Source organism: Hydrogenophaga sp. 2FB, assembly GCF_005503365.1.
GTDB lineage: Bacteria > Pseudomonadota > Gammaproteobacteria > Burkholderiales > Burkholderiaceae_C > Hydrogenophaga.
On sequence record NZ_SCML01000013.1, the window covers coordinates 57,672 to 111,894 of the forward strand.

The 54,223-nt window shown below is 67.6% G+C and carries 55 protein-coding genes (1 of these 55 running past the window's edge); 27 read left to right on the plus strand and 28 right to left on the minus strand.

Annotated elements, in window-relative coordinates:
• The 6 genes from kynU to FFS09_RS10030 all read right to left on the minus strand — a co-directional run.
• Positions 1-519 carry the start of a kynureninase gene (gene kynU, locus FFS09_RS10005; RefSeq protein WP_137918719.1) on the minus strand. The gene continues 759 nt to the left of window position 1, outside the view, so the window shows 519 of its 1,278 coding nt (coding positions 1-519); its start codon is at positions 517-519; its stop codon lies off the left edge, out of view.
• 12 nt (positions 520-531) lie between these two features.
• Positions 532-1,158, minus strand: a complete 627-nt coding sequence (kynB, locus tag FFS09_RS10010) for an arylformamidase (protein ID WP_137918720.1) — start codon at positions 1,156-1,158, stop codon at positions 532-534.
• Between the two features lie 92 nt (positions 1,159-1,250).
• Positions 1,251-1,565 (minus strand): YkgJ family cysteine cluster protein, encoded by a 315-nt coding sequence (locus FFS09_RS10015; RefSeq protein ID WP_137918721.1) that lies wholly within the window; start codon positions 1,563-1,565, stop codon positions 1,251-1,253.
• Complete coding sequence (locus tag FFS09_RS10020; RefSeq protein WP_137918722.1) at positions 1,562-2,494, minus strand: class I SAM-dependent methyltransferase; 933 nt, start codon at positions 2,492-2,494, stop codon at positions 1,562-1,564. The genes FFS09_RS10015 and FFS09_RS10020 overlap by 4 nt, the downstream gene beginning before the upstream one ends.
• Complete coding sequence (gene argF / locus FFS09_RS10025; RefSeq protein ID WP_137918723.1) at positions 2,494-3,432, minus strand: ornithine carbamoyltransferase; 939 nt, start codon at positions 3,430-3,432, stop codon at positions 2,494-2,496. Before argF ends, FFS09_RS10020 begins: the two co-directional genes overlap by 1 nt.
• On the minus strand, positions 3,429-4,628 hold the full coding sequence (locus FFS09_RS10030) for an aspartate aminotransferase family protein (RefSeq protein ID WP_137918724.1): 1,200 nt from the start codon (positions 4,626-4,628) through the stop codon (positions 3,429-3,431). The genes argF and FFS09_RS10030 overlap by 4 nt, the downstream gene beginning before the upstream one ends.
• A 269-nt stretch (positions 4,629-4,897) precedes the next feature.
• On the opposite strand from FFS09_RS10030, the gene FFS09_RS10035 reads away from it, so the two are divergent.
• A complete protein-coding gene (locus FFS09_RS10035) occupies positions 4,898-5,218 on the plus strand; it encodes a DUF3579 domain-containing protein (protein WP_137918725.1) in 321 nt (106 codons plus the stop codon).
• A gap of 154 nt (positions 5,219-5,372) precedes the next feature.
• On the opposite strand, the gene rpsT is transcribed toward FFS09_RS10035, so the two are convergent.
• Entirely contained in the window at positions 5,373-5,672 is a 300-nt protein-coding gene (gene rpsT, locus FFS09_RS10040) for a 30S ribosomal protein S20 (protein ID WP_137918726.1), read from the minus strand.
• A gap of 106 nt (positions 5,673-5,778) precedes the next feature.
• Here rpsT and murJ point away from each other — a divergent pair, with 106 nt between their 5' ends.
• The 9 genes from murJ (at position 5,779) to FFS09_RS10085 (ending at position 14,651) form a co-directional block, all read left to right on the plus strand.
• Complete coding sequence (murJ, locus tag FFS09_RS10045; protein ID WP_137918727.1) at positions 5,779-7,338, plus strand: murein biosynthesis integral membrane protein MurJ; 1,560 nt, start codon at positions 5,779-5,781, stop codon at positions 7,336-7,338.
• Positions 7,339-7,372: 34 nt separating this feature from the next.
• Positions 7,373-8,230 (plus strand): SirB1 family protein, encoded by an 858-nt coding sequence (locus FFS09_RS10050; RefSeq protein ID WP_137918728.1) that lies wholly within the window; start codon positions 7,373-7,375, stop codon positions 8,228-8,230.
• Between the two features lie 140 nt (positions 8,231-8,370).
• A complete protein-coding gene (locus tag FFS09_RS10055; protein ID WP_137918729.1) occupies positions 8,371-9,003 on the plus strand; it encodes a Rossmann-fold NAD(P)-binding domain-containing protein in 633 nt (210 codons plus the stop codon).
• Positions 9,004-9,119: 116 nt separating this feature from the next.
• Positions 9,120-10,757: an FAD-dependent oxidoreductase gene (locus FFS09_RS10060; RefSeq protein ID WP_137918730.1), complete on the plus strand. Its 1,638-nt coding sequence runs from the start codon at positions 9,120-9,122 to the stop codon at positions 10,755-10,757.
• Positions 10,754-11,083 (plus strand): 4Fe-4S dicluster domain-containing protein, encoded by a 330-nt coding sequence (locus FFS09_RS10065; RefSeq protein WP_137918731.1) that lies wholly within the window; start codon positions 10,754-10,756, stop codon positions 11,081-11,083. Before FFS09_RS10060 ends, FFS09_RS10065 begins: the two co-directional genes overlap by 4 nt.
• A gap of 124 nt (positions 11,084-11,207) precedes the next feature.
• Complete coding sequence (locus tag FFS09_RS10070) at positions 11,208-12,260, plus strand: ABC transporter substrate-binding protein (RefSeq protein ID WP_137918732.1); 1,053 nt, start codon at positions 11,208-11,210, stop codon at positions 12,258-12,260.
• Positions 12,261-12,278: 18 nt separating this feature from the next.
• Positions 12,279-13,112 carry an ABC transporter permease gene (locus tag FFS09_RS10075; RefSeq protein WP_137918733.1) on the plus strand — a complete coding sequence of 278 codons (834 nt, stop codon included), beginning with the start codon at positions 12,279-12,281 and terminating at the stop codon, positions 13,110-13,112.
• Entirely contained in the window at positions 13,105-13,884 is a 780-nt protein-coding gene (locus FFS09_RS10080; protein WP_137918734.1) for an ABC transporter permease, read from the plus strand. The genes FFS09_RS10075 and FFS09_RS10080 overlap by 8 nt, the downstream gene beginning before the upstream one ends.
• On the plus strand, positions 13,881-14,651 hold the full coding sequence (locus tag FFS09_RS10085) for an ABC transporter ATP-binding protein (RefSeq protein ID WP_137918735.1): 771 nt from the start codon (positions 13,881-13,883) through the stop codon (positions 14,649-14,651). The genes FFS09_RS10080 and FFS09_RS10085 overlap by 4 nt, the downstream gene beginning before the upstream one ends.
• A gap of 13 nt (positions 14,652-14,664) precedes the next feature.
• Here the strand turns inward: FFS09_RS10085 and purM are convergent, their stop codons facing one another.
• Positions 14,665-15,702, minus strand: a complete 1,038-nt coding sequence (gene purM / locus FFS09_RS10090) for a phosphoribosylformylglycinamidine cyclo-ligase (protein ID WP_137918736.1) — start codon at positions 15,700-15,702, stop codon at positions 14,665-14,667.
• Between the two features lie 233 nt (positions 15,703-15,935).
• Here purM and hda point away from each other — a divergent pair, with 233 nt between their 5' ends.
• The 4 genes from hda to folK are packed head-to-tail and all read left to right on the plus strand — an operon-like array spanning position 15,936 to position 19,446.
• A complete protein-coding gene (gene hda, locus FFS09_RS10095; RefSeq protein WP_137918737.1) occupies positions 15,936-16,622 on the plus strand; it encodes a DnaA regulatory inactivator Hda in 687 nt (228 codons plus the stop codon).
• Positions 16,619-17,287, plus strand: coding sequence for a histidinol-phosphatase (locus tag FFS09_RS10100; protein ID WP_137918738.1), 669 nt, complete (start codon positions 16,619-16,621; stop codon positions 17,285-17,287). Before hda ends, FFS09_RS10100 begins: the two co-directional genes overlap by 4 nt.
• Positions 17,284-18,924, plus strand: a complete 1,641-nt coding sequence (gene pcnB, locus FFS09_RS10105) for a polynucleotide adenylyltransferase PcnB (RefSeq protein WP_137918739.1) — start codon at positions 17,284-17,286, stop codon at positions 18,922-18,924. Before FFS09_RS10100 ends, pcnB begins: the two co-directional genes overlap by 4 nt.
• Positions 18,925-18,942: 18 nt before the next feature.
• Positions 18,943-19,446 carry a 2-amino-4-hydroxy-6-hydroxymethyldihydropteridine diphosphokinase gene (gene folK, locus FFS09_RS10110; protein ID WP_137918740.1) on the plus strand — a complete coding sequence of 168 codons (504 nt, stop codon included), beginning with the start codon at positions 18,943-18,945 and terminating at the stop codon, positions 19,444-19,446.
• A gap of 14 nt (positions 19,447-19,460) precedes the next feature.
• Here folK and FFS09_RS10115 read toward each other — a convergent pair whose 3' ends face one another.
• The 3 genes from FFS09_RS10115 to FFS09_RS10125 are packed head-to-tail and all read right to left on the minus strand — an operon-like array spanning position 19,461 to position 21,624.
• Positions 19,461-20,261: an aminoglycoside phosphotransferase family protein gene (locus tag FFS09_RS10115; protein ID WP_252374316.1), complete on the minus strand. Its 801-nt coding sequence runs from the start codon at positions 20,259-20,261 to the stop codon at positions 19,461-19,463.
• Position 20,262: 1 nt separating this feature from the next.
• On the minus strand, positions 20,263-20,898 hold the full coding sequence (pdxH, locus tag FFS09_RS10120; RefSeq protein WP_137918742.1) for a pyridoxamine 5'-phosphate oxidase: 636 nt from the start codon (positions 20,896-20,898) through the stop codon (positions 20,263-20,265).
• Positions 20,899-20,952: 54 nt separating this feature from the next.
• Positions 20,953-21,624 carry a gamma-glutamylcyclotransferase gene (locus FFS09_RS10125; protein ID WP_137918743.1) on the minus strand — a complete coding sequence of 224 codons (672 nt, stop codon included), beginning with the start codon at positions 21,622-21,624 and terminating at the stop codon, positions 20,953-20,955.
• A 50-nt stretch (positions 21,625-21,674) separates the two neighbouring features.
• Here FFS09_RS10125 and FFS09_RS10130 point away from each other — a divergent pair, with 50 nt between their 5' ends.
• Positions 21,675-22,199, plus strand: a complete 525-nt coding sequence (locus tag FFS09_RS10130) for an OmpA family protein (protein WP_137918744.1) — start codon at positions 21,675-21,677, stop codon at positions 22,197-22,199.
• 77 nt (positions 22,200-22,276) lie between these two features.
• Here the strand turns inward: FFS09_RS10130 and gloA are convergent, their stop codons facing one another.
• Positions 22,277-22,687, minus strand: coding sequence for a lactoylglutathione lyase (gene gloA / locus FFS09_RS10135; RefSeq protein WP_137918745.1), 411 nt, complete (start codon positions 22,685-22,687; stop codon positions 22,277-22,279).
• A gap of 5 nt (positions 22,688-22,692) precedes the next feature.
• A complete protein-coding gene (locus tag FFS09_RS10140; protein ID WP_137918746.1) occupies positions 22,693-23,235 on the minus strand; it encodes a PaaI family thioesterase in 543 nt (180 codons plus the stop codon).
• 51 nt (positions 23,236-23,286) lie between these two features.
• Here FFS09_RS10140 and FFS09_RS10145 point away from each other — a divergent pair, with 51 nt between their 5' ends.
• Both FFS09_RS10145 and FFS09_RS10150 read left to right on the plus strand, forming a co-directional pair.
• Positions 23,287-23,751 carry a MarR family winged helix-turn-helix transcriptional regulator gene (locus FFS09_RS10145; RefSeq protein ID WP_137918747.1) on the plus strand — a complete coding sequence of 155 codons (465 nt, stop codon included), beginning with the start codon at positions 23,287-23,289 and terminating at the stop codon, positions 23,749-23,751.
• The gene (locus tag FFS09_RS10150; RefSeq protein WP_137918748.1) at positions 23,741-24,976 is read left to right on the plus strand and encodes an MFS transporter; all 1,236 of its coding nucleotides are present in this window, start codon (positions 23,741-23,743) and stop codon (positions 24,974-24,976) included. The genes FFS09_RS10145 and FFS09_RS10150 overlap by 11 nt, the downstream gene beginning before the upstream one ends.
• Before the next feature lie 13 nt (positions 24,977-24,989).
• Here FFS09_RS10150 and FFS09_RS10155 read toward each other — a convergent pair whose 3' ends face one another.
• From FFS09_RS10155 to FFS09_RS10180, 5 genes are all read right to left on the minus strand, one after another.
• Positions 24,990-25,778, minus strand: a complete 789-nt coding sequence (locus tag FFS09_RS10155; RefSeq protein ID WP_137918749.1) for an SDR family NAD(P)-dependent oxidoreductase — start codon at positions 25,776-25,778, stop codon at positions 24,990-24,992.
• A 34-nt stretch (positions 25,779-25,812) separates the two neighbouring features.
• Positions 25,813-26,787 carry an ankyrin repeat domain-containing protein gene (locus FFS09_RS30610; protein WP_171019957.1) on the minus strand — a complete coding sequence of 325 codons (975 nt, stop codon included), beginning with the start codon at positions 26,785-26,787 and terminating at the stop codon, positions 25,813-25,815.
• Positions 26,784-27,359 carry an RNA polymerase sigma factor gene (locus FFS09_RS10170; protein ID WP_137918752.1) on the minus strand — a complete coding sequence of 192 codons (576 nt, stop codon included), beginning with the start codon at positions 27,357-27,359 and terminating at the stop codon, positions 26,784-26,786. Before FFS09_RS10170 ends, FFS09_RS30610 begins: the two co-directional genes overlap by 4 nt.
• 23 nt (positions 27,360-27,382) lie before the next feature.
• Positions 27,383-28,246 (minus strand): hypothetical protein, encoded by an 864-nt coding sequence (locus tag FFS09_RS10175; RefSeq protein ID WP_137918753.1) that lies wholly within the window; start codon positions 28,244-28,246, stop codon positions 27,383-27,385.
• A 92-nt stretch (positions 28,247-28,338) separates the two neighbouring features.
• Positions 28,339-29,271, minus strand: a complete 933-nt coding sequence (locus tag FFS09_RS10180) for a LysR family transcriptional regulator (protein WP_137918754.1) — start codon at positions 29,269-29,271, stop codon at positions 28,339-28,341.
• 216 nt (positions 29,272-29,487) lie between these two features.
• Here FFS09_RS10180 and FFS09_RS10185 point away from each other — a divergent pair, with 216 nt between their 5' ends.
• Positions 29,488-30,069, plus strand: coding sequence for a DUF4148 domain-containing protein (locus FFS09_RS10185; RefSeq protein WP_171019958.1), 582 nt, complete (start codon positions 29,488-29,490; stop codon positions 30,067-30,069).
• On the opposite strand, the gene FFS09_RS10190 is transcribed toward FFS09_RS10185, so the two are convergent.
• Both FFS09_RS10190 and FFS09_RS10195 read right to left on the minus strand, forming a co-directional pair.
• A complete protein-coding gene (locus FFS09_RS10190) occupies positions 30,066-31,445 on the minus strand; it encodes a sensor histidine kinase (protein ID WP_137918756.1) in 1,380 nt (459 codons plus the stop codon). The two genes, FFS09_RS10185 and FFS09_RS10190, sit on opposite strands and share 4 nt — an antisense overlap.
• Positions 31,445-32,107, minus strand: coding sequence for a response regulator transcription factor (locus FFS09_RS10195; protein WP_137918757.1), 663 nt, complete (start codon positions 32,105-32,107; stop codon positions 31,445-31,447). The genes FFS09_RS10190 and FFS09_RS10195 overlap by 1 nt, the downstream gene beginning before the upstream one ends.
• A gap of 100 nt (positions 32,108-32,207) precedes the next feature.
• Between FFS09_RS10195 and FFS09_RS10200 the strand changes: the two genes are divergently transcribed.
• Together FFS09_RS10200 and FFS09_RS10205 are read left to right on the plus strand one after the other, a co-directional pair.
• Positions 32,208-32,564, plus strand: coding sequence for a cupin domain-containing protein (locus tag FFS09_RS10200; protein ID WP_252374317.1), 357 nt, complete (start codon positions 32,208-32,210; stop codon positions 32,562-32,564).
• A 9-nt stretch (positions 32,565-32,573) separates the two neighbouring features.
• Positions 32,574-33,593: a 3'-5' exonuclease gene (locus FFS09_RS10205; RefSeq protein ID WP_137918759.1), complete on the plus strand. Its 1,020-nt coding sequence runs from the start codon at positions 32,574-32,576 to the stop codon at positions 33,591-33,593.
• Here FFS09_RS10205 and FFS09_RS10210 read toward each other — a convergent pair.
• Genes FFS09_RS10210 through FFS09_RS10225 form a run of 4 tightly spaced genes read right to left on the minus strand, consistent with a single transcriptional unit; the run spans position 33,590 to position 37,694 of the window.
• The gene (locus tag FFS09_RS10210) at positions 33,590-34,507 is read right to left on the minus strand and encodes a CobW family GTP-binding protein (RefSeq protein ID WP_137918760.1); all 918 of its coding nucleotides are present in this window, start codon (positions 34,505-34,507) and stop codon (positions 33,590-33,592) included. The genes FFS09_RS10205 and FFS09_RS10210 overlap by 4 nt on opposite strands.
• A gap of 6 nt (positions 34,508-34,513) precedes the next feature.
• Positions 34,514-35,299, minus strand: a complete 786-nt coding sequence (locus FFS09_RS10215; protein WP_137918761.1) for an IclR family transcriptional regulator — start codon at positions 35,297-35,299, stop codon at positions 34,514-34,516.
• Positions 35,296-36,411: a zinc-dependent alcohol dehydrogenase gene (locus FFS09_RS10220; RefSeq protein WP_137918762.1), complete on the minus strand. Its 1,116-nt coding sequence runs from the start codon at positions 36,409-36,411 to the stop codon at positions 35,296-35,298. The genes FFS09_RS10215 and FFS09_RS10220 overlap by 4 nt, the downstream gene beginning before the upstream one ends.
• Positions 36,408-37,694 carry an aromatic ring-hydroxylating dioxygenase subunit alpha gene (locus FFS09_RS10225; RefSeq protein WP_137918763.1) on the minus strand — a complete coding sequence of 429 codons (1,287 nt, stop codon included), beginning with the start codon at positions 37,692-37,694 and terminating at the stop codon, positions 36,408-36,410. The genes FFS09_RS10220 and FFS09_RS10225 overlap by 4 nt, the downstream gene beginning before the upstream one ends.
• A gap of 104 nt (positions 37,695-37,798) precedes the next feature.
• Between FFS09_RS10225 and FFS09_RS10230 the strand changes: the two genes are divergently transcribed.
• From FFS09_RS10230 to FFS09_RS10240, 3 genes are read left to right on the plus strand one after another with little or no spacing between them, the layout of a single operon-like run.
• A complete protein-coding gene (locus tag FFS09_RS10230; protein WP_171019959.1) occupies positions 37,799-38,782 on the plus strand; it encodes a Bug family tripartite tricarboxylate transporter substrate binding protein in 984 nt (327 codons plus the stop codon).
• Between the two features lie 35 nt (positions 38,783-38,817).
• Positions 38,818-39,807, plus strand: a complete 990-nt coding sequence (locus FFS09_RS10235; RefSeq protein ID WP_137918765.1) for a PhnD/SsuA/transferrin family substrate-binding protein — start codon at positions 38,818-38,820, stop codon at positions 39,805-39,807.
• 14 nt (positions 39,808-39,821) lie between these two features.
• The gene (locus FFS09_RS10240) at positions 39,822-40,778 is read left to right on the plus strand and encodes a PDR/VanB family oxidoreductase (protein WP_137918766.1); all 957 of its coding nucleotides are present in this window, start codon (positions 39,822-39,824) and stop codon (positions 40,776-40,778) included.
• A gap of 5 nt (positions 40,779-40,783) precedes the next feature.
• On the opposite strand, the gene FFS09_RS10245 is transcribed toward FFS09_RS10240, so the two are convergent.
• Both FFS09_RS10245 and FFS09_RS10250 read right to left on the minus strand, forming a co-directional pair.
• The gene (locus FFS09_RS10245) at positions 40,784-41,266 is read right to left on the minus strand and encodes a cyanophycin metabolism-associated DUF1854 family protein (RefSeq protein ID WP_137918767.1); all 483 of its coding nucleotides are present in this window, start codon (positions 41,264-41,266) and stop codon (positions 40,784-40,786) included.
• On the minus strand, positions 41,263-43,545 hold the full coding sequence (locus tag FFS09_RS10250) for a cyanophycin metabolism-associated ABC transporter (RefSeq protein WP_137918768.1): 2,283 nt from the start codon (positions 43,543-43,545) through the stop codon (positions 41,263-41,265). Before FFS09_RS10250 ends, FFS09_RS10245 begins: the two co-directional genes overlap by 4 nt.
• 166 nt (positions 43,546-43,711) lie before the next feature.
• Between FFS09_RS10250 and FFS09_RS10255 the strand changes: the two genes are divergently transcribed.
• Entirely contained in the window at positions 43,712-45,937 is a 2,226-nt protein-coding gene (locus tag FFS09_RS10255; RefSeq protein WP_137918769.1) for a cyanophycin synthetase, read from the plus strand.
• A 42-nt stretch (positions 45,938-45,979) separates the two neighbouring features.
• The gene (gene cphA / locus FFS09_RS10260) at positions 45,980-48,583 is read left to right on the plus strand and encodes a cyanophycin synthetase (protein ID WP_137918770.1); all 2,604 of its coding nucleotides are present in this window, start codon (positions 45,980-45,982) and stop codon (positions 48,581-48,583) included.
• Here the strand turns inward: cphA and FFS09_RS10265 are convergent.
• Positions 48,572-49,573, minus strand: a complete 1,002-nt coding sequence (locus tag FFS09_RS10265; RefSeq protein ID WP_252374318.1) for an endonuclease/exonuclease/phosphatase family protein — start codon at positions 49,571-49,573, stop codon at positions 48,572-48,574. The two genes, cphA and FFS09_RS10265, sit on opposite strands and share 12 nt — an antisense overlap.
• A 132-nt stretch (positions 49,574-49,705) precedes the next feature.
• Positions 49,706-51,514: a DEAD/DEAH box helicase gene (locus tag FFS09_RS10270; protein WP_137918772.1), complete on the minus strand. Its 1,809-nt coding sequence runs from the start codon at positions 51,512-51,514 to the stop codon at positions 49,706-49,708.
• A 295-nt stretch (positions 51,515-51,809) separates the two neighbouring features.
• On the opposite strand from FFS09_RS10270, the gene ettA reads away from it, so the two are divergent.
• Both ettA and FFS09_RS10280 read left to right on the plus strand, forming a co-directional pair.
• Positions 51,810-53,471: an energy-dependent translational throttle protein EttA gene (ettA, locus tag FFS09_RS10275; protein WP_137918773.1), complete on the plus strand. Its 1,662-nt coding sequence runs from the start codon at positions 51,810-51,812 to the stop codon at positions 53,469-53,471.
• Positions 53,472-53,594: 123 nt separating this feature from the next.
• Positions 53,595-54,140 (plus strand): DUF1415 domain-containing protein, encoded by a 546-nt coding sequence (locus FFS09_RS10280; RefSeq protein WP_137918774.1) that lies wholly within the window; start codon positions 53,595-53,597, stop codon positions 54,138-54,140.
• Positions 54,141-54,223 lie beyond the last annotated feature (83 nt).

Sequence of the window (54,223 nt, forward strand, 5' to 3'; positions counted from 1 at the left end):
GTTCACATGGGTGAGCATGAGCACGGCGACGTCCGGCGTGAGCGCGGCGGCGATCTCTTCAGGCTCGACCAGCACGAGTTCGAAGCCGCGTTCCTTGCAGAGGGCTTCGGCGATGTAGAGGTCGGTGGGGAAGTTGCTGCGCTCGCTCACGACGCGCTTGCGCCTGGGTTTGTCGGCGGTGGCGAGGTTGAGCGCGGCGGACAGGACCTTGAAGAGGTTGACCGAGGTGCTGTCGGTGGCCACCACGGTGCCGGGTGCCGCGCCGATCAAACGCGCGATCTTGTCGCCGACTTTGCCGGGCATGTGGAACCAGCCGTTCTTGTTCCAGCTCTGGATGAGGTCGGCGCCCCATTCGCGCGTCACCACGTCGGCCACGCGCGCGGGGGCGCTGCGGGGCATCACGCCGAGGGAGTTTCCGTCGAGGTAGAGGGTGCCCGGGGGGATCAGGAAGAGATCGCGCAGCGGGCGCAGCGGGTCTTGCGCGTCTTGCGCCTGGCAGTGTTGGGGGGTGGTGGTCATGGGGCTTCGGTATCAGAGTTCGCGCAACACCGCGCGCACGGGGCTTGCGTCGGCGGTGGTGAGTTTCAAGGGCAGGGCGATGAGTTCGTAGTCGCCTTCGGGGACGTCGTCGAGCAGCAGGTTTTCCAGCACGCGCAGGCCGCGCCGGCGGATGGTCTGGTGGCTCTCCAGCGTCTTGCTCTCGGCCGGGTCGATGCTCGCGCTGTCGATGCCGATCAGCAGCACGCCGAGGTCGGCGAGTTGTTCGATGGTCTCGGGCGCGAAGGCGGGCAGGGCGTTGTCGAACGCGTCCTGAGGTTGGCGTTCGTACACGCGCACCAGCACGCGCGGTGGAAGCGCGTGGAGCGCGTGCGCGATGTGCTCAGGCCGCACGAGCGGGCCGCGGCCCATGGCGTGGATCACGCGGCAGGGGCCGAGAAAGGCGTCGAGCGAGACCGCGCCGATGGCGGCACCCTCGGCGTCGTAGTGCAGCGGCGCGTCGGCGTGCGCGCCGACGTGGGGCGAGAGCGTGATCGCGCTGACGTTCACCGGGCAACCCGGCCCGATGGTGGCGGACCATTGCTGTGAATACAGCGTGTCACCCGGAAAAACCGGTGCGCCGGCGTGGACCGGAGGGGAGATGTCCCAGATCTTTTTCATGGTGCTGTGAAGGTAGCACTCTGAAAAAAACCGTGGTGTCGGTTAATCCCAACAGGCCCGAAAAATGATTCAGGCCTGAATCAAACGAAGCGTCAGCCGCCGCCTTGCAGCGCCGGCAGGCCGTGGCGCTGGCGCGCGCGGTGGCAGGCGTCGCTGCCTTCCTCGAATTCGCGGCAAGGAGACGGTCGCCATTCGTAGATGCCGCAGATGGCCCTCACGCCGACCTTGCCGGACAAGGCCGCGCAGCGCGGCGGCGAGTGGTCGGTGCCGCGCATGCGCAGGAGGCTGTCGTTGACCTCCACAGACAGCCCAGCCGGCACCGAGCCGCCCTGGTCTTCGCCTTCGTACACGGAAAAGTCGACGCGGAAGCAGGCGCAGCACGCGCCGCAGCTGGTGCAGGCGCTCATGTGGCGGGGCGCTCGGCGAGCGCGGGTGCGCGGTACAGCAGCACCTTCAGCGCGCGCTCGGGCGCGATATCCGCAAACGCGGCGGGGTTGGGCAGGCGCTGTTCGAAGATCAGTTCGGGCGCGGCTTCCTGCATCTGTTCCTGCAGGAAGGCCGTGCTCAGTTCGGGCGCGTTCAGGCACAGCAGCACGCGGCCGTCGGGCCGCAGCAGGTCGGGCAAGCGGCGCATGAGGCGCAGGTAGTCCTTGGTCGCGACGAAGCTGCCTTTCTGGAAGCTCGGTGGGTCGACGATGACGATGCCGTACGGGCCGCTGCGGGTGATCTTGCCCCAGGTCTTGAAGATGTCGTGCGCCAGAAAGCCCGCGCCGGCAGACAGCCCATTGAGGGGGTGGTTCTGCTGGCCGATCGCCATCGCGCCAGCGCTCATGTCCACATTCACCACCTGCTTCGCGCCGCCTTGCAGCGCCACCACGGAGAACGCGCAGGTGTAGGCGAACAGGTTGAGCACCTTGTGGCCGGCGGCGTGGTCGCGCACCCACTGGCGGCCTTCGGCCATGTCCAGGAACAGGCCGTGGTTCTGGCCCTTGAGCACGTGCACGAGGTAGCGCGCGCCGCGCTCGCTCACCACATGGGGTTCGGGCACCGCTCCGGTCATCAGGCGCGTTTCGGCCTGGCTTTCGTGCCGGCACTGGAACACCCAGTTCAGCGGCTCGTCCGGTGCGACCTGTGCCCAGCGCGCGGACAGGGCGGCGTGCAAGGTGGCCAGCGTGTCGTCGGACACGGGCTTGAAGCTGGTGAGCACCCAGACCGGTGGAAAGGCATCGAGCGCCCATTGCTCGCAGCCGGGGTGCAGACCACCGCGCCCGTGAAAGACGCGGCGCGCGTCAGGGGAGGGTTCGATCCGCGCGATCGCGTCGAGCAGGGCTTGCATCAGGCCAGGCGGCCGAGCAGGAGGTATTCCATCAAGGCCTTCTGCACGTGCATGCGGTTCTCGGCCTCGTCCCACACCACCGACTGAGGGCCGTCGATGACTTCGGCGCTCACTTCTTCGCCACGGTGCGCGGGCAGGCAGTGCATGAACAGCGCGTCCGGCTGGGCCGTGCGCATCATGTCTTCGTCGACGCACCAGCGCTTGAACGCGGCGCGGCGCACTTCGTTCTCCGCCTCGTAGCCCATGCTGGTCCACACGTCGGTGGTGACCAGGTGCGCGCCGGCGCAGGCTTCGCGCGGGTCCTTGAAGACCTTGTAGCAGCCGGGGTTCGTGATGCCGGCGAGCACCGGGTCCACCTCGTAGCCGCTGGGCGTGCTCACGTGCACGGTGAAGCCGAGCAATTCGGCCGCTTGCAGCCAGGTGTTGGCCATGTTGTTGCCGTCGCCCACCCAGGCCACCACCTTGCCCTGGATCGAACCACGCTGCTCGATGAAGGTGAAGATGTCGGCCAGGATCTGGCAGGGGTGGAACTCGTTCGTCAGGCCGTTGATGACCGGCACGCGCGAGTGCGAGGCGAAGGCTTCGATCTTGCTCTGCTCGAAGGTGCGGATCATCACGATGTCGACCATGCGGCTGATCACGCGCGCGCTGTCTTCGATGGGTTCGGCGCGGCCGAGCTGGCTGTCGCCGGTGGTCAGGTGCACCACCGAGCCGCCCATCTGGTACATGCCAGCCTCGAAGCTCACGCGGGTGCGTGTGCTGGCCTTCTCGAAAATCATGGCCAAGGTGCGGTCGGGGTCGGCGAAGGGCTGGTACTTCTCGACCGCCTTGAACTTGCGCTTGATGAACGCCGCGCGCTCGAACAGGTAGGCGTAGCTGTCGGCGCTCAGGTCCTTGAACTGCAGGTAGTGCGAGATCGTCATGGCGGCGCCCGTCATTCGGCCAGGAAGGCGTGGATCAGCGGCAGCAGGATGTTCGCCACCTCGTCGGCCTCGGCCGTGGTCAGGATGAGCGGCGGCACCAGGCGGATCACGCTGTCGGCCGTCACCGAGAGCAGCAGGCCGGCGTCGCACGCGCGCTGGGTGAGCACGCCGCAGGGCTTGTCGAGTTCGATGCCGATCATCAAACCCTGGCCGCGGATTTCCTTCACGCCGGCTTTGCCGGCCAGGCCCTTTGCGAGCGCGTCGTGCAGGTGCGCACCGACGCGCGCGGCGTTCTCCAGCAGGCCTTCTTCTTCCATGATGCGGATGGTTTCCACCCCGGCGCGCATGGCCAGGGGGTTGCCGCCGAAGGTGGTGCCGTGGTTGCCGGGCGCGAAGATGTTCGCAGCCTTCGGGCCGGCCACCACCGCGCCGATCGGAACACCCGAGCCCAGGCCCTTGGCCAGCGGCATCACGTCGGGCACGATGCCGGCCCACTGGTGCGCGAACCACTTGCCGGTGCGGCCCATGCCGCACTGCACCTCGTCGATCATCATCAGCCAGTCGTTGGCGTCGCACAGGGCGCGCACGTCCTTCAGGTACTGCGCGCGCATCGGGTTGATGCCGCCTTCGCCCTGGATGGTTTCGAAGAACACGGCGACCACGTTGGGGTTGCCTTGGGTGGCTTTCTTCAGCGCGTCGATGTCGTTGAGCGGCACGCGGATGAAGCCTTCAACCAGCGGGCCGAAACCGGCCTGCACCTTGGGGTTGCCGGTGGCCGAGAGGGTGGCGATGGAACGGCCGTGGAAGGCCTTCTCGTACACCACGATTTCCGGACGCTCGATGCCCTTGTCGTGGCCGTACTTGCGCGCCAGCTTCAGCGCGGCTTCGTTGGCTTCCAGGCCGCTGCTGCAGAAAAACACATTGGTGAGGCCCGAGCGCTCCACCAGCATCTGCGCCAGCACTTCCTGGTTGGGCACGTGGTAATAGTTGCTGGAGTGGATCAGCTTGGCCACCTGGTCTTGCAGGGCGGGCACCAGTTTGGGGTGGCCATGGCCCAGCGTGTTCACCGCGATGCCGCCCAGGGCGTCGATGTATTCCTTGCCGGCGGTGTCCCAGACCCGGACGCCTCGGCCATGCGACAACGCGATCGGCAGACGGCCGTAGGTGTTCATCACGTGGGGCGAGGCGACGGGCTTGAGGGCGGCGTTCATGCGGGAGACTCCGAAAAGAAGGGCCAAAAAAGGAAGCGGCTCAACGAAGGTTGAGCCGTTGAAGCGCGATTTTAGGCGCAGCCAATGGCATCATCATTGCTAGTTGGGCATCGCTGAAATGCACGCCGTTGCCCGAGCGCGAGTCCGGGTAATCCCTGGTCTCAAGTCTTATATAAGATAGAATACCTGCCGCCCACCCCGGTGAGTGATCCTCACTCTGGCGGTGGCTCTTTCCCAGCCGAGCCCTCCATCCGAAGGCCTCCCCCCGAATGGTTTCACCGACAGCCAAACAAGTCTTTATCCAGGGCGTCACGAAGGACGGCCGCACGTTCCGCCCCAGTGATTGGGCAGAGCGTCTGGCCGGGGTGATGAGCTCGTTTCGTCCGGGCGGTGCCCAGCCGGGCAGCCATCTGAGCTATTCCCCCTGGTGCGTGCCCAACACCATCAACAACATCAAATGTGTGGTCGTGTCCGCCGAACTGCGGGAGGTCGAGCCCATGGCCTGGGATTTCTGCATGAACTTCGCGCGCGACAACGGGTTGCAGGTGGCCGAAGCCTGCCTGATCCCGGAGCGGCCGGCGAAGACCTGAGGCTCCCCTCAAGACCTTTCTGACCCGATCGGGCAACAAAAAAGCCGTCTTGCGACGGCTTGTTTGCTTTTCTTTGCTGGCAGCGCACCCGTTTCAAACGGCAGGCCCCTGGGGGCCCGGGCTGGTGGTCTGGCTGGGCCAGACCGGTGGGGGTTCAGGCAGCGGCTGCTGCGAGGCCCTTGACTTTGGCGGACAGGCGGCTCTTGTCGCGAGCTGCCTTGTTTTTGTGGAAGATGCCCTTGTCAGCGACGATGTCGACCACTTGTTGCATCTTGGCGAACAATTCGGTCGCCTTGGCTTTGTCACCGGTCAGAACGGCTTTTTCAACGTTCTTGACGGCGGTGCGGTATTTGGAGCGCAGCGAGGTGTTGGCTGCGTTGATCTTGACGTCCTGGCGGACGCGTTTGCGGCCAGACGCCAGACGGGGGTTCTTTTTCTTCGGCTTGGTTGCCATGGTGTGATTCCTTCAATTGTTTGGGGATGATGCCAGCAAAGCCCGCGATTTTAGCACGGGCTCCCCGGCCGGGAACCCCACCCAGTCCGGTCGTTACACTCGCCGCGTGACCCTCTTCAAGTCCGCCTCCCTCGTCTCCCTGCTGACCCTGGCGTCCCGCATCACCGGCCTGGTGCGCGAGCTGCTCATGGCGGCCACCTTCGGCGCCAGCGCCCTCACCGACGCCTTCAACGTCGCCTTTCGCATTCCCAACCTGCTGCGCCGACTGTTCGCAGAGGGCGCGTTCAGCCAGGCTTTCGTGCCGGTGTTGGCGGGCGTGCGGGAAAAGGAGGGCGATGACGCCACCCGCGTGCTGGTGAACCAGATCGCCACCGTGCTGGCCTGGGCGCTCACCGCCACCTGTGTGCTGGGCGTGCTCGGCGCGCCGGTTCTGGTCTGGGCCATGGCCAGCGGCCTGGACGAGCCGGGCTTCGATGCCGCCGTGTTCATGACGCGCTGGATGTTCCCCTACATCGCCTTCATGTCTTTCGTGGCGCTGTCGGCCGGCATCCTGAACACCTGGAAACGCTTTGCCGTGCCGGCGGCCACCCCGGTGCTGCTCAACGTCGCCATGATCGCCGCCGCGGGCTGGGGCGCGCCCTGGTTCGCTTCCCTGGGTATCGAACCCATCTATGCCATGGCGGGCGGGGTGCTGCTCGGCGGCAGCCTGCAGCTGGGCGCGCAGATCCCGGCGCTGCGCCGGCTGGGCCTGTTGCCCCACGTCAGCCTGCGCTGGTCGACCCTCAAGAGCGCCTGGAACCACCCTGGCACCCGCCGCGTGACCACGCTCATGCTGCCCGCGCTGCTGGGCGTGAGCGTGGCGCAGATATCGCTGCTGATCAACACGCAGATCGCGTCCCACCTGGCGGCGGGCAGCGTGAGCTGGCTGACCTATGCCGACCGTTTGATGGAATTCCCCACCGCCATGCTCGGCGTCGCGCTGGGCGTGGTGCTGCTGCCGCAACTCGCGGCGGCCAAGGCGGCCGACGACACCGCGCGCTACAGCGGCCTGCTCGACTGGGGCCTGCGCCTGGTGGTGCTGCTCGCGGTGCCTTGCGCGGTCGCGCTGCTCACCTTTGCCCACCCGCTGGTGGCCGTGCTGTACCACTACGGCGCTTTCACGGAGGCGGACGTGCAGCGCACCGCGACCGCCCTCATGGGCTACGGCGCCGGGCTCATTGGCCTGATCGCCATCAAGGTGCTGGCGCCGGGGTTCTACGCGCGGCAGGACATCCGCACCCCGGTGAAGATCGCCATTGGCGTGCTGGTGCTCACCCAGCTCTGCAATTTCCTGCTGGTGCCCCGGCTCGGCCATGCCGGGTTGGCGCTGTCCATCGGCATCGGCGCCATGGTCAATGCCCTGTTCCTGCTGATCGGGCTGGTGCGGCGCGGCGCCTACATGCCGTCACCCGGGTGGGCGCTGTTTGGCATGCAGGTGGTGGCCGCCAGCGCCTTGCTCGCGGTGTTCCTCATGTGGGCGGCCACGTCGGTCGACTGGCTGGATTTCGAGGGTCGGGCGCTGGCGCGCGTGGGCCTGCTCACGGTGTCGGTGCTGGGTGGCGTGCTCGTGTATTTCCTCACGCTGCTGCTGGCCGGTTTGAAGCTGCGGCAGTTCGTCCGAAAATGACGTAACCTGCGATCAGCCGTAGCAAGAGCCCAACATGCCCACCGCGTACGAATACCCCGCGCCCACCCCCTTGGGCTATTTCGCTGCCCTCGTGGGAGACGACGACGCCTTGCCGCTGTTCGAAGCGGCAACCTCTGTCGCGCAAGACGAGTACCCCGACCTTGACGTGCAGCAAGTGCTGGGCGAGATGGACCAGATGCTGGCGCGCGTGCGCCGACGCTGCGCCGCCGATGCCGGACCGCTGCAACGCCTGCGCACGCTCAACCAGTTCTTCTTTCGCGACATGGGGTTTGGCGGCAACGTCAACAACTACTACGACCCGGACAACAGCTACCTCAACGTGGTGCTGCGCACGCGCCGCGGCATTCCGCTCACGCTGGCCTTGCTGTGGCTGGAGCTGGCCCAGGGCATGGGGCTGAAGGCGCGCGGCGTCAACTTCCCGGGGCACTTCATGGTCAAGGTCAATCTGCCCAACGGGCAGGTGGTGATCGACCCGTTCACCGGGCAGTCCCTCAGCCGTGAAGACCTGTCCGAACGCCTGGAGCCTTACAAGCGCCGCAACGGCCTGGTGGACGATTTCGACGTGCCGGTGGGCCTGTACCTGCAGGCCGCCACGCCGCGCGACATCCTCGCGCGGCTGTTGCGCAACCTGAAGGAAATCCACCACGCGCAGGAAGACTGGCTGCGCCTGATCGCCGTGCTGGACCGCCTGCTCATTCTGTTGCCCGATGCCTGGACCGAGTACCGCGACCGTGGATTGGCCTGGGCCGAGATGGGCGATGCGCGCCACGCCGTGAGCGACCTCGAGACCTACGTCGAGCACACCGACGATGCGCTGGACCGCGCGGCCATCGTGCAGCGCCTGCAGGAACTGCGCCGCGCGCCCAACTGAAGAACTGTAGCGGCGGTCCCTGGGCCCACAGGGGATGTGACGCCATGTAATTCCGTTTGACCTCGCTGTGCAGCGCACCGACCATGCCCGGCCGGCGCCGTTTTCACGGCGCGCTCTCTATCGATCGACGGAATTTTTTGATGAAACAACTGATGCTGGTGGGCGCCACCGGACTGGTGGGCAGCCACGTGCTGCAGAAAGCCCTGGACGATGCCGCCGTGGCCCGCGTGGTCGCGCCGACCCGCAAACCCCTGGCACCCCACCCCAAGCTGCTCAACCCGGTGGTGGATTTCTGGCGCCTGCCCGAGGATGCCGACTGGTGGGCGGTGGACGCCGTGATCTGCACTCTCGGCACCACGATCCGCGCGGCGGGCTCGCAGACGGCGTTCTACAAGGTCGACCACGACCACCCGCTGGAGGTGGCCTACCTCGCGCGGCGCCATGGCGCGCGGGCCTATGCCTTCAACTCGGCATTGGGTGCGGATGCGCGTTCGCGCGTGTTCTATTCGCGCACCAAAGGCGAGACCGAGCGCGACCTGCAGGCCGTGGGCTACCCCTCGCTCACGCTGGTGCGCCCTGGGCTCATCGGCGGGCGGCGGCAGCAAAGCCGGCCGATGGAGCAACTCGCGGTGGGTGTGTCGAAACTGGTGCAGCCTTTGCTGCCCCGGCGCTACCGCGTGGTGCCGGCCGAGCGCATCGCGCACCACCTGCTGCAGGCGGCGCTCACGGCCACGCCCGGTGTGCATGTGTTGCCTTCGGAAGTCCTGATCTAGGAAGGCCTCCCGATCGCGTCCGCGATTTTTCGCATATGGAACCTCGAAATCGGTCGTTGGCGATGACCTGATGCGTTCCTAGACTGCCTCCATTGACATGCATTGGAGAGCAGACGATGGCGCAAACAGACCCGATTTCATCGCAACTCAGCGGCAGCGCCGGGCAACTGCGGATCGACACCGACGTGCTGGTGATCGGTGGCGGCCCCGCAGGCGCCTGGGCCGCCGTGGCCGCCGCGGCGCGCGGCGCGAACGTGACCCTGGTCGACAAGGGCTTTTGCGGCACCTCGGGCGCCACCGCGCCATCGGGCACCGGCTTGTGGCACGTGCCGCGCGACAAGGACGCCCGCGAGCACGCCAAGGCCAGCCGCTACGCCATGGGCGGCGAACTCGCCGAACACGCGTGGATGGACCGCGTGCTGGAGCAGACCTGGATCAACACCGAGCGCCTGACCGAGTGGGGCTACCCGTTTCCGATCGATGCCGACGGGCAACTGCAGCGCACCTCCCTGCAAGGGCCGGAGTACATGCGCCTCATGCGCAAGAAGGTGAAGGAAGCGGGCGCGCGCATCCTCGACCACAGCCCCGCGCTGGAGCTGCTGACGGATGAGAGCGGTCGCGTGGCCGGGGCCGCCGGCATCACGCGCACCACCGGCGAAACCTGGGTGGTGCGCGCCGGCGCGGTGGTGATCGCCACCGGCGGCTGCGCGTTCCTCAGCCGCGCGCTGGGCTGCAACGTGCTCACGGGCGACGGCTATCTGCTGGGCGCCGAGGTGGGTGCCGAACTCTCCGGCATGGAGTTCTCCAACGCTTACGGCCTGGGGCCTTCGTTTTCTTCCGTCACGAAATCGCTGTTCTACAACTGGGCCACGTTCTACGACCGCGAGGGCGTGCCGATCGAAGGCGCGGGCTCGTCGCGCGGGCGCAGCGTGATCGCGAAGACGCTGCAGACGCAGCCGGTGTACGCCTGCCTGGACAAGGCCGACGCCGCGATCCGGGGCTGGATGCGCCATGCGCAACCGAACTTCTTCGTGTCGTTCGATCGCCAGGGCATCGACCCGTTCACCCAGCATTTCCCGGTCGCCCTGCGCCTGGAAGGCACGGTGCGCGGCACCGGTGGCCTGCACGTGGTGGGCGATGACTGCGCCACCACCGTGCCCGGCCTGTACGCCGCGGGCGATGCCGCCACGCGCGAGCTGATCTGTGGCGCGTTCACCGGCGGTGGCAGCCACAACGCGGCCTGGGCCTTGTCGTCCGGCTTCTGGGCGGGCGCGGGCGCGGCGGACTTCGGCCGCGGCACGCGCAGCTGGGCCCAGCGCTCGCTGCGGCGCGCGGGCACGGCCGGCATCCAGGACGGTGGCACACCGGCCTGGGACGCCGACGAACTCGTGCGTGCCGTGCAGGCCGAGGTGTTTCCGTACGAACGCAACTGGACGCGCCGCGCGGACCTGCTCGAAGACTCCTTGCAGCGGCTCGATGCGCTGTGGACGCGCGTGCGCCACAGCAGCGCCCCGCACAAAGACAAGGCGGTGCGCGCCCGCGAAGCCGTGGCCATGCTCGCCACCTCGCGCTGGATGTACCGCAGCGCGCTGCAACGCACCGAAACGCGCGGCATGGCGCGCCGGCAGGACCACGCCGGCCTGGACCTCGGGCAGCGTCACCGCCTGGTGAGTGGCGGCCTGGACGAAGTCTGGGTGCGCCAGCAGGCCGTGCGCTCCTCAACCAACGTGGACCTTGAAAGGATCGCCGCATGATCGAAATCGTCAGCCCCGAGCGCTGCACCGGCTGCAACATCTGCGTCAGCGCCTGCCCCACGCAGGTGTTCGACATCGTCGAAGGCGGCATCCCCCGCATCGCGCGCCAGGAGGACTGCCAGACCTGCTTCATGTGCGAGCTGTACTGCCCGACCGATGCGCTCTACGTGGCGCCCGTGGCCGACCACGCGGTCGCCGTGGAAGAGCAGGGCAGCGAAGCCCAGCAATGGATGGGCAGCTACCGCCGCGCCGTGGGCTGGGGCAAGAACCGCAGCCCCACCGCCGCGCTGGACGCCAGTTTTGAATTGTTGAGGCGCGCTCATTAGGTGTCACCCCCGCCGCGCTTCGCGCGACCCCCTCGAGGGGGCAACACCTGAGGCCCGGCAAAGCCGGTTCCTCGGTGTTTCTGGATGGCGCTGCTCCCACTTGCCCTATTTTTTTGGACGCGATATGACTTCATTCTTCAAACCTCTGGCCGCCTTCGTGCTGGCCGCCACCACGATCTTCGGCGCGCACGCGCAGACCCAGCCCGACACCATCCGCTTCGGCGGTTTCGGCCAGGGCTTTGGCAAGCCGCACGGCGTGGCGCTGCTCGCCATCGCGCAGGGCAAGAACTTCATCGCCGACGAGTTCAAGGGCACACCGGTCAAGCTGAGCTTCGAGTACTTCACCGGGACGGGCCCGGCGATCAACGAGGCGATCGCGAACAACAAGCTCGATGTCGCGCAGTACGGCTCGCTGCCCAACATCATCGGTAAAGCGGGTGGCCTGCCCACGCGCATCCTGTCCTCGTACGGCTACACCACTGTGTTCGGCCTGGCGCGCCAGGATCTGGAGGTGAAATCCTTCAAGGACCTCAAGGGCAAGAAGGTCGCGGTGACCAAGGGCACCGTGCTGCACTGGGCCTTGCTCAAGGCCTTGCAGGACAACGGCCTGTCACTGCGCGACATCCAGCTCGTCGACCTCAAGTCCGCCGACCAGCTCGCGGCCTTGAGCGCCGGCAGCGTCGACGCGGTGCTGGGCTCCAGCACGCTGCTGACCTTGCGCGACAAGGGCGTGGCCAAGGTGTTCTATTCGTCCAAGGAACTGGGCGCGCGCGCCTCGGGCTTCGGCGGCATCCTCGTCACAGAGACCTTCGAGAAACAGTACCCGGACGCCACGCAGCGCATCGCCAACGCGTTGGTGAAGGCGGCGCACTGGGTGGGCCAGGAGAGCAACCGCGAAGAGGCTTACCGCCTCTGGGCCTTGTCGGGCGTGTCGCCGCAGTCGATCAAGGACGAGTACGACGGCGTCTCGCTCAAGGAGGTGTTCAACCCGCGCGTGGACGCCTTCCTGCTCAGCCAGTACGACGATGCGATCGACTTCACCAAGGACAACAAGCTGATCCGCAACGACATCGACGTGGCGCGCTGGGCTGCGCCGCAGTATGTCGAGACCGCGCTGCGCGCGCAGGGTTTGCAGACCCATTGGGCCCCCCGCGCCGCCATCGTGGCGCGCCCCTGACGCGGCAGGCAGCGCAATATGGCCGCACTCGAACATACCGCCACCGCCCCGGTGGCCAGCGCCCCTGCATGGCCGTGGAGCACGGTGGTGCCCGCTGCGCTGCGGCGCGTGCTGTTGGCGCTGTCCGTGCCGCTGGCGGTCGTGCTGCTGTGGCAATGGTCCGCTGTGCAGGGCTGGGTGCCGCCGCAGATCCTGCCCGCGCCCGCGCTGGTATTCGACACCTTCGTGGAGTTGGCGCGCAGCGGTGAATTGCTCGACGGCTTGCTGATCAGCCTGCAGCGCATCGCCTCGGGGCTGGCTATCGGCGTGCCGCTGGGGCTCGCGCTGGGCATCTGGCTCGGGGTTTCGGCGCGTGCGCGCAGCTATGTCGAACCCACGCTGCGCGCGGTGTTCGCGGTGCCCACGCTGGGCTGGATCCCGATCCTCATCCTCATCTTCGGCATCGACGAAGCGCTCAAGGTCATCGTGATCGCCAAGGCGGTGATGGTGCCGGTGGTGCTCAACACCTCGCGCGGCATCCGCGGCATTCCGGTGGCGTACATCGAGGCGGCGCGCGTGCTGCGCCTCTCGCGCTGGACGCGGCTGACCCGCCTGACGCTGCCAGCGAGCCTGCCCGTCGTGTTCAGCGGTTTTCGCCTGGGCCTGAGCCACGCCTTCATCTCGCTGATCGTGGTGGAGATGCTCGCGGCCACCGAGGGCATGGGCTACATGATGGTCTGGGGGCGCAAGCTGTTCCAGCTCGACATCGTGATCGTCGGCATCGTCGTGGTGGGCGTGGCGGGCTTCGCGCTTGATCTCCTGCTGCGGCAACTCGAAAAATCCCTGAGCCGCTGGCTGCCCCACCATGGCTGAGTTGCTGTCTTTCGCCCGCCCGAAGAAGATCCCGCCGGGCGCCTGGTTGCCGCTGGCCATCGGCGCGCTGTGGCTGCTGCTGGTGGACGCGGGCGTGCTCACACACCCGCTGCTGGTGCCGTTGCACGAGGTGCTGGCGGCGCCGTTCTTCGACGAACAAGGCCGCCAGATCTGGGTCGCACTGCTGATCAGCCTGGCGCGCGTGGCCGGGGGCTTTCTGATCGGCGCCACCTTGGGCATTGCGGCCGGTGTGGCGGTCGGCCTCTCGCGCCCCGCGCAACTGGCGGTGGCGCCCAGCCTGCACGGGCTGCGCCAGGTCGCGCTGTTCGCCTGGATTCCGCTGCTCACCGCGTGGTTCGGCAACGGCGACGCGGCCAAGATCGTCTTCATCGCCATCGCCACCTTCTTCCCGGTGTTCCTCAACACCGAGCAGGGCGTGCGCGCCATTCCGCCGGCCTACCGCGAGGTGGCTTCCATCGTGAGGCTCGGTGCCTGGCTGCGGCTGCGCCGGCTCGTGCTGCCCGCGATCCTGCCGTCGGTGCTGACCGGCATCGAACTGGCGCTGCTGACCGCGTGGATCGGCACCGTGGGGTCGGAGTACGCCATCGGCTCCGGTCGCGGCATCGGCGCCTTCCTGGCCACCGCGCGCGACGTGTTCCGCATGGACCTGGTGCTGATCGGTGTGCTGGTGATGGCTGTCGTGGGCCATGGGCTGGGCCGCATCTCGCATCTTCTGTTCCTGCGCCTCATCCCCTGGAGAACCCCTTCATGAGCACCCCCACCCTGGAAGCGCCCCCCGCGTCGCTGAGCCTGCGCAACGTGGGCAAGACCTACCGCATCGACGGGCAGGACCTGCCGGTGCTGCAGCGCATTGGCCTGGACATAACGCGCGGCGAGTTCATCGGCATCGTGGGCGCGTCCGGCTGCGGCAAGTCCACACTGCTGCGCCTGATCGCGGGGCTGGATCACCGCTTCGATGGTGAGATCCTGATCGAAGGCCACCCGGTGGCCGGGCCGGGCGTGGAGCGCAGCCTGGTGTTCCAGGACCACCGCCTGTTTCCCTGGCTCAGCGTGACGGACAACATCGCCCTGGGACTGGACAGCCTGGCCCTGGGCCGGCATGAGCGCCAGGCGCGCATCCAGGAGCAACTGGAACTCGTGGGCCTGACCGGTTTTGCCCAGGCCTACCCGCACCAGCTCTCGGGCGGCATGGCCCAACGCGCTGCGATCGCGCGGGCGCTGGTGTCGCGGCCCGACATCCTGCTGATGGACGAACCGTTCGGCGCGCTGGATTCGATCACGCGTGCCCACATGCAGGAGGAGTTGCTGCGCATCTGGCGCGAACGCCGCGTGACAGTGGTGATCGTCACCCACGACGTGGACGAGGCCGTGTTCCTCGGGGACCGCGTGGCGGTGATGGAGCCCCGGCCGGGGCGGCTGCAGAGCGTGATCGGGGTAGACCTGCCACGCCCGCGCTTGCGCACGGACGCGGCGTTCAATCAGGTCAAGCAGCGCGTGCTGGCCCAGCTCAAACGCTGAGCCGACGGCCGTTTCAGGCGACGACCACCGCCGAGCCGTCGCCGCGCGGCGCGATCTGGCCGATCTCGTACACCGTCTCGCCCAGGCCACGCAGGGTGGCGGCGCAGGCGGCGGCCTGGTCGGCGGCGATCACCACCACCATGCCGATGCCGTTGTTGAAGGTGCGGTTCATCTCGATGTCGTCGATGCCGGCGGTTTTCTGCAGCCAGGCGAACAGCTCGGTCTGCGGCCAGCTGCCCTTCACCAGGTGGGCGGCCGTGCCTTCGGGCAGCACGCGCGGGATGTTTTCCAGCAAGCCGCCACCGGTGATGTGGGCCAGCGCCTTGATCGGGTGGGCGGCCAGCGCGGCCAGCACGTTCTTCACGTAGAGGCGGGTGGGCTTCATGATGGCCTGCCGGAACGGCTGGCCGTCCAGCGTGGCGGGCAGGTTCTCGCCCGCGCGCTCCAGGCACTTGCGCACCAGCGAGAAACCGTTGGAATGCACGCCGTGCGAGGCCAGGCCCAGCACCACGTCGCCGGGCGTCACGTTCTGGCCATTGAGAATCTTCGACTTTTCGACCGCGCCGACGCAAAAGCCCGCCAGGTCGTACTCGCCCGCCGGGTACATGCCCGGCATTTCGGCGGTTTCGCCGCCGATCAGCGCACAACCGCTGAGTTCGCAGCCTTTGGCGATGCCGCCGACCACGGCCGCGGCCGTGTCCACGTCGAGTTTGCCGCAGGCGAAATAGTCCAGGAAGAACAGCGGCTCGGCGCCTTGCACCAGCACGTCGTTCACGCTCATGCCCACCAGGTCGATGCCCACGGTGTCGTGGATGTTCCATTCGAAGGCCAGCTTGAGCTTGGTGCCCACGCCGTCGGTGCCCGAGACCAGCACCGGCTCCTTGTAGCGTTTGGGCACTTCGAACAGCGCGCCAAAGCCGCCAATGCCGGCCAGCACGCCCTCGCGCATGGTCTTTTTGGCCAGCGGCTTGATGCGTTCAACCAGTGCGTCGCCCGCGTCGATGTCAACGCCGGCGTCTTTGTACGAAAGGGGAGTGGAAGGGGTGGTCATGTGAGGGGCGGCCCGGTCGCGAAGCGGGGCGGTCGATAGGCGGGAGGCTGGGAGGGTGATGCTTTCGGGTACCCTGAGGCAGCCCGATAGAATTTGGCCCAGATTTTAAGGGTTCGCCCCTGCGACCCTGTTCACCTGCCGAGCTCTACCCACATGTCCCTGACGTCCCACCAGATCTGCGCCTCGCTGCGGGCAGAGACCGCGGCAGCGCGATGAGCACCGGATCGTCCCCCATGAAACAGCTGGCGCTGGACATTGGCTTCGCACCCGTGCCCACCCTGGCCAACTTCGTCGTCGCCGGCAACGAGGCCGCGATCGAGCATGTCAGCCTCTGGACCCACAACCCCCTGCGCTCGCCCGTGCCCACCTTCATCTGGGGCGAGAGCGGCAGCGGCAAAACGCATTTGCTGCGCGCGGTGCGCGAATCCTTGCGCGAGCAGGGCGGCCGCGTGGGCTGGCTCGACGCCAGCACCTTCGACCCGCCGGAGTTCGACGATCAATGGAACGTCGTGCTGCTGGACAACTGCCACCTCTACACCGCGGCCCAGCAGGCGACCGCCTTCAACTGGTTCGTCAACGCGCAAAGCCCGGCCCATGGCCCGGCGCGCTGGGTGCTGGCGGCGGCCAACTGCCCACCGTCCGACCTGCGCCTGCGCGAAGACCTGCGCACCCGCTTGGGCTGGGGCCATGTGTTCCAGCTGCAGGCGCTGAGCGAAACCGAGCGCCGCGCCGTGCTGCGCCGCGCCGCCGACGAGCGTGGGGTGTTCCTGAGCGACGAGGTCATGGACTTCATGCTGCGCCGCTTCTCGCGCGACCTCTCCAGCCTCATGCTGCTGCTCGACCAGCTCGACGCCTACGCCCTGCGCACGCAGCGCGCCATCACCATCCCCTTGATCAAATCGATGCTGGAAAACGAATGAAATTGGCCCTTTTCGACCTGGACCACACCCTGATCCCGCTCGATTCCGACCACGCCTGGGGCGAATTCACCGTGAAGCTGGGCTGGCGCGATGCCCGCCATTTCTCCGAGGCCAACGACGGTTTCTACGCCGACTACAAGGCCGGCACGCTCGACATCCACCGCTATGTGCGCTTCGCCATCGAGGCGGTGCGCGAACATGGCGTCGTGGCCGCGAACAAGGCGCATGAGCAGTTCATGGAGGAGGTCATCGCGCCGGTGATCGGCGAGCCCGCGCGCGCGCTGCTGCGCCGCCACCAGAGCGCCGGAGACACGGTGGTGATCGTCACCGCCACCAACGAGTTCGTCACCCGCCCGATCGCGCGCGCGTTTGGGGTCGACCAGCTGATCGCGATCGAGCTCGAGCGCGACGCCCGGGGCGAGCCCACGGGGGAAATCCACGGCACGCCGTCCTTCCGCGAGGGCAAGATCGCCCGTGTGGAACAATGGCTGGCTGCACGCGGGCTGGACTGGTCGCGCGTGACGCACAGCACCTTCTACAGCGACTCCATCAACGACCTGTCCCTGCTGGAACGCGTGCACGAGCCCGTGGCCACCAACCCGGATGCCCGGCTCAGCGCCATCGCCCTCGAACGGGGCTGGCGCACATTGAACCTATTCGAATGATAAAAAAACTCATCGATCGGCTGTTGGGCAAGCCCAGCGCCACCTCCGGCCGCCGCGCCAACCCGTTCGGCAAACGTGAAGACGTGCCGGTCAGCGTGCACGGCATCGACCGCAGCCTGGTGGACCAGCGCGCGCTGGACGTGGTGCACACGCTCAAACAGGGCGGTTTCGAGGCCTACCTGGTCGGCGGCGCGGTGCGCGACCTGCTGCTGGGCCTGCGCCCGAAGGACTTCGACGTCGCCACCAGCGCCACGCCCGAGCAGGTCAAAAGCCTGTTCCGCCGCGCCTTCATCATCGGCCGGCGCTTTCGCATCGTGCACGTGGTCTACGGCCGTGGGCGCGAGCACGAAGTCATCGAAGTGTCGACCTTCCGCGCCTACCTCGACAACGCCGCCGCCGAACAGGTGGCCGGCAACGAGCGCACCAGCAAGGGCGAACTCGCGGGCATGAAGCACGCGGTGGACGCCAGCGGTCGCGTGCTGCGCGACAACGTCTGGGGGCCGATCGAGCAGGATGCCGCGCGGCGCGACTTCAGCATCAACGCGATGTACTACGACCCGGAAACGCAGACCGTGGTCGACTTCCACCACGGCATCCGCGACGCCAAGAAGCGCACGCTGCGCATGATTGGCGACGCCGCCACGCGCTACCGCGAAGACCCGGTGCGCATCATCCGCGCCGTGCGTTTCGCCGCCAAACTCAGCGGCCTGGGCTTCACCTTCGATGCCAAGACACTGGCGCCGCTGGCCTCGTCGCACACGCTGCTGGCCGACGTGCCGCAAAGCCGTCTGTTCGACGAAATGCTCAAGCTGCTGCAGACCGGTCACGCGCTGGCCAGCGTGGCGCAGCTCAAGGCCGTGGGCCTGGGCACCGGCATCTACCCGCTGCTCGACGTGGTGGTGCAGCGCGCCGACGACGAGTTCGTGAAGCTGGCGCTGCAAGACACCGACCGCCGCGTGAGCGAAAGCAAACCCGTGGCGCCCAGCTTCCTGCTGGCCTGTGTGCTCTGGGCCGACGTGCGCAAGGGCTGGAACCAGCGCCTCACGCCGCGCCCCGGCCAGCGCCCGCCGCCGCCGTTCGCGGCGTTGCAGGACGCCGTGGACGACGCCTTCGAGGCGCGCATTGGCGACGTGTCGGGCCGCGGCAAGCTGGGTGCGGACATGCGCGAGATCTGGATGATGCAGCCACGCTTTGACAAGCGCGTGGGCACCTCGCCCTTCAGCCTGGCCGACCAGCCGCGTTTCCGCGCCGGTTTCGACTTCCTGCGCCTGCGCGGACAGGTGGGCGAAGTGGAAGAGGAGCTCGTCCACTGGTGGGAAACCTTCAGCACCGCCAGCGACGCGATGCGCGAAGACATGGTCGACGCGCAACGCCGCGAGAACCTGGCCAAGCCGGGCGCGGGCAAGGCCCGGCGCGTCAAGCGCACGGACCCGGAGCACCCTGCGGCTCAGGAGGCCCCCGAGGTTGATCCCCGCTTCCGTGCCACGGACGAGGATGGCGAGGCCGACGAAACCAACGAAGACGCGCCACAGGGCGAGGCCGCGGCGCCAGCCAAGAAGCGCCGCCGTCGCCGCCGCAAGCCCGGTGACGCCAGCCGTGCCCCAGGTGGCGAGGGCGGCGGCGAGACGGCCGACTGACGCACGCAGGGTTTTCTGATGCCCACGTCGCGCGCCGAGGTCACGGCCTTTGTCGCTCTGGGCGCCAATCTGGGCGATGCCGCGCAGGCACTGCGTGACGCGCTCGCCGCGCTGAATGCCACGGCTGGCGTGCGCCTGGTGCGTGCGTCCAGCCTGTACCGCACGGCGCCGATCGATTCCAGCGGACCCGACTACCTCAACGCCGTGGCCGAAGTGAGCACCACGCTCACCGCGCCCGCCTTGCTCGACGCGTTGCAGGCCATCGAGCAGACGGCTGGGCGCGAGCGGCCGTACCGCAACGCGCCGCGCACGCTCGACCTGGATCTGCTGCTGTACGGCGATGGCCGTATCGATTCACCGCGCCTGACCGTGCCGCATCCGCGCATGCAGGAACGGGCTTTTGCGCTCGTACCACTGGCCGAGATCGCGCCCGAGCGCGTGAGCGCGGCGCAACTGCGCGCCGTGTCGGACCAGCGCATCGAAAAGCTGGATCGGAGCGCGCCGATCTCGACCACCCGCTGAACCCACGCCGAGGTTCAGTCGACCAGGCCCAGCGCCGCTGCGGCCTTTTGTGCGATCTCCAGCGTGCGCCCGGGCACGCCGTGGTCTTCCTCCGACCACACCATGGACAAACCGGCCCATGCGAGCACCCATTGCAGCAGGCGTTGACGCTCGATGCCAGCAACCTGCGCGACGATCTCGATGCGGCGTTCAAAACGGCCCGGTGCGAGCGCGCTTTCCGGGTCGGGGTTGCAGAAGAGGTTGGCGTGGTCGAATCCGCGCTCGCCATACAGGCCCTTGGGGTCGATGGCCAGCCATCCCGCAGGGCCGAAGTCGAGCACGTTGCCATGGTGAATATCGCCGTGCAGCACCATGGTATCGCGTGGTGCCGCGAGCAACGTGCGGGCGGTGCTGGCACAGTGTTCAAGGACACCGCCGTGCGTCTGCGCCCCGGCCCACAGCGCGTTGAACCAGGGCTCCAGCGGGACCAGGGCAGGGCGCGGCGAGGGGCGTGGTGCGTGCAGCTGTGCAGCGGTTGCGCACAGAATGCGCGTGGCCTCGTCGTCGCGGCCCTGGTGGACCATCTGTGTGAGCGTGTCGAGGCCTTGCGCGCGCGCCAGCAGCAAGGCGTTTCCACCGTGCGCCAGCACGGGTGCCGCGCCACCGCCGTTCCACCAGACCATGAGCCGGTTGCCCGCCAGTTCCTCCGGCTCGTCGGTCACCTTGAGCATCGCCGGTTGACCCTGCCAGCGCACCGGCAGCAGATGGCCGCTCGACGAGGCAAAGGCCTCGCCATCGATGGTCAGGGCCCAGGCGCTCAGGTGGGGTTCAAACACGTCAGGGTGCAAGCCGCTCGCGCAGCCATGCGCCATCGGCCTGCGCGGTGTAGCGCAGCCGGTCGTGCAGCCGGCTCTTGCGGCCCTGCCAGAACTGCCAGTTGTCGGGCTTGAGGCGGTAGCCGCCCCAGTGCGGCGGGCGCGGGGGCTTCAGCAGAAACTGCGCGCCGTACTTCGCCGCATTGGTCACCAGCACCGTGCGGCTCTCGATCACCTCGCTTTGCGGGCTGGCCCAGGCGCCAATGCGGCTGTCCAGTGGACGGCTGTGGAAGTACGCGTCGCTTTCCTCATCGCTGACCTTTTCCACCACGCCTTCGATGCGTACCACGCGCTCGAGCTCGACCCAGTGGAACTGCAGCGCGGCAAACGGGTTGCCGGCGAGTTCGCGGCCCTTGCGGCTCTGGTAGTTGGTGTACCAGACGATGCCGCGCTCGTCGTAGCCCTTGATCAACACGATGCGCGTGCTCGGGCGCAGGTCCGAGCCCACGGTGGCGAGGGTCATGGCATTGGGCTCGGGCACCTCGCCACGGATGGCTTCATTGAGCCATTGGTCGAACTGTTTCAAGGGGTCGGCGTTCGACGCCGTTTCACTCAGTTCGGCTTTCTCGTAACTCTTGCGCAGGTCGGCGATGTTCATGCGGGCAGTATAGGAGTGGGTCTAGTGCGCTGTCCCGCCCACAACCGCTCGATTTCATGCGCAGTTGTAGGCGGGAGAGTGCACTTGGTCAGACTTGACCATGGGATCGTCGGCGAGCAGCAGCAGCTTCTGCAGCGCGCGGTCGTGAATGCCGTGGTGCAGCAGGCCTTCGAAGGTCTGGCGCGCGTAGTCCAGCGTGGTGCCGTAGCGCCCGCAGGAACGCGCAAAGATCTCGCGGTAGCGCTCGTCGCTCAGCGTGCCGGTGTAGCTCGGGCTGTGCCGCGAGAGCGTGAAGGCGAGCGCGCGCACCGGGCCTTGTGGTGTGTCGCAGTGCAGCCATCGGGGGTCGTACACCGGGTTGGGCATTTCGCGCGCCCACAGCACGGGCATGAGCGCCTCCACCTGGTCGTGCGGTACGCGCAAGGCCAGGCCGGCGCAGCTGCCACCGGGCATGAGGGCGAAGACAAGGCCCGGGCACTCATAGGTGCCGCGGTTGACGCGGCTCCACATCTTCAGACAGCGGTTGTAGCCGCGCACGCGGGCGGGGCGCTGCTCGACGGCGTCGAACTCGGGCCGCCAGACCAGCGAGGCGTAGGCGAACACCCAGAGATCGGGGCGTGGCCCCTGCGCACGCCAGTGGGCCAGGGTGTCGGTCATCATCTGCGCGCCGTTTCGCAGCGCAGGGTCGTGGCGCGCTCGCGCGCTCGAAGTGTCACGGTGGGCCATTTACAATCTTCGTCGAGTTCTTCCCATTATTCTTCACGGAGTCTTTCCCTATGTCCTCTCAGGATGACGAACCCGAATACCGCGTCGTAGCCCTTGTGCTGATCAGCTTGGTCGTGTTGGTGGTGGGTGCTGTCCTGGGCATCGGCATCCACAAGTCGCGCGGTTCCGCGCCCAGCGCCGCCAGCACGGCGGCCGTGGCGCCTGCCGCTGCGCCCGCACCCGCTGCCGCCGCCCCGGTGGGCGATGACGCCAGCGTGGTGGTGGAAAACGGCGTGGTGAAGTTCTACTTCGCTTCCGGCAAGGCCGATCTGGCCTCGGGCGCGTTGGACGCCTTGAGCGAAGTCATCGCCGCCGGCAAGGCCGGCAAGAAGCTGGTGCTCTCGGGCTTCCACGACGCCACGGGCAGCGCGGCCGCCAACGCCGAACTGGCCAAGCAACGCGCCATCGTCGTGCGCGATGCGCTGGTGGGTGCGGGCGTGGCCGAAAGTGCGGTGGAGCTGAAGAAGCCCGAGCAGACCCTGGCCAGTGGCAACAACGCCGAAGCGCGCCGCGTGGAAGTGACGATCGCGCCCTGAGCGTCTTTCCCTTCGCGCACAAAAATGCCCGGCTTGCCGGGCATTTTTTTCGTCTGTCTGTCGTCAGGCGGAAGTGGTCAGCGCAGGCCCTGTCCGCTCTGGTACTCCGCGCGCTGGATCAATTCAATCTTGTACCCATCCGGGTCCGTCACGAAAGCGATCACCGTGGTGCCGCCTTTCACCGGGCCGGCTTCGCGCGTCACGTTGCCGCCGGCGGCCTTGATCTTTTCGCAGGCGGCGTAGGCATCGGGCACGCCCAGGGCGATGTGGCCATAGGCCGTGCCGAGTTCGTAGCGCTCGGTGCCCCAGTTGTAGGTGAGTTCGATCTCGGCCTGCGCCGGATTGCCCTCGTAGCCCACGAAGGCCAGCGAGTATTTGTACTCGGGGTTCTCCGAGGTGCGCAGCAGTTGCATGCCCAGCACCTGGGTGTAGAAGTCGATCGAGCGCTGGAGGTTGCCCACGCGCAGCATGGTGTGTAGAAGTCTCATGCGCGCTATTTTGAGGGCACTTCAAAAACCAGGCAGGTTGTTGTGGCATGGGCGTAGAGCTTGCCGTCGGCCCCGACGATGCGGCCCTCGGCGGTGGCCAGCTGGCGCCCGGCGTGCACCACGGTGCCGATGGCGCGCAGCGGACCGCTCTTGTGGGACGCGGCGCGCACGATGTTCACGCTCAGTTCGGCGGTGGTGTACGCGCGCCCCGCGGGCATGACGGTGTGCACCGCGCAACCCACGGCCGAGTCCAGCAGCGTGGCGTACCAGCCACCGTGCACGGAGCCCAGCGGGTTGTAGTGCTTGAGCTGCGGCTGGCCCTGGAAGATGGCGCGGCCTTCGCCGATTTCCACCAGCGAGAAGTCCATCGTGTCGGCGATGTGCGGGTAGGGCAGCTTGCCGTCCAGCATGGCCTGCATCTGTTGCATGCCGGTCATCCCGACGATGTCGGCCGGGTTGGCCAGGCCCGCGCCAGCGCCGGCGTTCATGCGCGCCACCACGGCTTCGTATTGCGCGTTCCATTGGGCCTGGATCTCTTCGACGGTCATGCGAACTCCTTTTTTTCTTGCAGGTGCAATTATTGTAGATACAATCTTTCGATGCCCACTGACACCCATGCGTCACCCGCCACTCCGGTGGGTTGCACGAACTTCAAACTGCGCCAGCTCACGCGCCGCGTGACGCAGCACTACGACCAGCACCTGGCGGGCATGGGTTTGAAGATTACGCAGTATTCGCTGCTCACGCACGTGGACCGGCTCGGTCCGCTGGCGCCCGGCGAACTGGCGCGGCGCATGGACATGGGCGCCTCCACCCTCACGCGCAACCTGCAGCCCATGATCGCCGCCGGTTGGCTGGTGATGGGCGAGGGTGTGGACGCGCGCAGCCGCCTGGTGTCGATCACCGACGCCGGGCTGGAGATGCGCCGCCAGGCGCAGCGCCGCTGGAAAGCCGCGCAGGTGGCGTTGAACGACAAGCTGGGCGTGGCCACGGTGGTTGCGCTGCACGGGCTGCTGGACCAGGGTCTGGCCGCATTCCACGAGGAGGACCTCCATGAATACTGACAAGCCAGGCCGTGTGCCCTATGTGTGGTGGATCGTGCTGCTGGCCGCGGCCGGCACCTTTGCGCTGAGCATGGGCACGCGCCAGACCATGGGTTTCTTTCTCTCGCCGCTGAACACCGCCACCGGGCTCGGGGTGGGCAGCATCAGCCTGGCGTTCGCCTTCGGCCAGCTCTGGTGGGGGCTCACGCAACCGTTCGCGGGCGCGATCGCCGACCGCATCGGCGCGGGCCGCGTGTTGCTCGTGGGCTTGATGCTGGTGGCCTTGGGCACCTACATCACGCCGCTCATGACCACGACGTGGGGCTTGATCATCGCCATCGGCGTGCTCTCGGCCGGTGGTGCGGGCATGGCCGGGCCTTCGGTGCTGATGGCCGCCACCGCGCGCCTGATGCCCGCGGAACGCCGCGGCATGGCGACCGGCATCGTGAACGCGGGCGGTTCGTTCGGCCAGTTCGTCATGGCGCCCGTGGCGGCCGCGCTCACGCTGGGTCTGGGCTGGGCGGGTGCGATGCAGGCGCTGGGCCTGATCGTGCTGCTGGCCTTGCCCGCCGCCTGGGTGTTGCGCGGCCCCGGGCCCGCGGCCACCGCCAGCGCGGCAGCGCCCGCCGCGGTGGCCTTGCCCGCCCGCGAGGCGATTCGCAAGGCCCTGAGCAACCCGAGCTACTTGCTGTTGTCGGCGGGCTTTTTCGTCTGCGGGTTTCACGTTGCCTTCCTGGCCACGCACTTGCCCGGCGTGGTGGCCGCGTGCGGCCTGCCGGCGCCGGTGGGTGCGTGGGCGCTGGGCATCATCGGCCTCTTCAACATCGTGGGCAGCCTGGCCATGGGCTGGGCCGTGGGGCGCTGGCGCATGAAGTCGCTGCTCTCGCTGGTGTACGCCTCGCGCGCGTTGGCGGTGCTGGTGTTCCTGCTCGCGCCCAAGACCGAAGCGGTGTTGCTGGTTTTCGCCGCCGTGATGGGCCTGACCTTCCTCTCCACCGTGCCGCCCACGGTGGGCCTGGTGGCCAAGTTCTTCGGCACCGGCAACATGGCGATGCTGTTCGGTATCGTGATGCTCGCGCACCAGGTGGGTGGTTTCCTGGGTGCCTGGCTCGGGGGTTATGTGTTCGAGGCGACGGGCAGCTACGACTGGGTCTGGTACATCGACATCGTGCTGGCCGTGGGCGCCGCGTTGATCCACCTGCCGATCCGCGAGGCGGTGGTGTTGCGGTCCCGCGCCGCCGCGTGAGGCCCGGTATTTTTCAGACCGGCACGGTGTAGTTCAGCGTCATGCGCCCGCCGTCCACGGTGACGATTTCGCCGGTGACGTAGCTGGCCGCGTCGCTCGCGAGCCAGGCCACCACGTCGGCGATCTCGGCCGGCTCGCCCAGGCGTTTCATGGGCGTGCGGCTGAGGATCTTGTGGCGCGCTTCGTCGCTGGTGAGCACGGCTTGCGCCGCGAGTTCGGTGGCGATGGTGCCCGGCGCCACCGCGTTCACGCGGATGCCCTTGTCGGCCAGGGACAAGGCCATCACGCGCGTGAGCTGGTTGATGCCGCCCTTGCTCACGTTGTAGCTGGCGATGTTGGGAATGGCGAGCACGCCGTTGACCGAACTCATGTTGACGATGTTGCCGCTGCCGGCCTGCGCCATGGCGCGCGCCACCGCCTGGCCCATGAGGAACGCGCCTTTGAGGTTGACGCGCAGCACCGCGTCGAAGTCGTCTTCGGTGATGTCGAGGAAGTCGGCGGCCTTGAAGATGCCGGCGTTGTTGACCAGCACGTCGATGCGGCCGTGCGCGCCCACGGTTCTCTCGACCACCTCGTCGACGTCGAGCTTGTCGCCGACGTCGCAATGCACATACGACGCGCCGATCTCGCGCGCCAGGGCGCGGCCCGCGATGTCGGCCACATCGGCGATCACGACCTTGGCTTCTTCGCGCGCGAAGCGGCGGGCGCAGGCTTCGCCGATGCCTTGCGCGCCACCGGTGACGATGACGACACGGCCCTGGTGGCCGAAATGCACGGGGGAGGAAGGGGCGTTGGTGTTCATGGGGACATCCTAACGATGGGCTTCGGTGCGGGCATCAGCGAGGGCCGCGGTTCTCGAGCAGCGGCAGCAGCTGGTCGTGGCCGGCCTGTTGCGCGATGTCGGCGGCGCGCTGGCCGTTGGCGTCGGTGCGTTGCGGGTCCGCGCCGGCATCGAGCAGCAGGCGCACGAGGGTGGCGTCGCCGCGTTGCGCGGCGAGCATGAGGGCGGTGCGGCGCTGGGCGTCGGTGGTGTTCACGTCGGCGCCTTGCGCGAGCGCGGCACGCACCTCGGCCAGCGCGCCGCGCGCGGCTGCTGCCAGCAAGGCGGTGTTGGGTGGCGGGGCCATCGCAGGTGGGGTTGCGCGGCGCGGCGACGACAGGGCGGCCGGCGCTTCCTCGCGTGCCAGACCCCGCGCGCGCGGCAGGGCGGCGTCGGGCGCCGACTCGGCCGAGCGGGTGGCCTGCTCTTGCGGTGCGGGCGCCGGGCGTGGAGGGGACTCCTCCGGTGACGTGGGCACAGGCGCTGCAGCGGGGGGTGGTGCGGGATTGGGGTCGGGCGTGTACGCGGGTGGCGCTGGTGGTGCGGTGCGGGGCACTGCTGTGGGTGGCTGCGCGGGCGGTGGCGCTTCGCGCAGGCCGGTGGTTGCGCCGGGCTCGGGCGTTTGCGGTTGCGTTGGTGCTGGTGCTGGTGCTGGTGTTGGTGCTGGTGCTGATTCCGATGCGGGTGCGGCTTCGCGTTGCGGTGCCATGGGCTTGGGGCTGAGCGCGGTCTCGCGTTCATCGGTCGTGCCACGGTCGAACTGCAAGACCACCAGCGTGGCCAGGCCGAGCACCGCGAGGCCACCGAGCGCGCGCCAACGCCAGGCGCTGTCGTTCGCCGCGCGCGGTCGCCCAGCGCCGGGCGCGCGCCGGGCTTCGGCGGCGGCGCGTGCGTGCGCCAACACCTTGTCGCGCAAGGCCGGGTCGGGTCTTGAGGTGTCCAGCGCATTGGCTTCTTCGTAGCGTTTGAGCAGCGGGTCGTCGGGCTTCATGCGAAGGCCTCCAGGGTGTGGCGCAGGCGTTCGCGCGCGTAGCGCAGACGGCTCTTGACGGTCTCGGCGCTCACGCCGGTGGTCTGCGCGATCTCGGCCAGGCTGAGGCCGGCTTCCGCTTGCAACAGGAAGGCTTCGCGCTGCGGCAAGGGCAGGGCCGCGAGCGCGTCGAGCAGCGCCTGTGCCTGTTCGCGCGATTGCAGTTGCCGCACCGGGCCAAAGCCCGAATCGGCGGCGAGTGTGTCGGCCAGCGCCGCGCCGTCTTCGGTGTCGGCGTCCAGGCTGGTGTGGTTCTTGTGCGTGCGCCAGTGGTCCACCATTCGGTGGTGGGCGAGGGTGAAGAGCCAGGTGCGAAAGCGCGCACGCGGTTCGTAGTTCGGGGCTTGTCGCACGAGGGAAAACCACACGTCCTGCACCAGATCGTCGGCCAGCGCGGGGTTGTGCACGCTGCGCTGCACGAAGCGCCACACGGAGAGGGCGTGGCGGTCGTACAGGGTTTCGAAGGCGTGCGCGTCGCCGGCCGCAAAGGCCTGCATCAGCATCTCGTCGGTCGGCACGGCCTCATCGGTCATGCCGGAGATTATGTTGGGTTCGTTCAGGACGGGTCGGGCGCGTACCCGGGCTGCACCGCCCCAGGAAACGGGTTTGGCCGTGGCGGCACCGCTTGCGTCGGAATGATGCCCATCGCGATGAGGTTCTCGCGGCTGTCGTAGCGGATGCGGATGAGTTCGTCGGGCCGCTCGCTGCGCCGCTCGAACGTGGTGTGGGTGATGGGTGCGTTCTCGCGCGCGCCGTGCCCGGTGCCCAGGCGCGGCGCCGGCATGGGCGCGGCCGGTGCCATGCGGCGCGCGGCCAGCGACTCGGCGCGCTCGCGTGGCGCTTCGCTGTTGCCGGCTTGCGCTTCGGCGCTCGCGTCCGCCGCGCTGGAAGGCGATGACGATCGGCTTTCCTCGCGCAGCGAAGGCCACGGCGTCACGGCCGGAGGCGGCGGTGGCAGGGGCTTCTCACGGAACACGGCCACGCCGATCACGCCCACGTGCGCGGGGCGCCCGGTGCGCTCGGCGTACGACGCGCTCGACGCGGTGAAGTGAAAGGCGGCCACCTCGGCATCGCTCTTGCGCCAGCCCGTGATGGCGTGTTGCTGCCATGGCGAGAGCACGTAGCCAGTCTGCTGCCAGGCGGCGGTCTCGCCGGAGATCACGTTCACACCATCGACCGAGATCACGCCCAGCACACGGCCGGCGGTCGCGTTGCGCACCGACACCGCATAGCGCGCGCCGGGTCGCCCGGCCACCCAGTGTTCGCCGCGGTGGCTGTAGACCGTGAGCGTCTCGCCGCTGTCGCGGTCGATGACCTGGAGGTCGGCGAGGCGGCCCACGGCGTGGGCGGGCAGCGCGGCCAGCGCAGCGAGCGCGGCGGTGGCTGCCAGGGCGGAACGAAAGAAGCGAACGGGTTTCATGCGGGCTCCGAAAAAGTGGATGGAGCCTGTTGAAACGAATGGCGGCCCCGAAAGGGGTCAACGCTGCGCCGACTTTTGTGTAACTGTGTGCGTCAGCAGGTGCTGCAGGTGGCGAGCGCGCTCTCCACGCGCGCGCGGGTCTGCTCGATCAGGTAGTCCAGGAACACCTCGGTGCGCCGCGGCATGAATTTGCGGCTGGGCAGGGCGGCGTACATCGTGAGGCGGTCGGTGATCCACGGGTTGAGCACGCGCACCAGGTCGCCGTTCTGGATGAAGGGCGCGGCCAGTTCGATCGTGGTAGCGGTGATGCCCGCGCCGTCGAGCGCGGCGTGCAGCAGCGTGTCGGTGTGGTTGGCCCACAGCACAGGTTGCACCTCGATGTCGACGGCGCGCGCTTCGTCGGTCTCGTGCAGCAGGCGCCACCGGTTGCTGCGCCCGGCCGCCGGTTTGATGCGCAGGCAGTCGTGCTGCGCCAGGTCTTCGGGCCGCGCAGGCGTGCCCCGGCGCTTGAGGTATGTGGGCGATGCCAGCAGCACGGTGACGCTGGAGAGCACCTTGCGCGCGATCACGTTGGCGTCGAACGAGGTCTGGGCGCCCATGAGCGTGATGTCATAGTCCTCGATCGGCGGCTCGCGGGGCGAGTCGACGTCGATGTCGAGCAGGATCTTCGGGTACTTCTGCCGAAAGCCGCTGACCAGGGGCGCGAGCACGTGCGTGGCCAGCACCGGCGGCGCCAGCAGGCGCAGCACGCCCGCGAGCTCGCTGGTTTTGGAGCTCACCAGCGCATGGGCCTCATCGAGTTCCTGCAGGATCACGCGCACCCGATCCAGGTAACTCTCGCCCGCGTCGGTGAGCGAAACGCGGCGGGTCGTGCGGTGCAGCAGGCGCGTGCCCAGGTGGTCTTCCAGATCGGCCACCAGCCGCGTGACCACCGCGGGTGACATGTCCAGCGCGCGCGCCGCGGCCGCAAATCCCCCTTCGTCGATCACTTTCTGGAAAGCGCGCATCGAGGCAAGACGGTCCATGAAAAAGGCTCCTTATATAGGGTCTTCCCTAGTAAAAACAGTTTGATTATTGCTGATTTGGCAATGTGATGATGGCTTTATGGGTATTTGTATTCCTATTCAGAAACTTTACAGTACACCCCATCGATGCACGCAAACCTTCCGCAGAGGCATCGAAGCCGGCCAGACCGCACAACGGACCGACCGGCATGTTCAACCCTCCAAAAAGGAACTGTCATGAAAACCCGTCTGTCTGTTGTTGCACTCGCTCTCTCCTCCCTCGTTGCCGGCCACGCTCTGGCTGCCGATGTTTCCGTGGGCAAAACCCGCGACGAAGTGCGCGCCGAACTGGCCCAGGCCATCCGCAGCGGCGACATGATCGCCGACGGCGCGACCGGTCAGCGCTACAACGAAATCGCGCCCCAGCTGTACGCCCAGCCTCAAGCCGTGGTGGCATCCAAGAGCCGCGCCGACGTGAAGGCCGAGCGTGACGCCGCCATCCGCAACGGTGACCTGATCGCCGACGGCGCAACCGGCCAACGCTACAACCAGATTGCACCCGCTCAGTACGCCGCTGTTCGCGCTGCTGATGCTTCCACCGTGGCCGCCGCGCCTGCCGTGGGCAAGACCCGCGCCGAAGTGAAGGCCGAACTGGCCGAAGCCATTCGCACCGGTGACATGATCGCCGACGGCGCGACCGGCGCGAAGTACAACGAGCTGTATCCCAACCGCTATGCGCAGCCTGTGATGGCCCAGGGCAAGACGCGCGAAGAAGTTCGCGCCGAGCTGGTCGAATCGAACCGCAAGACCGGCGGCTAAACGCTGCCCCCATGCGCGTCGAACTCGACGCGCACGCTGAGACCCCCCGAGGGGCTGCTGGCCAAGGTCAGCAGCCCCTCGTTGTTTTGCGCGATGCGCATCACGATGGCCAGGCCCAGGCCGCTGCCCGTGGCTTCGTCCTGTGGTTTCAGGCGCACGAAACGCTGCAGCACGCGCTGGCGATCGGCCTCGGCAATGCCGGGGCCGTTGTCATGGACCACCAGGCTCACGCGCCCCGCGTGCTGCTCGACACGAACGTCAACCCGGCTGCCGCGCGGGGTGTGGCGCAACGCGTTGTCCACCAGGTTGTCCAGCAGCACCCGCATGTCCTGCGGATCGGCCCACACGCTGGCCGCGTCGCAGGTGTCCAGACCCAGGTCGATGTCGCGCGCTTCGGCCTGGGCCGAGAAGGCCGCCACCACGTCGGCGGCGAGCCGGTCGCAGCGCACCGCGGCGGGCTGGTGGCGGTGCGCATCGGCGTCCAGCCGCGCCATCTGCAGCAGTTGCGCCACCAGGTGCGCGCTGCGGGCGATGCCCTGGTCGAGCTCGTCGAGCGCGGCACCGCGCTGCTCTTCCGGTACGCGGCGCGCCAGTTGGGCTTGCAGGCTGATGACGGCCAGGGGCGTGTTGAGTTCGTGCGCCGCGTCGGCCAGCACCTGGCGCTGGTGCTTGAGCAAATCGTCCACCCGCTCCAGCAACTGGTTGAGCGACTGGCCCAGCGGCAGGATTTCTTCGGGCATGCCGTCGGTGGCGATGGGCTGCAGGTCGTTCGCGCCGCGTTGGCGGATGTCGCGGCCCAGCGCGGTCAACGGCGCCAGCGCGCGGGTCACGGCCGCGTGGATCAGCACGCTCAGCACCAGCACCACCAGGGCCGCCGGGGCCAGCAGCCACGGCGCCATCTCGGCAAAGCTGCTCGCGCGGTCGCTGGAGGTCTTGGCCACCTGCACCAGTTCCTCGTCGTCCCTCAGCGTGAATACGCGCCAGGTTTCACCCGACCACTCGACGTCGTGAAACCCCGGTGTCTGCAGCGGCGGTCCGCCGCTGTCGACCGAGGCGTACAGGCGTTCACCCGAGAGCGACCAGATCTGGCTGATGAACATGCCCAGGTCGTCCGTGGCCCACGGCGGCGCGTCGGCGCTCGGTGCGGGGCGTGCCGTGGCCAAAGGCTCTGTGTGCCGGGGAACCTCGGCGGCCCAGCTGTGCGGCCGCACGCCGTGGCGCACGACCGAGTGCGCGATCTGCTCCATGCCGAAATCGCGCACACGGTTGAAGGCCTGCCAGGCCATGTGGTAGGTCAGCGCGCACACCAGGGTGCAGGTGATCACCAGCGCGGCGATCTGCCACAGCAGCAGGCGCCGGCGGATGGAATTGATCATCAGGCCGCTGCCACCAGCTTGTAGCCCACGCCGCGCACGTTCTTGATCCAGGCGCTGCCCAGCTTGCGCCGCAGGTGGTGCACGTGCACTTCCACCGTGTTGCTGGCCACCTCGGATTGCCAGCCGTACAGGCGGCTCTCCAGCTGTTCGCGCGAAAGCACCGTGCCGGGTTGTTCCATGAGGGCGAGCAACAGGTCGTACTCGCGCGCGGCCAGCACGACGGGCTGGTTGTCCAGCAAGGCTTCGCGGCGCAGCGGGCGCAACACCAGGCGCCCGAGTTTCAATTCCGGTGCGGCGCGGCCGCTCTGGCGGCGGGCCAGGGCGTGCACACGCGCCACCAGCTCGTCGAGATCGAACGGTTTGGTGAGGTAGTCGTCGGCGCCGAGGTTCAGACCGGCGACCCGGTCACCCACCGCGTCGCGCGCCGACACCACCAGCACCGCGACCGGGCGGTTTTCCGCACGCAGCCATTGCAATAGCTGCAGGCCGTCGAGCCCAGGCAGGCCGATGTCGAGCAGCAGCACCTCGTACGGGTGGTCGCGCAGCGCGGCCTGTGTTTCCAGGCCATCGCGGGTCCAGTCCACGGTGAAGCCCGCCAGGTGCAGGCCATGCACCATGCCCTTGCCCAGCATGGTGTCGTCTTCGGCGAGTAAAACTTTCATGGGGGCGTAGTGTGCGTGAAAAGACGGCGCTTGCTCTGGTACAAACAACGGCCCGCATCCGGAGGTCCCCTTGAGCACGAGCACATTCCGACAAGTGATTTTGTACACCGATACCGACGGCCGCGCCCGTTTTCGCGAGGCCGATATTCCCTTGAGCGAGGGCTCGCCCGCGGCACGGCTCTCGCCGTTGTTGCCCGCCAAGGGCTGTCAATTGCGCGAGAGTCCGGTGGGCTTTCGCAGCGAGTTCCATTGCACTGGCGATGCGCAATGGCTGTTCGTGCTGCGGGGCATCATGGAAATCGGCTTGCAGGACGGCAGCTGGCGCGCTTTCGGGCCGGGCCAGCACTTCTACTCGGCCGACACGCTGCCCGATGGCGCCACGTTTGACCCCGCCGTGCACGGCCACCGCAGCCGGCAGGTGGGCGATGAGCCGCTGGTGACGGTGTTCGTGAGGTAGGCTTCGCGGATGAACCAGTTCAGTTTCGAGTTTGACGCGCCCGCCACGCCACCACCTTCACCCGCACCATCCACCCAGCCCGCTTCTCCCAAGACGTCCCTGACCCTGGAGGAGATGGCGCAACGCCTGGAAGCGGACCCGGATTTCCGTGTCCTGCGCCGCCTGGTGCCGCGCACGGACTTCGGGCCGTCGCCCGTCGCCGCGGAGGGTGCGCAGACCCACGGCGGGTTTCAGCGCGTGCTGGTGCTCGACACCGAAACCACGGGCCTGTCACACCAGGCCGACAAGATCATCGAGCTGGCGATGTTGCTGGTCAGCGTGGACCTGGGCACGGGTCTTCCGTTCGGGCCGGTCACGCTGTTCGAAGGCTTCGAAGACCCCGGCATGCCCATTCCCGCGATCGCAAAGGAAGTGACGGGCATCAGCGACGACATGGTCCAGGGACACAAGCTGGACGATGCGCAGGTGCAGGCCCTGGTGGCCCAGGCCGACCTGATCGTGGCGCACAACGCCGGCTTCGACCGTCCCTTCGTGGAGGCGCGTTTTCCGTGTTTCGCTTCGAAGGCCTGGGCCTGCTCCTTTGCCGATATCGACTGGAAGGCCGCAGGCGCGGAGTCGTCCAAGTTGAGCGCGCTGGCGCAGAACCAGGGCTGGTTCTACGACGCCCACCGCGCCCAGGTGGATTGCCACGCCTTGCTGCAGGTGCTCGCGCGGCCGATCGGTGAGGGTGCGGCCACGGGCCTGGGCCAGTTGATGTCGGTGGCCGCGAAGTCCAGCTTCAAGCTGCGCGCCATCGGCTCGCCGTTCGAGTCCAAGGATCTGCTCAAGGCCCGCGGCTACCGCTGGGACGGCGAGGGCAAGGTCTGGTTCTGCACGCTGGCGGACCAGGAACGTCTGGACGCCGAACTGGCGTGGCTCCATGCCGAGGTCTATGGCGGCCGGCGCAATGCGCGTGTCGAGATCGAGGCGCTGGACAGTCTGGTGCGTTATTCCGCGCGCCCGGGCCTTGTGTCGCAGCAGGGCCTTTAGGTCTTGGCCGAAGCCGCGTGGCCTTCGCGCTGCCGAATGCAGGTCAATCCCAGCCTGGGGACGTTGCCTGCAAACGGTGCCACAGCGAGGTCGAGGTCACCCACCGACCACTGCACATCGCGCAAATCCCCGTCGTCCAGCCGGATCACGCCTTTGAGCCGCAGCAAGGCGTCGCCATGAAGGGCATTGGTCTGCGCGTGAAGCTCCTCAAGCGTCAGGGGCGCGTCCAGTGGCACGAACTGGGTTGAGGTGCCGTGGTCCGATGGCACGTGCAAACGCCAGGGCGGCGTTGGGGTCGAGGGGCGGGCCGTCGCCATGGCCATCGCACGGGGCCAGTCCAGCGAGGCGTTCTGTGACCGGGCGATCGCCGCGCGCGGATGGAGTTCGCGCAGCGCGCGCTCCACGGCGGCGCCGTCGGCCCGGTCGCACTTGGTGATGATGAGCGCGTCCGCGGCGCTGACCTGCGCCACCGCCTCCGGGTGCGCTTCGATCAGGTCCAAACCGGCCACCGCGCTGACCGCGGTGAACACGCCCGCCAGCCGGTAGCGTTCGCGCAGCAGGGGCACGCTTTCGAAGGCATCGATCACGGAACGGGGATCGGCCAGCCCGGTGGTTTCGATCACCACCGAGCCGTAGGCGGCGCGGCGGCGGTGCAGGCGGTCCCACCAGAGATCGGCCAGCGCATCCTGAAGCCCGGGCAAGCCGGTGCAACAGATGCACGCGTTTGAGATCAGCGACGCGCTGTCGACCGCCTGCCCCAGCAACTTGTCGTCCAGACCCACCTCACCGATCTCGTTGACGATCAGCGCGGCGTCCTGCAACGCCGCGTCGCGCAGCCAGGAGCGCAACAAGGTTGTCTTGCCGCTGCCCAGATAACCCGTCATCAACCAGACGGGGATGCGCGTGGCCTTCATGGCGTTTCAGTCCGCTTCGTATCCCAGGCGCGACGAAATCAATTGCGCCGTTTCGGTCACCATGGGAATGATGCCGCGCAGCTTCTGTTTGGTCAGGCGCTGCGTGGGGGCCACGAGGCCCACGGCCGCCAACACGTTGCCGTTGGCATCAAAGATGGGGGCGGCCACGCCGCGCATGCCGTCTTCGCTTTCCTCGTCGTCGATCGCATGGCCGCTCTCGCGCACCTCGCTCAGCAGCCGTTGCAGCTCGGCCTTGCCCACCACGGTGTGCGCGGTGCGCGGTTGCAGGTCGGCGCGCAAGGCGTTGGCGATCAGCATCGGTGGGCTGAAGGCCAGCAGCGCGCGGCCTTCGCTGGTGCAAAAGGCCGGCTTGCGCACGCCCAGGTACGAGCGGGGGCGGATGGCGTGCCGGCTCTCGATGTTGCGCAGGTACAGGATCTCGCTGCCGTGCAGCACCGCCAGATGCACGGTCTCGCCGCTTTGCTCGCACAAGGTGTGCAGCAGTGGCGCCGCTTCTTCGGCCACGTCCATGCGGCGGCGCACGAGCGTGCCCATCGAAAAGAGCAGCAGACCCAGGCGGTAGCGGCCATCGGCCGGGTTCTGCTCGAGAAATCCTTCGGATACCAAGGTGACCGCCAGCCGGTGCACAGTGCTCTTGGCGACCCCGAGGCGCTTGGACAGCGCGGTGATGCCCAGCTCGGGCTCTTCGGCCGTGAAGGTCTTCAGCAGCCTCAAGGCTGCCGCCACGGAAGACAGGTTGCGGCTCTCGCCGGATTTCTCGGTATTGCTCACTGATGCGGGTTGATGGTCATGTGGATGGCTCCCTCGACGCCGTCACCGACCAACGATCTCAAGGCCAGGTCCGTCTCGTCGAGAGAGAAGGTGTGCGTACTCATCGCCGTCACATTATGGCGATTGCCTGCGATGAGCTGCAGTGCGAGCTCCACCGAAGCATAGGAGTGCCCACGCATGCCTTTGACCGTCAGGAAGTTGGCGATGATCCGGTCGCTGTCGAACTCGGGAATGGGCCGCCGTTTCTGGCCACCCAGGATCACCGTGCCCTTCTTGCGCGCCAGTTGCATCGCGCTCGTGACCGAGCCCGGCCCACCCGAGGCGCAATCGATCACCAGATCGGCCATGCGCCCACCGGTGATGTCGGCCACGGTCTCCAGCAGGTCGTCCTGCTCGATGTCGATCGTGTGGTGTGCGCCCAACTCGCGCGCCAGCGCGAGGCGGCGGCGATCGGTTTCGTTCGACAGCCCGGTGAGGATCACGCACTCCGCACCGGCCTCGCGCGCCGCGACCACACACGCCAGGCCCTGTTGCCCCGGCCCCTGGATCACCACCGTCTGCCCAGGCCCGGCGCCACCTTGCAGGTAGGCCCATTCGATGCCGTTGGAGATCGGCAGCGCCAGGGCCGCATGCCGCGGCGACACGCCCGACGGCACGCGGTGGAACACGGTGTTGGCGTGCAGGTGCTGCACCTGCGCGTAGCCACCCCACAGGCCCGGCGCCACGTTGAGCGCGGTGGCGCCGTAGCGCATGCCGCCCAGGCGCCAGTCGGTCGCGTTGCACAGGCGGAAGTCGCCCGAGCGGCAGTACTCGCAGTGGCCGCAGGGCAGGTACTCTTCGAGCGCCACGAGGTCGCCTTCCTTCACGCTCCAGCGCTGCGCGGCGAGCGCGCCGAGCGTCTCGACATGGCCGACCGTCTCGTGGCCCAGGATCAAGGGGCCGCGCGAGCGGGGCAGGTTCTGGTAGTAACCCCAGTCGCTGCCGCACACGCCGGTGATGGCCACGCGCAGCGTGCCCGAACTGGCATCGGTCGCGGGCACCTCGATGTCCTGGATCTCGGTGCGGCCGACCGCCACCGCCACGGCAGCCCTCACGGAACGTGTTTCGCTCATACCGTGGCGTGCGGTTTGCCGGGCTCCGCGCGCAAGGCTTCGCGCGCGGCTTCCTGGAAGGGTTGGCCCTCGGGCAACACGACGGCGGCCGAACGCACCTTCTGCACGTGCGGTTCGTTGCCGGGTGGCGCGGTGCCGGATTCGGCCAGCGCCGTGGCCGCCGCGATCAGGCGACGGCGCGCCTGCACGATGCCGCGGTCGGTGCCGGTCAGGTGCTCGCGGGTGCGGTCCTGGATCGGGCCCATGCTTTCCTGCAGCGACGAGTCCTGGATGGCGATGCTTTCCACACCGCTGTAGAGCTCGCCCGTGCGCTGCTTCGCGCGGTCCATCAGGTAGTCGTTGGACTTGTTGGCCAGGGGAATGTAGGTGCCCGGCACGTACTTGCAATGGATGCCGGCGCCGTCCTTCATGGCCTGCACCTCGCTGTCTTTCAGGGCGCGCGTGGGGTGGTAGTCGAAGCTCCAGGCCCAGCAGTTTTCGTCGTCGATGGGCACCCAGAAATGCCCGTGCACCGGATGGTCGCCGCGCGGCGGCACCATGGTGAAGCACGGCATGATCCACGGCGTGATGCGCCAGTAGAGCGAGCCCGGCTCGGCCTTGCGGCGCACGCCGATGAAGAGCCCGCCTTCGGCATCGGTCACCTCGAACTGCGGGCGCAGGTCGTTCATGTTGTATTCGTTGCCCTTGGCGCCTTTGAACAGCGGGTCGGTGTTGAGGCCGCCGCTGTGCAGGAACGAGACGTGGCTCGAATCGATGCCACCTTCGAGCGCCTGCAGCCAGTTGCATTCCTGCACGCGCTTGGACGTGAAGCTCTGCTCGGCGGGCACGGTCGCGAATTCCCATTCGGGTGGTGGTGGCTGCAGTTCGGGCGGCCCCATGTAGATCCAGATGACGCCGCCGCGCTCGATCAGCGGGTAGGACTTGAGCGCGATGCGCTCGCACAAGCGGCTGCCTTCGGGCTCGGACGGCACGTCCACGCACCGGCCCGACACGTCGTACTTCCAGCCGTGGTACGGGCAGCGCAGGCCGCTCTCTTCGTTGCGGCCAAACCAGAGTGAAACACCACGGTGGGCACAGAACTCGTCCATCACACCCAGGCGACCCTGCGTGTCGCGGATGGCGATCAGGCGCTCGCCGAGCAACTGCACGCGCACCGGCGGGCCGTCGCGTTCGGCCAGCTCTTCCGACAACAAGGCCGGCAGCCAATAGCGGCGAAACATCTCGCCCATGGGGGTGCCCGCGCTGGTGCGCGTGACCAATTCGTTCTGCTCTTTCTTCAACATCGGTTTATCTCCTGTTCCACATAAAAGAACTGTTTGCCTGCATGTGGAACGATGATAAAGTCATTCGCAGGTCGAAGCAAGCCCCACATTTTTTGGAGACAACGATGGTTCGCAAACTCTCTTCTTCGCTTTTGTTCTGTGCCGTTGCCATGGGCGCCGGCGCTGTCGGCGCGCAATCCAGCGACGTGGCCAGCTGGCCCACCAAGCCGGTGCGCATCGTCGTGCCGTACGCGGCGGGCGGCTCTTCCGACACGCTGGGCCGGGCCATTGGCCTGCACTTGCAGACGGCGTTCAAGCAGCCGTTCGTGATCGACAACCGTCCGGGTGGTGGGGGCACGATCGGATCGAGCCAGGTGGCCAAGACGCCACCCGATGGCTACACGCTGGTGGTCTCTGGCATCGGCTCGCACGTCATCGCACCCGTCGAAGTCAAGACCCTCCAGCCCATGGCGGACTTCACGCACATCGCCATGCTGGGCGGCCCTGCCACCGTGCTGGTGGTGCATCCTTCGATGCAGGTCAACACGCTCAAGGAGTTCGTGGCGCTGGTGCAGCAACAACCCGGCGGGCTCACCTGGGGATCGCCAGGGCAGGGCACGCATGGCGAACTCATTGGCCAGTTGTTCGCGCAGCGGGCCAAGTACGCGCAGACCCATATCGGCTACAAGGGCGCGGCACCGGCCGTGGCCGACCTGGCGGGTGGCCAGATTCCCGCGGCCTTCATCACCTACACCTCGGCCAGCTCCTTCATCCGCTCCGGCAAGATCAAGGCACTGGCCATCACCTCACCCAAGCGCTCGGCAGACCTTCCCGGGGTTCCGACTTTCGCCGAGGCGGGTTACCCGGAGCTCAACGCGACCACCTGGTTCTCGCTGTCGGGCCCGCCCGGCATGGCGCCCGCCCTGGTCGAGAAGATCAACGCGGAAGTGCGCCGTGGCATGAAGAGCGAGCCGGTGCGCAAGCTGATGGAGCAGGAAGGCATCGAGTCGCAGGACTGGGATGCGACCACGTTCACGCGTTACGTGCAGAGCGAGATCGACCGCTGGACACCCCTTGTGAAGTCGCTCGGTTCCACCCGCAAACCCTGATCGCGCACCCACAGCCACACCCACACCGATTTCGCATGAACAAGCTTCGACTTTCCGTCGCCATGGGCGACTACGACCGCACGCGACCGCTCTTTGATGGGCGCGTCCAGATCGATGGGGTGGACCCCGTCTACATGCTGCTCAATCCGGAAGAGATGTTCTTTCGGGCCATGCGCAGCCAGGACTTCGACATCACGGAGCTCTCGTTTTCGAGTTACCTCGTGAAGCACACGCGCGGTGAGTGCCCCTACATCGCGGTGCCGGTGTTCGTGTCGCGCGCCTTTCGCCACACGTCCATCTATGTGCGCAAGGACCGCATCCAGCGGCCCGAGGATTTGAAGGGCAAGCGCATCGGACTGCCCGAGTACCAGTTGACCGCCAACGTTTGGGCGCGCGCGATTCTGGAGGACGACCATGGCGTGCATCCGCGCGACGTGACCTGGGTGCGCGGCGGCATCGACACGCCTTCCCGGCCCGAGAAAATTGCCTTGCAGCTGCCGCCCGACATCCGGGTGGAAAGCGCACCCGAAGGCCAGACCATCTCGGCCTTGCTCGACCGTGGCGAGATCGATGGCTTCATCGGGCCGCGCCCGCCCAACGCCGTGGCCTTGCGCAACCCGAACATTGGTTGGCTGTTCGACGATCCCACCGCCACCGCCAAGGCGTATTACCAGCGCACCGGTGTGTTCCCGATCATGCACGTGGTGGGCATTCGCAAAGAGCTGGCGGCGCAACACCCGTGGTTGCCCATGGCCGTCTTCAAGGCCTTCTCGCAAGCCAAGAGCGCCGCCCTCGATCTGCTAGGAGACACCTCCGCCACCAAGGTCACGCTGCCTTTCGTCGAAGAACAGCTCAAGGCCGCCAAGTCGGTGATGGGTGAGGACTACTGGCCCTATGGCGTGGCCGCGTCGCGCAAGACACTGGAGGCCTTTGTGCGCCACCACCACTCGCAAGGCCTGTCGGCGCGGCAGATGGATGTGGCTGAACTGTTCCATCCATCGACCTACGAAACCTACAGCATCTGAGGAGTGGCCACCGCATGACGAATGCCAGCCTGAGCGTGCGGGTCGCCCGCAAGTCCACCGAAGCCCTGGACATCTGCGCCCTTGAACTGGTGGATGCGCAAGGCGATGCGCTGCCTGCGTTCTCGGCCGGCAGCCATGTCGACGTCCACCTGCCCAACGGGCTCGTGCGGCAGTACTCGCTGTGCAACGACCCGACCGAAAGCCACCGCTACCTCATCGCGGTACTCAAGGACCCGGGCTCTCGCGGAGGCTCGCGCGCGGTGCACGAGCAGATCCGCGTCGGGGAAACGCTGTCGATCAGCCGCCCGCGCAACCACTTCGAGTTGCAGCCGAACGCGAAGAAGTCGTTGTTGCTGGCCGGGGGCATTGGCATCACGCCCTTGCTCTGCATGGCCGAACGCCTGGCGACGGTGCAGGCCGACTTCGATCTGCACTACTGCACCCGTTCGCGCGAGCGCACCGCCTTTCGCGAACGCATTCTTCGGTCGGGCTTTGCACCGCGGGTGCGGTTTCACCACGACGACGAGCAGGGCGCCGACCTGGAAGCGCTGCTGGCGCAACCGACCCCCGGTGTGCATCTCTACGTCTGCGGCCCCAAAGGTTTCATGGACGCCGTGATCGGCACCGCGAAGCGGCTGGGCTGGGCCGACGACCATGTGCACTATGAGTACTTTGCGTCCACCGTCGTGGCGTCCGAGGACGATGGCGCGTTCGAGATCCAGTTGGCGAGTTCCGGCCGTGTGATCTCTGTTCCGCCGTCTCGCACGGCGGCGCAGGCACTGGCGGATGCCGGGGTGGTGGTGGCCACCTCCTGCGAGCAAGGCGTGTGTGGCACCTGCCTCACACGCGTGCTCGACGGCCAGCCCGAGCACCGGGACATGTACCTCTCGCCCGACGAACAGGCACAGAACAACTGTTTTCTGCCCTGCTGCTCGCGCTCGCTGTCGCCCCGGCTGGTGCTGGACCTGTAGGCGGCTTAAAGAAAACGATCCAGTAGCCGGCGCGAGTGCGCATCCAGCGCGCTGCGGTCGCGCACCGTGAACGTCACGCCGTGGCTGCTCAGGATCAGCAGCGCCTGGCCTTCCAGTCGGCGGATGTCGTCCTCGCTGCGCAGCACGAAGCTGGTGGCGCCGCGGTCGGTGGTCACGTGCCAGGTGCTGGGCGTGGAGAAGGTGGAGGCCGAGTCGATGCGCTGGATCACCGGCGTGAACTCGCGCTGTGCGAGTTCTGCTTCCAGCAACTGGCGCAGGTCTGCCGGCAGCGCCGAGAGGTGATCGACCCACACCAGTTCGTGGCCGTCGCTGCCCACCAGCGACACGCCTTCGTCGGGCGCGCCGATCGGGAAGGCGCGCACGGGCACCACGCCGACGTGCTCGACACCGGCTTCGTCGGTGAGCACCAGGCGGGCGAAGGCGTTGCGTTGCAAACGCCAGGTGGGCGTTGGGGTCGGGGTGCTCATGCGTCGTCGTCCTGGGGTGTGTCGGCGTCGAGCAGGGCGGCGGCCTCTTGCTCCTTGCGCGCCTGCGCTTCGTACAGCCGCCAGTACGCGCCGCGCAGCGCTATCAATTCGTCGTGCGGGCCGATCTCGACCACCTGGCCGCGGTCCATCACCACCAGCCGGTCGGCCTTGCGCAGGGTGGAGAGGCGGTGCGCGATGGCAATGGTGGTGCGGCCCTGCACCAGGTTGTCCAGCGCCTTCTGGATTTCTTTCTCGGTCTCGGTGTCCACCGACGAGGTGGCTTCGTCCAGGATCAGGATGCGTGGGTCGATCAGCAGCGCGCGCGCGATGCTGATGCGCTGGCGCTCACCGCCCGAAAGGCCCTGGCCGCGCTCGCCCACCAGCGAGTCGTAGCCCTGCGGCAGGCGCAGGATGAATTCGTGCGCGTGCGCGGCGCGCGCGGCGGCGACGATTTCGGTGCGCGTGGCGCCCGGTTTGCCGTAGGCGATGTTCTCGGCGATGGTGCCGAAGAACAGGAAGGGCTCCTGCAGCACCAGGCCGATGTGGCGGCGGAAGTCGGCCACGCCGACGCGGCGGATGTCGGTGCCGTCGATGCGGATCGCGCCTTCGCTCACATCGTAGAAGCGGCACAGCAGGTTCACCAGCGTGCTCTTGCCCGAGCCGCTGTGCCCCACCAGACCGATCATCTCGCCGGGCAGGATGTCCAGGCTCAGGTTGCGGATCACCGTGCGGCTGCCATAACGGAAGCTCACGCCCTCCATCTGCAGGCCGCCCTGCACGCGTTTCAGCGGCACGGGTGCCGTGGGCTCGGGCACGTTGGAGACGTGGTCGAGGATGTCGAAGATGCGCTTGGCGCCTGAAGCGGCCTTCTGCGTGACCGAGACGATGCGGCTCATCGAGTCGAGCCGGCCATAGAAGCGCCCGATGTAGGCAATGAAGGCGGTGAGCACGCCCACCGTGATGTTGCTCTGGCTCACCAGCCAGATGCCGAAGGCCCACACCACCAGCAGGCCGAATTCGGTGAGCAGGGTGACGGTGGGGGTGAACAGCGACCAGGTCTTGTTGATGCGGTCGTTGACGGCCAGGTTGTGCTCGTTGGCGCGCTTGAAGCGTTTGGCTTCGCGCGCTTCCTGGGCGAAGGCCTTGACCACTCGGATGCCCGGAATGGTGTCGGCCAGCACATTGGTGACCTCGCCCCAGACGCGGTCGATCTTCTCGAAGCCGGTGCGCAGGCGGTCGCGCACGAGGTGGATCAGCCAGCCGATGAAGGGCAGGGGCACCAGCGTGGCCAGCGCCAGCCAGGGGTTGATGGAGAACAGGATCACCGCCGTCATGGTGATCATCAGCACGTCGGTGATGAAATCGAGCGCATGCAGCGACAGAAAGACGCTGATGCGGTCGGTTTCGCTGCCGATGCGCGCGATCAGGTCGCCCGTGCGTTTGCTGCCGAAGTAGTCGAGCGAGAGTTCGAGCAGGTGGTCGAACGTGGTGGTGCGCAGATCCGAGCTGATGCGCTCGGACACCAGCGCCAGCAGCCAGGTGCGAGCCCAGCCCAGGCTCCAGGCGAGCAGGGCGGAACCCAGCAGGCCGCCCAGCAGCATCAGTACCAGCGTGGTGTCGATGTCCTGGCCGTTCTGGAACGGGATCAGCACCCGGTCCATCAGCGGAATGGTCAGGTAGGGCGGCACCAGGGTGGCGGCGGTGGACGCCAGGGTGAGCAGGAAGCCGGTGAGCAGCGTCCAGCGGTACGGCCTGGCGAAGCGCCACAGGCGCAGCAGCACCCAGGTGGAGGGGGGTGGCGCCTGGGCGTCGCGCGCGCATTCGGGGCATTCGTCGCTGTCGGGCGGCAGGATCGCCTGGCACTGGGGGCAGATGCGGGCGGGTTCGTCCAGCGCCTGCTCGGCGGTCTGCACCCGTTGCGCCATCACGCGCCGGAACTGCTCGACCAGGCGCGCGGCCCGGTTGTGCTCGGCCATGGTGAAGCGCCAGACGGCCAGCCGGCCGCCGGCATCGCACAGCTCGAGCATGCCCACGCCGGCGTGGTCGCTCAGGCGAAGTTCCATATCCGAGGAGAGCGGCCAGACTTTGTCACCAAGCGTGAACTTTTGGCGGCTTAGCAACAGCGTTTGGTTACGGAAAGTTAAATCGCTGTGCAAGTCCAGCGACAACGAGGCGACAGCGCTATCATCGCCCCCCAGCTGGGTTGATGCGGGCCGCAAGGCGTCCTGTGCAGGGTCGGCTGCTGGAGCTGAGGGATCAGCTGGAAAGTGTGAAAGCATGGTGAAGATGACAGCGTGGCGTCGACCGCGAAGAACGGCATGCTCCCACAAGGGAGCCTTGCATTTTCACCGATGTCGAGCCCGTGACTGCTGATGGCATTGAAGTTCTTGTGAAGCCTGGCCGGTGCTACACCCGGCCGCCAAAACCCTGCGTCCCGTCGGAGACATGAGCTCTAAACACGACATCACGTTGCTGCGCGTCAACTACCTGCGCGGCCCCAACATCTGGACCTACCGTTCGGTCCTCGAAGTCTGGCTGGATCTTGGCGATCTGGAAGATTTCCCGTCCAACAAACTGCCCGGCCTCACCGATCGCCTGATCGCCTGGCTGCCTGCGCTGGTCGAACACCACTGCGGTGTGGGCGAGCGCGGCGGCTTCATCGAGCGCCTGCGCGAAGGCACCTGGGCCGGTCACATCCTTGAGCACGTCGTCATCGAGCTGCTGAACCTCGCGGGCATGCCCACCGGGTTCGGCCAGACGCGCGAAACCACGAAACGCGGCGTCTACCGCATGGTGTTTCGCGCCCGAGACGAGGCCGTGGCCCGCGCCGCGCTCCAGGAAGCGCATGCCTTGCTGCTGGCCGCCATCGGCCAGCCCGACAGCGAACCCCCGTTCGACGTGCCCGCCGCCGTGGCGCGCCTGGTCGAGCAGATCGACGACAGTTACCTCGGTCCCAGCACCGCGTCCATTGTCGCGGCCGCGACAGATCGAGGCATTCCGCACCTGCGCCTGAACGAAGGCAACCTGGTCCAACTGGGCCATGGCCGACGCCAGCGCCGCATCTGGACGGCCGAAACCGACCGCACCAGCGCCATCGCCGGCAACATCGCGCACGACAAAGACCTCACCAAGGGCCTGTTGGCCTCGTGCGGCGTGCCCGTGCCCGAAGGCCAGGTGGTCGACAGCCCGGCCGCCGCCTGGGAAGCCGCGCAGGAGATCGGCCTGCCGGTGGTGGTCAAGCCGTCGGACGCCAACCATGGCCGGGGTGTGAGCCTCGATCTGTCCGAACGCGCCGACATCGAAAAAGCCTTCGAGGTGGCCGATGCCGAGGGCAGCGAGGTCATCGTCGAGCGCTATGTGCTGGGCGACGAACACCGCCTTCTGGTGGTGGGTGGCCGCGTGGTCGCGGCCGCGCGCGGCGAAACCCTGTCGGTGGTGGGCGATGGCCGCTCCACCGTGACGCAGCTCATCGACAGCCAGCTCAACAGCGACCCGCGCCGTGGCGAGGCCGAAGAATTCCCGTTGGAAACCATTCACCTGGACCGCGAGCCCGTCATGCGCCTGCTGATCGAGCGCCAGGGCCTGTCCGGCGACGCCGTGCCCGCCGCCGGCCGGCGCGTGATGGTGCAACGCAACGGCAATGTGGCCATCGACTGCACCGATGACGTGCACCCCGAAGTCGCGCACGCCGTTTCGCTGGCCGCGCGCGTCGTGGGGCTGGACGTGGCGGGGGTCGATCTGGTGGCGCAAGACATCCGCCGTCCGTTGCAGGCCCAGGGTGGGGCGGTGGTGGAGGTGAACGCCGGCCCGGGGCTGCTCATGCACCTCAAGCCGGCCACCGGCCTCTCGCGCCCGGTCGGGCGCGCCATCGTCGACCACCTGTTCGACGACGGCGGCAATGGCCGCGTGCCCATCGTCGGCATCGCCGGCTCGCGCCATGGCAACGCCATCGCGCGGCTGGTGGCCTGGATGCTGCACCTGAGCGGTTACCAGGTCGGCCTGGCCTGCCAGGACGGTCTGTTCCTGGGCAACCGCAAGGTCGACGCCCGGTCCAGCGCCCACTGGGAAGCCGGCCGGCGCCTGCTGATGAACCGCGAGATCGACACCGTCGTGCTGGAAAACGGTCCGGCCGTCATCCTCGACGACGGCCTGGCCTACGACCGCTGCGCCGTGGGCGTGGTGACGGACCTGGACGACATCCAGGGCCTGGAGCGGCACGACGTGCACAACGTCGACCAGCTCTACCGCGTGCTGCGCACCCAGGTCGACGTGGTGTTGCCCGATGGCGTGGCCGTGCTCAACGCCGACGATGCCCGCGTGCTGCAAATGGCCGAGTTGTGCGACGGCGACGTGATCCTCTATGGGCTCGATGCCGAATCGCCCGCGCTGGCGCAGCACCGCGCTGCCGGCTCGCGCACGGTGTACGTGTCGGGGGCCGCGCTGGTGCTGGCCGAAGGCCCGCACAAGACGCACCGCGTGCGCCTGGATGCGCCCATGGTGCAAGGGCTGGTGCAGTCGCTCGGCTTGCACACCTTGATGGCCGTGGCCGCCGCTGCGTGGGCGCTGTCGGTCTCGCCCGAACTCATGGCGGCGGGTATCGAGACCTCGGGTCTCGGCGCTGGCGTGGCACCCGAACCGGCCGAACCGGCTGTCCTGGACACGGCGCGCTAAGACGCCGGTCACTCCTCTTTTCATTCATACCCAAGTTCCGTCATGGACGTTTCCCGCATCCGGCCCCTGCGCGGCCCCAATCTCTGGAGCCGCCACACCTGCATCGAGGCGATCGTCGCCTGCGAGCCGCATGAGATGGACCTGCAAGCCCTGCCGGATTTCGAACGGCGGCTGCGCGAACTCTTTCCTGCGGTGGGCCCGCTGCAGCCGACCAACCAGCAGGACCACCTGTCGCTCGCGCACGTGCTGGAAGACACCGTGCTGGCGCTGCAGGCGCAGGCCGGTTGCCCCGTGACCTTCAGCCGCACATCAACCACGCTGGAGCCAGGCGTGTTCCAGGTGGTGGCGGAGTACAGCGAAGAGGTGGTGGGCCGGCTGGCCTTCGACATCGCGCGGGAATTGTTCGCCGCGGTCAACGCGGGTGAACCGCAGGGCTTCGATGTGGTGGCCGCCATCGCCCGCCTGCGCGCGCTGGACGAAGACGTGCGCCTGGGCCCCAGCACCGGCTGCATTGTCGACGCCGCCGTGGCGCGCAACATCCCTTACCGCCGCCTCACATCGGGCAGCCTGGTGCAATTCGGCTGGGGCTCGCGCCAGCGCCGCATCTGGGCCGCCGAGGTGGACAGCACGAGTGCCGTGTCCGAATCGATCGCGCAGGACAAAGACCTCACCAAGGCGCTGCTCGCCGCCGCCGGTGTGCCGGTGCCCGAAGGTCGGCCGGTCGGCGATGCCAATGACGCCTGGGTGGTCGCACAGGAGATCGGCTTGCCTGTGGTTGTCAAGCCGCAGGACGGCAACCAGGGCAAGGGCGTGACGGTCAACATCACCTCCCGCGAACACCTGGACATCGCCTTTCGCGCCGCCGCCGAGTACGGCGAGGTGATGGTGGAGAAATTCCTGCCGGGCAGCGATTTCCGTTTGCTGGTCGTGGGCAACAAGGTGGCGGCCGCCTCGCGGCGTGACCCGCCGCACGTGATCGGAGACGGCGAGCACACCGTGCGCGAGCTGGTCGACCTGGTCAACGCCGACCCCAAGCGCGGCGATGGCCATGCCACCTCGCTCACCAAGATCCGATTCGACGACATCGCCCTGGCGCGCCTGGATGTGCAAGGTTTGACGCCCGCATCCGTGCCCGAGATGGGCCGACGCGTCGTGCTGCGCAACAACGCCAACCTGAGCACGGGCGGCACCGCCACCGACGTCACCGACGACATGCACCCCGATGTGGCCGCGCGCGCCGTGGCCGCCGCGCAAACCGTGGGGCTGGACATCTGCGGCGTGGACGTGGTTTGCGAGAGCGTGCACGTACCGCTGGAAAAGCAGCACGGCGGCGTGGTCGAAGTCAACGCCGCGCCCGGCCTGCGCATGCACCTCTCGCCGTCGTACGGCAAAGGCCGCCCGGTGGGCGAAGCCATCATCGCGCACATGTACGAGCAGGGCGACGACGGGCGCATCCCGCTGGTGGCGGTCACCGGCACCAACGGCAAGACCACCACCACGCGGCTGATCGCGCACCTCATGGCCGCCAGCGGCATGCGCGTGGGCATGACCAACACCGACGGCGTGTACGTCGACGGCCGCCAGATCGACAGCGGCGACTGTTCCGGCCCCAAGAGCGCGCGCAACGTGCTGATGCACCCCGACGTGGATGCGGCCGTGCTCGAAACCGCGCGCGGCGGCATGCTGCGCGAGGGTCTAGGGTTCGACCAGTGCCAGGTGGCCGTCGTCACCAACGTCGGCGCGGGCGATCACCTCGGCCTGAACTACATCACCACCGTCGAAGACCTCGCCGTGCTCAAGCGCGTGATCGTGATGAACGTCGCGCCCACGGGTTATGCCGTGCTCAACGCGGCCGACCCCATCGTCGCGGCCATGGCGGCCAAGTGCACCGGCGGCGTGGTCTTCTTCGCGCAGGACCACGACCACCCCGTGCTCGCCGCGCACCGCGTGCAAGGCAAGCGCACCATCTGCGTCGAAGGCGACCGCATCCTCGTGACCGAGGGCAGCTGGCGCGTGCAGATTCCGCTGCAGGGCGTGCCGATCACCCGCAACGGCACGATCGGGTTCCAGAAGGACAACGTCATGGCCGCCATCGGCGCGGCCTGGTGCGCGGGCCTGGACTGGGACACCATCGTGCGCGGCCTGTCCAGCTTTTCCAACGACGCCGACAACGCGCCTGGCCGCTTCAACGTGATGGACTACCGTGGCGCGACCGTGATCGCCGACTACGGCCACAACCCCGATGCCATGCGCGCGCTGGTCGATGCCGTGAACGCCATGCCGGCGAAGCGGCGCAGCGTGGTCATCAGTGGCGCGGGCGACCGCCGCGACGAAGACATCCGCGAACAGACGGCGATCCTGGGCGCGGCGTTTGACGACGTGCTGCTGTTCCAGGACGCCTGCCAGCGCGGACGCGAAGACGGCGAGGTGCTCGCGCTGCTGCGCCAAGGCCTGAACGGTGCCAGCCGCACCCGCGAGGTGCAGGAAATTCGCGGCGAATTCATCGCCATCGACACCGCGCTCGCGCGCCTGCAACCCGGCGACCTGTGCCTGGTGCTGGTCGATCAGGTGGAAGAGGCGCTGGCGCACCTGGCCCAGCGCATGCGCGAAAGCGCCGGCACGCCGGCGCCCGCTTCAAGCCGCTGAGGCCGGCCCGTCGGGCAGGCGCAGCCGCAGCAGCGCGCGCACGAAGCCGTGGTCGCTGTGGCTGCGGTCACGGCCTTCGAACAGGTGGTCGTTGAACACCTCCACGCGCCGCACGTCACCGATCGCGCCGCGGCTGGTGGCCACAAACTCCTCGCTCACCAGCACCTGGTCCAGCACCTCGGGGAAGCCCTGGTGGATGTGCGAGTACGCCACGTCGCGGCGCAGCGCGAACTCACCCTGCACATCCCAGGCGCTGTAGAGCGCGGTATCGCGCGCGCCCTTGTCGTAGGCCGTCTGTGAGGTGGCCGCGATCAGCTGCGTGGTCACGCTGTGGGGGCTGTCGTTGAGGTCGCCCATCAGCACCAGGGGCAGGTGCGTGCGGTGCAGCAACTCGACCACCTTCAGGCGCAGCGCCAGCGCTTCGCTGGCGCGCATGATCAGCGAGCGCAGCGAAGCCAGGGCCTGCACCGCCGGGTCGTCCGTGTCTTCGTTGATCTTCCCGTTGGCGTCTTCCAGAAACTTCGGCCGCTTGCTCTTGAGGTGCGCGGTGATGACGCACAAGGGTTGCCCGTGTTTCATGCGCAGCGTGGCCACCAGCGGCGCCCGCTCGAAGCGCGTGTGCAGGCCCAGGCCCGGCACCTGCACCGCGGCGGCGGGGGAAAAATCGGTGATGGACTCCAGCGACTCCACCTTGAGCCGCGTGACGATGCCCACACGCGGCGTGCCTTGCGCACCGGCGTAGCCCGGGCCGTTTTCCGCGCCGGGCACGGTGACCACGCCGTATTGCAAACCGCTGCGCGCCACGGCCGTGCGCAGCGCGTCTTCGTCCCACACCTCCTGCAGCGCGAGCACGTCGGCATTGAGCGCCCTGAAACGGTTGCCCAGCCAGTCCACCTTGCGGTCGTACTCGTTCTGGCTGTAGGGCAGTTGCCCTTCGTAGAAGTGCCGGCCGGGCAAGGCCAGGTTGAGCACGTTGCAAGTGGCCACCATCAAGGTGGTCCAACGTGGCAACGCCCCGTTGCCGGGGAGGGCAAGCGGGGCGTTGGAAGCGGAGATGTTCAGGTCTGGCTGCATGAACGCACTGTAGTGCGAAATGCAGGCCGACCCAGGGCGCGGTGCGCGTTAGCGGATCCTGCCGAAGCTGGTGCGCAAGGGATCGGCACCACCGCCGCCGCCGCCACCACGTTGGCCACCACCGCCATTGCCGCGTCCACCGCCGCCGCCGCCCTTGCCACCGCGGTTGCCGGTGCGCATGGCGTCGATGCTGGTGCGCAGCGGATCCGGTTGGCCACCGGGGTTGGCCGCGCGTGGACGCGGTTCCTTGATGCGCAGGCTGCCCAGGTGGGCATTCGGGCCGGGCTGGCGCTCGGAGCCACCCTCGTTGTCGTCACGCGGGCCACGGTCCTGGCGCGGACCGCGATCGTCGCGGGGTGGGCGTTGGCCCTGTTGACCACCGTGGCGCTGACCCTGGCGCGGCTGGCCGTTGCCACCGCCGCCATTGCCGTTGGCCCGCTGGCCGCCACCGTTGCCACCACGGCGACCGCCGCCGTCACCGCGCGGGCCATCGGCCTGAGCACCGTCACCGGCTGGGCGCTGGCGTTGGCCACCGCCGCCACCATTGCCACGACCCTGGTGGCCGTCACTGGCCTTCTTCTCGCGCACGCGCGTCAGCATTTCGGTGCGCGCGGCCTTGGCGGCAGCGGCCATCACCTCGCGGCTCGGCGGCTTGCCGGCGCCACCCCAGATGGTCTGGCGGCCCATGGCGATGGGCTCGGCCTTTTCGCCGGGCTCGGGCATGAACTCCTGGAAGATCTGCACCGGAATCTGTTGCTTGGTGAAGCGCTCGATCTCCATCATGAAGCCTTCTTCGTCCAGGCTCACGAGGTTGACGGCTTCACCGCTGTTGCCCGCGCGGCCGGTGCGGCCGATGCGGTGCACGTAGTCTTCGCAAACGTTGGGGATTTCGTAGTTCACGACGTGCGGCAGCTCGTCGATGTCGATGCCGCGCGCGGCGATGTCGGTGGCCACCAGAGCGCGGATCTCGCCGCTCTTGAAGCCGGCCAGCGCCTGCGTGCGCGCGCCCTGGCTCTTGTTGCCGTGCAGCGCCATCGCCTCGATGCCGTTCTTGCTCAGGTACTCGGCCACGTTGTTCGCGCCGAACTTGGTGCGCGTGAACACCAGCACCTGGCTCCAGTTGTGCTGGTTGATGATGTGCACCAGCAAGGCCTTCTTCTTGCCGCGGCCCACCGGGTGGATCACCTGGGTGATGCGCTGCACCGTGGTGTTGCGCGGGGTGACCTGGATGTGCAGCGGGTCCTTGAGCAGGGCGCTGGCCAGATCGCGGATCTCGTCGCTGAAGGTGGCCGAGAACAGCAGGCTCTGTTTGTCCTTGGGCACCAGCGCGAGGATCTTCTTCACGTCGTGGATGAAGCCCATGTCGAGCATGCGGTCGGCTTCGTCAAGCACCAGCATCTGCACGGTGGACAGGTCCAGGAAGCCTTGTTGCTGCAGGTCGAGCAGGCGGCCGGGGGTGGCCACGAGGATGTCCACGCCGCGCTTCATGGCGTTGATCTGCGGGTTCATGCCCACGCCGCCGAAGACGACGGTGGATGTGAGCGAGAGGTGTTTGCCGTAAACGCGCACCGACTCTTCGACCTGCGCCGCGAGTTCGCGGGTGGGGGTGAGCACGAGGGCGCGGATGCCGACACCGCCGAAGCGGCTCTTGCTGCGTTCGCTGCTGGAGAGGCGCTGCAGCATGGGCAGGGTGAAGGCAGCGGTCTTGCCGGTGCCGGTCTGGGCGCCACCGAGCAGATCGCGCCCGGCCAGCACGGCCGGGATGGCTTCAACTTGAATGGGGGTGGGGGTTTCGTAGCCGTGTTCGCGCACAGCTTGCACGATGGCCGGGGCCAGGTTCAGATCGTCAAAGGTCATTTAGATGAGGCGCCCGTCCGGGCGCTGGGGGCATCGGCCACTCCGGTTGTCGCGGCCTGGGTTGGCTGCGGCGCCCGGTCAGTCTGGGGCAGATGGATTCAGGAAGTCGGTGGTCGCAAGCGATTTGCGCACACCCCAGCGAAGTGCTGGTGCCGGGCCAACTGATGTGCCCGACAGGCCATATTGTCGCACGATAGTGGCTTTGCCTCCGTCAAGGCGCCCTTGACCCTTCTAAGGGGATAATCATGGGTTGCGCGGCCGTCCTGGCCGCAGCTTCTTCAGGCAGAAAAATCCCATGGCTCAATACGTTTTTTCCATGAACCGGGTCGGCAAGATCGTGCCGCCCAAGCGTCAGATTCTCAAGGACATCTCGCTCTCCTTCTTCCCCGGCGCCAAGATCGGCGTGCTCGGCACCAACGGCTCGGGCAAGTCCACGCTGCTCAAGATCATGGCCGGCCTCGACAAGGAAATCGAAGGCGAAGCGATCCCGATGCCGGGCATTCGCATCGGTTACCTGCCGCAGGAGCCAAAACTGGACGCGGAGCAGACCGTGCGCGAAGCGGTTGAAAACAGCATGAGCGGCGTGCGCGCTGCCCAGAAGCGCCTGGAAGAGGTGTACGCGGCCTACGCCGAAGAAGACGCCGACTTCGATGCGCTGGCCGCCGAACAGGCCCAGCTAGAAGCCATCATCTCCACCTCGGGCACCGACGGCGAACACCAGCTGGAAATCGCCGCCGACGCACTGCGCCTGCCACCCTGGGACGCCAAGGTGGGCGTGCTCTCCGGTGGTGAAAAGCGCCGCGTGGCGCTGTGCTGCATGCTGCTGTCCAAGCCCGACATGCTGTTGCTCGACGAACCCACCAACCACCTGGACGCCGAATCGGTGGACTGGCTGGAGCAGTTCCTCAAGCGTTTCTCGGGCACCGTGGTGGCCATCACCCACGACCGCTACTTCCTTGACAACGCGGCCGAGTGGATTCTCGAACTCGACCGAGGCCATGGCATTCCGTACAAGGGCAACTACTCGACCTGGCTGGAGCAGAAGGAAGCCCGTCTGGAGCAGGAGCAGCGCACCGAAGACGCGCGCACCAAGGCCATGAAGAAGGAACTGGAATGGGTGCGCCAGAACCCCAAGGGCCGCCAGGCCAAGAGCAAGGCGCGTCTGGCGCGCTTTGAAGAGCTGAGCGACGTCGACTACCAGAAGCGCAACGAAACCAACGAAATCTTCATTCCCGTGGCCGAGCGCCTGGGCAACGAGGTGTTCGAGTTCAAGAACGTGTCGAAGAGCTTTGGCGACCGCCTGCTGATCGACAACCTGAGTTTCCAGATTCCCGCCGGTGCCATCGTCGGCATCATCGGTCCGAACGGCGCGGGCAAGTCCACGCTGTTCAAGCTGATCAGCGGCAAGGAACAGCCCGATTCCGGTGAAGTGAAGATCGGCCAGACGGTGCGCATGGCCGTGGTCGACCAGAGCCGCGACGGCCTGGCCGGCGAAAAGACCGTGTGGGAAGACATCTCGGGTGGCCTGGACATGATCACCGTGGGCAAGTTCCAGATGCCCAGCCGCGCGTACTGCGGGCGTTTCAACTTCTCCGGTGGCGACCAGCAAAAGCGCGTGGGCACGCTGTCGGGCGGTGAACGTGGGCGTCTGCACCTGGCCAAGACCCTGGCCGAAGGCGGCAACGTGTTGCTGCTGGACGAACCGTCGAACGACCTGGACGTGGAAACCCTGCGCGCGCTCGAAGACGCGCTGCTCGAATTCGCCGGTTGCGCGCTGGTGATCAGCCACGACCGCTGGTTCCTGGACCGCATCGCGACCCACATCCTGGCCGCCGAGGGCGACAGCCAGTGGGTGTTCTTCAACGGCAACTACCAGGAGTACGAAGCCGACAAGAAGAAGCGCCTGGGTGAAGAGGGCGCGAAACCCAAGCGCATGCGCTTCAAAGCCTTGAAATAAGCCCACCCCCGCGCCCGCCCGATGCTCGGGCGGTCACCCCCTCAAGGGGGCGATGCGTTGGGCCGGCGGAGCCGGACCCTCCGCATCTCTGGATTCAATACCCTCACGCCGGCATCTCTGTTCATGAATGAAGACCAAGTTCTCGCCGCTACGCGCCACTGGATCGAGAAGGCCGTCATTGGCCTGAACCTCTGCCCGTTCGCGCGCGCCGTGTATGCGAAGAACCAGGTGCGCATCGTCGTGAGCACGGCGCGGCACCTGGATGCGTTTCTCGACGATCTCGACCGCGAGCTGGACTTGCTGGTGAACACGCCCGCGGAAGAGATCGACACCACGCTGCTGGTGCACCCCACGCTGTTTCCCGACTTCGAGGTATTCAACGATTTCCTCAATGTCGTGGACGACGTGGTGGCCGAGCACGAACTGGACGGGGTGATCCAGGTCGCGCCTTTTCACCCCTTGTTTCAATTCGACGGCACCGACGCCGACGATGTCACCAACGCCACCAACCGCGCACCGTTTCCAACGCTGCACCTGTTGCGCGAAGACAGCGTGGAGCGCGCGATTGCTTCCGACGCCGGGGACGCCGAGGCCATCGTCGAGCGCAACCTCAAGACGCTGCGCGACCTGGGCCCCGAAGGTTGGCGCGCGCTGATGTCAAAGCCCTGAACTGGCGTTAAATTCGGGGGTCTTTCAGGGTTCCTGGCCGTCTCATGCCGGGGACAATTCTTCATTCGAACCGCCTCAGCAAG

What these genes read in the sequence shown, in the direction of transcription:
- FFS09_RS10020 (WP_137918722.1), bottom strand. Translation starts at nt 2,494, where the DNA reads ATGCAAGCCCTGCTCGACGCGATCGCGCGGATCGAACCCTCCCCTGAC.
- FFS09_RS10265 (WP_252374318.1), bottom strand. Translation starts at nt 49,573, where the DNA reads ATGGTGGCCACTTGCAACGTGCTCAACCTGGCCTTGCCCGGCCGGCAC.
- FFS09_RS10230 (WP_171019959.1), top strand. Translation starts at nt 37,799, where the DNA reads ATGGTTCGCAAACTCTCTTCTTCGCTTTTGTTCTGTGCCGTTGCCATG.
- FFS09_RS10195 (WP_137918757.1), bottom strand. Translation starts at nt 32,107, where the DNA reads ATGAAAGTTTTACTCGCCGAAGACGACACCATGCTGGGCAAGGGCATG.
- gloA (WP_137918745.1), bottom strand. Translation starts at nt 22,687, where the DNA reads ATGAGACTTCTACACACCATGCTGCGCGTGGGCAACCTCCAGCGCTCG.
- rpsT (WP_137918726.1), bottom strand. Translation starts at nt 5,672, where the DNA reads ATGGCAACCAAGCCGAAGAAAAAGAACCCCCGTCTGGCGTCTGGCCGC.
- FFS09_RS10150 (WP_137918748.1), top strand. Translation starts at nt 23,741, where the DNA reads ATGAATACTGACAAGCCAGGCCGTGTGCCCTATGTGTGGTGGATCGTG.
- purM (WP_137918736.1), bottom strand. Translation starts at nt 15,702, where the DNA reads ATGACCACCCCTTCCACTCCCCTTTCGTACAAAGACGCCGGCGTTGAC.
- FFS09_RS10080 (WP_137918734.1), top strand. Translation starts at nt 13,105, where the DNA reads ATGGCTGAGTTGCTGTCTTTCGCCCGCCCGAAGAAGATCCCGCCGGGC.
- FFS09_RS10235 (WP_137918765.1), top strand. Translation starts at nt 38,818, where the DNA reads ATGAACAAGCTTCGACTTTCCGTCGCCATGGGCGACTACGACCGCACG.
- FFS09_RS10030 (WP_137918724.1), bottom strand. Translation starts at nt 4,628, where the DNA reads ATGAACGCCGCCCTCAAGCCCGTCGCCTCGCCCCACGTGATGAACACC.
- argF (WP_137918723.1), bottom strand. Translation starts at nt 3,432, where the DNA reads ATGACGGGCGCCGCCATGACGATCTCGCACTACCTGCAGTTCAAGGAC.
- cphA (WP_137918770.1), top strand. Translation starts at nt 45,980, where the DNA reads ATGGACGTTTCCCGCATCCGGCCCCTGCGCGGCCCCAATCTCTGGAGC.
- FFS09_RS10100 (WP_137918738.1), top strand. Translation starts at nt 16,619, where the DNA reads ATGAAATTGGCCCTTTTCGACCTGGACCACACCCTGATCCCGCTCGAT.
- FFS09_RS10085 (WP_137918735.1), top strand. Translation starts at nt 13,881, where the DNA reads ATGAGCACCCCCACCCTGGAAGCGCCCCCCGCGTCGCTGAGCCTGCGC.
- FFS09_RS10190 (WP_137918756.1), bottom strand. Translation starts at nt 31,445, where the DNA reads ATGATCAATTCCATCCGCCGGCGCCTGCTGCTGTGGCAGATCGCCGCG.
- ettA (WP_137918773.1), top strand. Translation starts at nt 51,810, where the DNA reads ATGGCTCAATACGTTTTTTCCATGAACCGGGTCGGCAAGATCGTGCCG.
- FFS09_RS10250 (WP_137918768.1), bottom strand. Translation starts at nt 43,545, where the DNA reads ATGCTTTCACACTTTCCAGCTGATCCCTCAGCTCCAGCAGCCGACCCT.
- FFS09_RS10220 (WP_137918762.1), bottom strand. Translation starts at nt 36,411, where the DNA reads ATGAGCGAAACACGTTCCGTGAGGGCTGCCGTGGCGGTGGCGGTCGGC.
- hda (WP_137918737.1), top strand. Translation starts at nt 15,936, where the DNA reads ATGAAACAGCTGGCGCTGGACATTGGCTTCGCACCCGTGCCCACCCTG.
- FFS09_RS10140 (WP_137918746.1), bottom strand. Translation starts at nt 23,235, where the DNA reads ATGACCGTCGAAGAGATCCAGGCCCAATGGAACGCGCAATACGAAGCC.
- FFS09_RS10155 (WP_137918749.1), bottom strand. Translation starts at nt 25,778, where the DNA reads ATGAACACCAACGCCCCTTCCTCCCCCGTGCATTTCGGCCACCAGGGC.
- FFS09_RS10175 (WP_137918753.1), bottom strand. Translation starts at nt 28,246, where the DNA reads ATGAAACCCGTTCGCTTCTTTCGTTCCGCCCTGGCAGCCACCGCCGCG.
- FFS09_RS10270 (WP_137918772.1), bottom strand. Translation starts at nt 51,514, where the DNA reads ATGACCTTTGACGATCTGAACCTGGCCCCGGCCATCGTGCAAGCTGTG.
- FFS09_RS10280 (WP_137918774.1), top strand. Translation starts at nt 53,595, where the DNA reads ATGAATGAAGACCAAGTTCTCGCCGCTACGCGCCACTGGATCGAGAAG.
- FFS09_RS30610 (WP_171019957.1), bottom strand. Translation starts at nt 26,787, where the DNA reads ATGAAGCCCGACGACCCGCTGCTCAAACGCTACGAAGAAGCCAATGCG.
- FFS09_RS10130 (WP_137918744.1), top strand. Translation starts at nt 21,675, where the DNA reads ATGTCCTCTCAGGATGACGAACCCGAATACCGCGTCGTAGCCCTTGTG.
- pcnB (WP_137918739.1), top strand. Translation starts at nt 17,284, where the DNA reads ATGATAAAAAAACTCATCGATCGGCTGTTGGGCAAGCCCAGCGCCACC.
- FFS09_RS10225 (WP_137918763.1), bottom strand. Translation starts at nt 37,694, where the DNA reads ATGTTGAAGAAAGAGCAGAACGAATTGGTCACGCGCACCAGCGCGGGC.
- FFS09_RS10035 (WP_137918725.1), top strand. Translation starts at nt 4,898, where the DNA reads ATGGTTTCACCGACAGCCAAACAAGTCTTTATCCAGGGCGTCACGAAG.
- FFS09_RS10180 (WP_137918754.1), bottom strand. Translation starts at nt 29,271, where the DNA reads ATGGACCGTCTTGCCTCGATGCGCGCTTTCCAGAAAGTGATCGACGAA.
- FFS09_RS10050 (WP_137918728.1), top strand. Translation starts at nt 7,373, where the DNA reads ATGCCCACCGCGTACGAATACCCCGCGCCCACCCCCTTGGGCTATTTC.
- FFS09_RS10075 (WP_137918733.1), top strand. Translation starts at nt 12,279, where the DNA reads ATGGCCGCACTCGAACATACCGCCACCGCCCCGGTGGCCAGCGCCCCT.
- FFS09_RS10210 (WP_137918760.1), bottom strand. Translation starts at nt 34,507, where the DNA reads ATGAAGGCCACGCGCATCCCCGTCTGGTTGATGACGGGTTATCTGGGC.
- FFS09_RS10240 (WP_137918766.1), top strand. Translation starts at nt 39,822, where the DNA reads ATGACGAATGCCAGCCTGAGCGTGCGGGTCGCCCGCAAGTCCACCGAA.
- FFS09_RS10015 (WP_137918721.1), bottom strand. Translation starts at nt 1,565, where the DNA reads ATGAGCGCCTGCACCAGCTGCGGCGCGTGCTGCGCCTGCTTCCGCGTC.
- FFS09_RS10205 (WP_137918759.1), top strand. Translation starts at nt 32,574, where the DNA reads ATGAACCAGTTCAGTTTCGAGTTTGACGCGCCCGCCACGCCACCACCT.
- FFS09_RS10170 (WP_137918752.1), bottom strand. Translation starts at nt 27,359, where the DNA reads ATGACCGATGAGGCCGTGCCGACCGACGAGATGCTGATGCAGGCCTTT.
- FFS09_RS10060 (WP_137918730.1), top strand. Translation starts at nt 9,120, where the DNA reads ATGGCGCAAACAGACCCGATTTCATCGCAACTCAGCGGCAGCGCCGGG.
- FFS09_RS10055 (WP_137918729.1), top strand. Translation starts at nt 8,371, where the DNA reads ATGAAACAACTGATGCTGGTGGGCGCCACCGGACTGGTGGGCAGCCAC.
- FFS09_RS10125 (WP_137918743.1), bottom strand. Translation starts at nt 21,624, where the DNA reads ATGGCCCACCGTGACACTTCGAGCGCGCGAGCGCGCCACGACCCTGCG.
- pdxH (WP_137918742.1), bottom strand. Translation starts at nt 20,898, where the DNA reads ATGAACATCGCCGACCTGCGCAAGAGTTACGAGAAAGCCGAACTGAGT.
- FFS09_RS10245 (WP_137918767.1), bottom strand. Translation starts at nt 41,266, where the DNA reads ATGAGCACCCCGACCCCAACGCCCACCTGGCGTTTGCAACGCAACGCC.
- FFS09_RS10185 (WP_171019958.1), top strand. Translation starts at nt 29,488, where the DNA reads ATGAAAACCCGTCTGTCTGTTGTTGCACTCGCTCTCTCCTCCCTCGTT.
- FFS09_RS10255 (WP_137918769.1), top strand. Translation starts at nt 43,712, where the DNA reads ATGAGCTCTAAACACGACATCACGTTGCTGCGCGTCAACTACCTGCGC.
- FFS09_RS10065 (WP_137918731.1), top strand. Translation starts at nt 10,754, where the DNA reads ATGATCGAAATCGTCAGCCCCGAGCGCTGCACCGGCTGCAACATCTGC.
- FFS09_RS10145 (WP_137918747.1), top strand. Translation starts at nt 23,287, where the DNA reads ATGCCCACTGACACCCATGCGTCACCCGCCACTCCGGTGGGTTGCACG.
- folK (WP_137918740.1), top strand. Translation starts at nt 18,943, where the DNA reads ATGCCCACGTCGCGCGCCGAGGTCACGGCCTTTGTCGCTCTGGGCGCC.
- kynB (WP_137918720.1), bottom strand. Translation starts at nt 1,158, where the DNA reads ATGAAAAAGATCTGGGACATCTCCCCTCCGGTCCACGCCGGCGCACCG.
- FFS09_RS10070 (WP_137918732.1), top strand. Translation starts at nt 11,208, where the DNA reads ATGACTTCATTCTTCAAACCTCTGGCCGCCTTCGTGCTGGCCGCCACC.